Annotated in this window: 39 protein-coding genes and 1 pseudogene (1 of these 40 cut by a window edge); 16 read left to right on the plus strand and 24 right to left on the minus strand. The window is 43.0% G+C overall.

The genetic code is table 11. From position 1 onward, the window contains the following. The 3 genes and pseudogenes from addA to ORD22_RS01470 form a co-directional block, all read right to left on the minus strand. Positions 1-1,403: pseudogene (gene addA / locus ORD22_RS01460) on the minus strand (helicase-exonuclease AddAB subunit AddA); it reaches 2,295 nt to the left of the window's first position. Then, entirely contained in the window at positions 1,381-4,872 is a 3,492-nt protein-coding gene (gene addB, locus ORD22_RS01465) for a helicase-exonuclease AddAB subunit AddB (RefSeq protein WP_317644066.1), read from the minus strand. Before addB ends, addA begins: the two are co-directional and overlap by 23 nt. Positions 4,873-6,483: 1,611 nt before the next feature. After that, positions 6,484-7,113, minus strand: a complete 630-nt coding sequence (locus ORD22_RS01470) for a TVP38/TMEM64 family protein (RefSeq protein WP_317644067.1) — start codon at positions 7,111-7,113, stop codon at positions 6,484-6,486. A 113-nt stretch (positions 7,114-7,226) separates the two neighbouring features. Here ORD22_RS01470 and ORD22_RS01475 point away from each other — a divergent pair, with 113 nt between their 5' ends. Both ORD22_RS01475 and ORD22_RS01480 read left to right on the plus strand, forming a co-directional pair. Further along, the gene (locus ORD22_RS01475; protein WP_317644068.1) at positions 7,227-7,964 is read left to right on the plus strand and encodes an AzlC family ABC transporter permease; all 738 of its coding nucleotides are present in this window, start codon (positions 7,227-7,229) and stop codon (positions 7,962-7,964) included. Further along, a complete protein-coding gene (locus tag ORD22_RS01480) occupies positions 7,964-8,266 on the plus strand; it encodes an AzlD domain-containing protein (protein ID WP_317644069.1) in 303 nt (100 codons plus the stop codon). The genes ORD22_RS01475 and ORD22_RS01480 overlap by 1 nt, the downstream gene beginning before the upstream one ends. A 107-nt stretch (positions 8,267-8,373) precedes the next feature. On the opposite strand, the gene ORD22_RS01485 is transcribed toward ORD22_RS01480, so the two are convergent. The 18 genes from ORD22_RS01485 to flaG form a co-directional block, all read right to left on the minus strand. Next, positions 8,374-8,625, minus strand: coding sequence for a CsbA family protein (locus ORD22_RS01485; RefSeq protein WP_317644070.1), 252 nt, complete (start codon positions 8,623-8,625; stop codon positions 8,374-8,376). A gap of 15 nt (positions 8,626-8,640) precedes the next feature. Further along, positions 8,641-9,105: a PDZ domain-containing protein gene (locus ORD22_RS01490; RefSeq protein WP_317644071.1), complete on the minus strand. Its 465-nt coding sequence runs from the start codon at positions 9,103-9,105 to the stop codon at positions 8,641-8,643. Positions 9,106-9,108: 3 nt separating this feature from the next. Beyond that, positions 9,109-9,813: a hypothetical protein gene (locus tag ORD22_RS01495; protein WP_317644072.1), complete on the minus strand. Its 705-nt coding sequence runs from the start codon at positions 9,811-9,813 to the stop codon at positions 9,109-9,111. A gap of 594 nt (positions 9,814-10,407) precedes the next feature. Next, positions 10,408-11,838 (minus strand): S41 family peptidase, encoded by a 1,431-nt coding sequence (locus ORD22_RS01500; protein WP_317644073.1) that lies wholly within the window; start codon positions 11,836-11,838, stop codon positions 10,408-10,410. Between the two features lie 70 nt (positions 11,839-11,908). Further along, a complete protein-coding gene (locus tag ORD22_RS01505; RefSeq protein ID WP_317644074.1) occupies positions 11,909-12,496 on the minus strand; it encodes a peroxiredoxin family protein in 588 nt (195 codons plus the stop codon). Then, positions 12,493-13,140, minus strand: a complete 648-nt coding sequence (locus tag ORD22_RS01510) for a hypothetical protein (RefSeq protein WP_317644075.1) — start codon at positions 13,138-13,140, stop codon at positions 12,493-12,495. The genes ORD22_RS01505 and ORD22_RS01510 overlap by 4 nt, the downstream gene beginning before the upstream one ends. A gap of 73 nt (positions 13,141-13,213) precedes the next feature. Beyond that, a complete protein-coding gene (locus tag ORD22_RS01515) occupies positions 13,214-14,497 on the minus strand; it encodes a murein hydrolase activator EnvC family protein (protein WP_317644076.1) in 1,284 nt (427 codons plus the stop codon). 31 nt (positions 14,498-14,528) lie between these two features. Then, positions 14,529-15,413, minus strand: a complete 885-nt coding sequence (ftsX, locus tag ORD22_RS01520) for a permease-like cell division protein FtsX (protein WP_317644077.1) — start codon at positions 15,411-15,413, stop codon at positions 14,529-14,531. Beyond that, the gene (ftsE, locus tag ORD22_RS01525; protein ID WP_317644078.1) at positions 15,403-16,089 is read right to left on the minus strand and encodes a cell division ATP-binding protein FtsE; all 687 of its coding nucleotides are present in this window, start codon (positions 16,087-16,089) and stop codon (positions 15,403-15,405) included. Before ftsE ends, ftsX begins: the two co-directional genes overlap by 11 nt. 194 nt (positions 16,090-16,283) lie before the next feature. Next, positions 16,284-16,625, minus strand: coding sequence for a cytochrome c551 (cccB, locus tag ORD22_RS01530; RefSeq protein ID WP_317644079.1), 342 nt, complete (start codon positions 16,623-16,625; stop codon positions 16,284-16,286). 686 nt (positions 16,626-17,311) lie between these two features. Next, positions 17,312-18,413, minus strand: a protein-coding gene (prfB, locus tag ORD22_RS01535) for a peptide chain release factor 2 (RefSeq protein WP_317644197.1) whose coding sequence is annotated in 2 segments (ribosomal slippage) — positions 17,312-18,340 and positions 18,342-18,413 — 1,101 coding nt in all. Because the reading frame shifts where the segments join, the coding sequence is not laid out codon by codon here. A gap of 33 nt (positions 18,414-18,446) precedes the next feature. Then, the gene (secA, locus tag ORD22_RS01540) at positions 18,447-20,945 is read right to left on the minus strand and encodes a preprotein translocase subunit SecA (protein ID WP_317644080.1); all 2,499 of its coding nucleotides are present in this window, start codon (positions 20,943-20,945) and stop codon (positions 18,447-18,449) included. Between the two features lie 781 nt (positions 20,946-21,726). Beyond that, the gene (gene hpf / locus ORD22_RS01545) at positions 21,727-22,290 is read right to left on the minus strand and encodes a ribosome hibernation-promoting factor, HPF/YfiA family (RefSeq protein WP_317644081.1); all 564 of its coding nucleotides are present in this window, start codon (positions 22,288-22,290) and stop codon (positions 21,727-21,729) included. Between the two features lie 109 nt (positions 22,291-22,399). After that, a complete protein-coding gene (locus tag ORD22_RS01550) occupies positions 22,400-22,771 on the minus strand; it encodes a PilZ domain-containing protein (protein ID WP_317644082.1) in 372 nt (123 codons plus the stop codon). Positions 22,772-22,837: 66 nt separating this feature from the next. Beyond that, entirely contained in the window at positions 22,838-23,191 is a 354-nt protein-coding gene (gene fliT / locus ORD22_RS01555) for a flagellar protein FliT (RefSeq protein WP_317644083.1), read from the minus strand. Then, positions 23,188-23,589 (minus strand): flagellar export chaperone FliS, encoded by a 402-nt coding sequence (gene fliS, locus ORD22_RS01560; protein ID WP_317644084.1) that lies wholly within the window; start codon positions 23,587-23,589, stop codon positions 23,188-23,190. The genes fliT and fliS overlap by 4 nt, the downstream gene beginning before the upstream one ends. Before the next feature lie 33 nt (positions 23,590-23,622). Beyond that, positions 23,623-25,140 carry a flagellar hook-associated protein 2 gene (locus ORD22_RS01565; RefSeq protein ID WP_317644085.1) on the minus strand — a complete coding sequence of 506 codons (1,518 nt, stop codon included), beginning with the start codon at positions 25,138-25,140 and terminating at the stop codon, positions 23,623-23,625. 17 nt (positions 25,141-25,157) lie between these two features. After that, on the minus strand, positions 25,158-25,532 hold the full coding sequence (flaG, locus tag ORD22_RS01570) for a flagellar protein FlaG (protein ID WP_317644086.1): 375 nt from the start codon (positions 25,530-25,532) through the stop codon (positions 25,158-25,160). A 259-nt stretch (positions 25,533-25,791) separates the two neighbouring features. Between flaG and ORD22_RS01575 the strand changes: the two genes are divergently transcribed. From ORD22_RS01575 to ORD22_RS01595, 5 genes are all read left to right on the plus strand, one after another. Further along, positions 25,792-27,759 (plus strand): methyl-accepting chemotaxis protein, encoded by a 1,968-nt coding sequence (locus ORD22_RS01575; protein WP_317644087.1) that lies wholly within the window; start codon positions 25,792-25,794, stop codon positions 27,757-27,759. A gap of 122 nt (positions 27,760-27,881) precedes the next feature. Continuing rightward, positions 27,882-27,998, plus strand: a complete 117-nt coding sequence (locus ORD22_RS01580) for a YjcZ family sporulation protein (protein ID WP_317644088.1) — start codon at positions 27,882-27,884, stop codon at positions 27,996-27,998. A gap of 34 nt (positions 27,999-28,032) precedes the next feature. Beyond that, positions 28,033-28,200, plus strand: coding sequence for a YjcZ family sporulation protein (locus ORD22_RS15130; RefSeq protein ID WP_411567601.1), 168 nt, complete (start codon positions 28,033-28,035; stop codon positions 28,198-28,200). A 217-nt stretch (positions 28,201-28,417) separates the two neighbouring features. Further along, a complete protein-coding gene (locus tag ORD22_RS01590; protein WP_317644089.1) occupies positions 28,418-28,744 on the plus strand; it encodes a histidine kinase in 327 nt (108 codons plus the stop codon). Positions 28,745-29,022: 278 nt separating this feature from the next. Then, complete coding sequence (locus tag ORD22_RS01595; RefSeq protein ID WP_317644090.1) at positions 29,023-29,505, plus strand: sigma-70 family RNA polymerase sigma factor; 483 nt, start codon at positions 29,023-29,025, stop codon at positions 29,503-29,505. An 83-nt stretch (positions 29,506-29,588) separates the two neighbouring features. On the opposite strand, the gene ORD22_RS01600 is transcribed toward ORD22_RS01595, so the two are convergent. Then, positions 29,589-30,143, minus strand: coding sequence for a competence protein ComK (locus ORD22_RS01600; RefSeq protein ID WP_317644091.1), 555 nt, complete (start codon positions 30,141-30,143; stop codon positions 29,589-29,591). Between the two features lie 523 nt (positions 30,144-30,666). Between ORD22_RS01600 and ORD22_RS01605 the strand changes: the two genes are divergently transcribed. The 3 genes from ORD22_RS01605 (at position 30,667) to ORD22_RS01615 (ending at position 33,031) form a co-directional block, all read left to right on the plus strand. Beyond that, positions 30,667-31,434, plus strand: coding sequence for a 3-hydroxybutyrate dehydrogenase (locus tag ORD22_RS01605; RefSeq protein ID WP_317644092.1), 768 nt, complete (start codon positions 30,667-30,669; stop codon positions 31,432-31,434). 137 nt (positions 31,435-31,571) lie between these two features. Next, on the plus strand, positions 31,572-32,258 hold the full coding sequence (locus tag ORD22_RS01610; RefSeq protein ID WP_317644093.1) for a hypothetical protein: 687 nt from the start codon (positions 31,572-31,574) through the stop codon (positions 32,256-32,258). 74 nt (positions 32,259-32,332) lie between these two features. Beyond that, positions 32,333-33,031 (plus strand): YjjG family noncanonical pyrimidine nucleotidase, encoded by a 699-nt coding sequence (locus ORD22_RS01615; protein ID WP_317644094.1) that lies wholly within the window; start codon positions 32,333-32,335, stop codon positions 33,029-33,031. Between the two features lie 96 nt (positions 33,032-33,127). Here ORD22_RS01615 and ORD22_RS01620 read toward each other — a convergent pair whose 3' ends face one another. Together ORD22_RS01620 and ORD22_RS01625 are read right to left on the minus strand one after the other, a co-directional pair. After that, the gene (locus ORD22_RS01620) at positions 33,128-33,829 is read right to left on the minus strand and encodes a gamma-glutamyl-gamma-aminobutyrate hydrolase family protein (RefSeq protein WP_317644095.1); all 702 of its coding nucleotides are present in this window, start codon (positions 33,827-33,829) and stop codon (positions 33,128-33,130) included. A 140-nt stretch (positions 33,830-33,969) separates the two neighbouring features. After that, positions 33,970-34,434, minus strand: coding sequence for an Lrp/AsnC family transcriptional regulator (locus ORD22_RS01625; RefSeq protein WP_317644096.1), 465 nt, complete (start codon positions 34,432-34,434; stop codon positions 33,970-33,972). Between the two features lie 279 nt (positions 34,435-34,713). Between ORD22_RS01625 and ORD22_RS01630 the strand changes: the two genes are divergently transcribed. The 6 genes from ORD22_RS01630 to ORD22_RS01655 form a co-directional block, all read left to right on the plus strand. Next, positions 34,714-36,069, plus strand: a complete 1,356-nt coding sequence (locus ORD22_RS01630; RefSeq protein ID WP_317644097.1) for a sodium-dependent transporter — start codon at positions 34,714-34,716, stop codon at positions 36,067-36,069. Positions 36,070-36,188: 119 nt separating this feature from the next. Beyond that, a complete protein-coding gene (locus tag ORD22_RS01635; RefSeq protein ID WP_317644198.1) occupies positions 36,189-37,268 on the plus strand; it encodes a Glu/Leu/Phe/Val dehydrogenase dimerization domain-containing protein in 1,080 nt (359 codons plus the stop codon). A 29-nt stretch (positions 37,269-37,297) separates the two neighbouring features. Further along, a complete protein-coding gene (gene pdhA, locus ORD22_RS01640; RefSeq protein ID WP_317644098.1) occupies positions 37,298-38,362 on the plus strand; it encodes a pyruvate dehydrogenase (acetyl-transferring) E1 component subunit alpha in 1,065 nt (354 codons plus the stop codon). Further along, positions 38,362-39,384 carry an alpha-ketoacid dehydrogenase subunit beta gene (locus ORD22_RS01645; RefSeq protein ID WP_317644099.1) on the plus strand — a complete coding sequence of 341 codons (1,023 nt, stop codon included), beginning with the start codon at positions 38,362-38,364 and terminating at the stop codon, positions 39,382-39,384. Before pdhA ends, ORD22_RS01645 begins: the two co-directional genes overlap by 1 nt. A 14-nt stretch (positions 39,385-39,398) precedes the next feature. Further along, positions 39,399-40,664, plus strand: a complete 1,266-nt coding sequence (locus tag ORD22_RS01650; protein WP_317644100.1) for a dihydrolipoamide acetyltransferase family protein — start codon at positions 39,399-39,401, stop codon at positions 40,662-40,664. Then, the coding region (locus ORD22_RS01655) for an FAD-dependent oxidoreductase (protein ID WP_317644101.1) at positions 40,665-41,641 on the plus strand (977 nt) is incomplete at its 3' end.

The following is a 41,641-nucleotide window of genomic DNA, read 5'->3' on the forward strand; positions in this document are numbered from 1 at the left end:
TCTGTAAAGCGATCATACTTCCCTAAAAACAGTCCCGGTTCAGCTAGACGAAAACGATAGATCGACTGCTTGACATCACCGACCATGAACAAATTGCCGCCTGCCTCATCGCCTTGTTTGATCACTTGTAAAATGGCTTCCTGCAGGAAATTCGTGTCTTGGTATTCATCCACAAGTACTTCTGCAAAACGACTTTGATAATCTTTCGCGATATCTGAAGGCACCCTCTCGCCATCTTGTTCTGTCGATAAAATCTGTAGCGCATAATGCTCCAAATCCGAGAAGTCTACGAGACCTCGCTCTTCCTTCAACGCTTGATAACGCGCGGAGAAGTCCTCGACTAAGCCGACCAATGTATGCATCAGTGGAGCCATCAAGCGAATCTCTTCAAGCAATCTCGCAGGTGTACGGGTAAAATACGTTTCTTTCAATGTGTTAATAATCTTTTTAACTGAATCACGCATCGCCTTGCCACGTTTGGCCAATTCTTCGTCGCACGAATCTTTTTTAATCGTTCCTGCCTTGACCCATTTCAATGTAGCAAAATAAGCATACGCATCTTCCCAACGACCATCGACAACATGTGCCAATGCACCGTCAATCCATGCTTCATCAGCTTTTGCCGTGTCTAGCAGTGGTAACGGGCCTTCATTCATTTCCGCTATGCGCTGTAAATCAAGCGCTACTGTTTTCGCTTCTTCCAACGTATGACGAATCGCTAATTTCAACGGTCCGATAAATGATAAGCCATCAATCGTCGCATCCTCACCAATTTCATACTGCTCGGGAATTAGTTTCAACCACTGCGCAGGATTCGGATGAACACGCGAATAGTCATAAAGCTTATCAATCAACGTCTCAATCGCCTGATCATTACGGTCTGCAGTAAAACTATCACTTAAACGATAAATCGCTTCAGGATTCTCTTGGCTATAACTATCTTCCAGCACTAAAGCGATCGTATCATCACGTAAAATAGCTGCTTCTGTTGGATCTGCTATTCGGAATCCTGGATCTATATCTAAAACATACGAATACTGCCGCACAACTTGCAGACAAAATGAGTGCAACGACGAAATCTGCGCTTTATTCAGCAAATTGAGTTGCCTGCGCAAATGAACGGAAGAAGGATCATTGACAATCGCTTCTTCAAGCGCACTAGCCATGCGATGGCGCATTTCAGCCGCTGCCGCATTCGTAAAGGTCACGACAAGGAGCTGATCGACATCTATCGGATGTTCCGTATTCAATACTTTTTCAATCATCCGTGTAATGAGGACTTTCGTTTTTCCTGACCCTGCTGCAGCAGAGACCAAAATATCTTTACCTGACGCATGAATCGCCCGCCATTGTTCATCCGTGAAGGTCTCATGCGCCGGTTTATCGGGAATTCGCATCTGGATCTATCTCCTTCCGCATCTTTTCTAATGATTCTTCTGGCTTCAACGCCGCATAGTTTCGTGTAGGTTGTGTTGCGTCCGTCTGGTCAAACTGGCAAATCGATTGATACGAGCAAAACGTACATGGCATATGTTCTTTCAAACGATACGGATAGACGCGCGTATCCCCTGACAACATACCGTCCCCAGCCTGCTGATGCCGTTTACGTACGAATGAACGCATCATATTCAAATCTTCCGGCGGCACTACTTTTGAAGTCGAATAAAACGTACCATCTTTTTTCAAGCGTGCCGGAATGATCAATGATTCGCTTTCTAGCTGTTCATCCATCCCAAGCGCGACCTCTGCATCCTCGATAATATAGCCTTGCATTTTATACGACTTCAGCAACTCTTTCTCCACAGCATCTTCGGACAATTCCTTCGTCAAACGCAACATCGGATTATGAACATACATATAGAGCACGCCCGCTGGATCCGCATAAACACCAAGCCAATCTTCCGCATGTTCAAGCGCAACGTCTAAATACGTCAACATTTGCAACGACAGACCGTAATACACTTCCGTTAAATCAAGCGCACGGGCAGATGATTTATAATCAACGACACGTAAAAACGTTTGATTATCTTTCTTCATCGTATCGACTCGATCAATGCGTCCCCTAATATGCATTTGTTGACCATTCTTCAAATGAATTTCTAGCGGTGCAATCTCTTCATTTGGACCAAAACCCGCTTCAATCGCAATAGGCGTAAAACGTGAATTCCGCGCTTGTGACTGTAATGCTCGAATCGTCCGCTGAATAATTTGCATCAACTTACGCTGGATATATGCATAGCGTTGACTCGACAGTAAAATTCGATGGAAAAATCTTGGTGCCAACGCATCAATCGCTTCCCGTCCAAGTTGCCAACATTGTTCTTTCGTTAGCGCCGCCCAAGATAGTCCTTGACGCATCACTTCATCCGATACCCACTTCAACGCTGCGTGGAATAAATCCCCGATATCTGGCGCTTCTAATTGAAATTCAGTACGCTCTTGTAGTCCTAGCCCATACGTCGTAAAGTGCTGGAATGGACAACTATAATATGATTCAATACGCGACACACTCGTCGTGAATGAAGAACCGTATAGTCCTATCGTAAGATCCGCATCAAGCCTCTCTGTTTTCTGACGTTTTAGCGCTGGTTGCACGATAGATTGAATAATGGACGACCATAGGGGATCTTCTTTATAATACGCAAGTACCGCCTGCCATTCCGGTGCAATTTCATCTTGTGAGTTCGCTTGACGCATCACACGCACAGCGTAGGATAGTGCCACTTCCGGATGCTCAATATATGCCATTTTATCTTCTGCTTCTGGCAATTCCGTTGGCTCAATAACCGCTAACTCTAGCGGTATACCTGATGAAATTTGCTGTAGTCTCGGTATATAAAGCGATGGAATAAGCGCTTTACCTTCTTCGTCGGCGATCGGATAACTAACAATCAAACGCTCACTCGCCCCTGTAAACGCACGATACGCCATATACGACTCGCGCATTAGCTGCATTTTAGAAGTAGGAGCGAGGGTGATACCTAGTTCACTGAACAGTTCTCGATCCCCGTCAGACAGTAGACCTTCACGATCATTGCGGAGCGGTAACACCCCTTCATTGGCGCCGAGTACGAATACCGCTTCGACGTCCATTGAATTAAATAGTTCAACTGTCGTCACTGTCACTTGATCAAGCGAAGGTGGAATCAATTTGAACTCTAGTGTATCAAAACCTTCATCCAAAATTTTAATCGTTTCCGTGACGGGTAGTTTCTTGTCACCAAACATGAGCACGAACTGATCGAGTACATTGATCCAACTATTCCATGCTTGTTCATGTTCAGCGGCTGCTTGCAATCGATTTTCCCGTTGCTCATCTTGTTGTAGCTTAACCATTTTGTCGTAGATGTGTAGCGACTCCATCGTAAAGAACAACGCTTCCGCCACATCACGTCCAGTTTCGGCCTCTTTCAACTTCTCTTGCAACTGGTTAATCGGTCCACGTATCAAATCACGCGTTTCTGCAAACTCTGCCTGTGTCGCAAGCTCTTCATCGGTTTGAACAGTACGAACCATCTCTAACCCCCGGTATCTGCTAACCTTCCATCTTTCTTCATCCAACCAACGATTTCTGCCATGAATTCCTTTCGCAAGAACGAAATTCTCTAATCGATCCGCTCGCTCACGCCACATCCGCCGATCTTCATTCACGGGGAAAAACAAATCGGTCTTGACCGCACGGAATACCGCCTCATACGACCAATCTGTCCGAACCGCCTCAAGCATTGAACGTGCAAACTCAATTAACGGATGATGTAGCATCGGTTTCTTCTGACTGATAAAAACCGGAATATCATATTTTGAAAACGTCGTCCGTATCAATTCATCATAAACGTCAGGCTGTCGATAAAGCACTGCCATCCCGCGATACCGTTTACCTTCGCGCATCATCTTTCGAATCGAACGCGCCACCGCATGGACTTCCGCCCGACGATTGGTCGCTTCGATTAGGTGGATATGACCATCCGCCTCTCTCGATTGTGGGGGATAGCGATCAAACTGCGCTTCTAAATGAATTAACTCGTCATTCGCAAAGCGTTGCATCTCCGTTAAATGCACTCGTTCTTCACTAGCAACTGATTCATTGTGTGCGATTTGTTGAAGTGTTACGTATTGTTGCTCCGCTGTATAAAATAATTCATGTTCGCCACTTCGGATCTGATCTTCCATCGGCAGCACAACCGTCACACGCTTCGTATATTTCATCAGTTGCGTAATAATAGTATATTCTTGCGTCGTGAAATCCCCGAAACCATCTATGTAAACAGAGGCCTCTTGTAGCCACTCGGAATGTTCTATTTGCTCAGCCAACGCATTCAGCTGACCTTCGCTATCCATATATGTCGTACCGAGTCTTTCTTCAATCTTCGCAAGCAGCAGCCCTAGATCATGCGCTTTATCTCTTAAAAGCCGTGGCGCTTGTTGATCTTCAAGTAAACTCGTAACTGCGGCGAATGACTGCTGATCGATACAATATTTGCTGAACTCTTTCATAATGTCACTAATCTGCTCAGCAAATCCGTGTTTTGAAGCGGCTTGGCGGAACAGTTTAAATGAATCTTTATTCTCTTCTAGCACACTACGCACAAGCATGCGATAACCAAAGCTATCTACTTCTTCCCGCGTAATGCCCCCCACTTCTTGCAGCACGCGCCAGGCCAGTCGTTTAAATGTCAACACCTGCGCCCGAATCATGCCCGTCAGTCCACACTTCGCGGATAGGCTATACTCCATCGAATAAGACAACTGATCCGGCACAATGACAATAATCGGAGCCCCTATCGGCCGCTCCTTCAGCTCCTCCGCAATTTCCCGCTCAATAAAAGTCGTCTTCCCCGTTCCAGAACGACCCGTAACAAAACGTAACGACATCAACCTCTCCCCCTTTGAACAAGATATACCTTATAAAACTACCCAGGCGTGTGATCTCGGATTTTCGCTTCGATCTTAGTTTTTAATTACAAGAAATTAGGTGTGTGTGCTAGACACGTCAAGATATTTCTGTGTGTAGAGAAGTAATTCATCACTCTACTCACTTCGGCGCTGGCGGATGGCTTCCGCAATAAGCCAGATAGGAAGAGCGCCTATCTGGCTTATCGCTCCGCCTACCGCTTGTAAGGCGCCTACGTTTAGTGAAGAAAAGTAATAAGGCTAGTCCTATGAAGTTCATAAGTAATTGAGTGATTTCTAGACACTTTTTTATGCTTCTGTATGCGTGATGTAGTCATCATTGAACTCACTTCGGCGCTAGCGGATGGCTCCCACAATAAGCCAGATAGGAAGAGCACCTATCTGTCTTATTGCTCCGCCTACCGCTTGTAAGGCGCCTACGTTTTTTGTGTAGTATTAGTTAGCAAGTACATTGAAGTCAAAAAGTGAAATCCAGTAAGTTCCAAAGCCTACCAAAACTATACTGTACTCACTAGCGGAGGCACAACTGCGGGGTCAGCCGAAGCCATGAGACAACTAGCGCGAGACCTTCGCTTGTTGGCTCATGGCGGGAGGCAATCCCCCACGTGCCGAAGCGGTGACAGAAAGGTGATCTTTACTATCTTCAGTACCCGAAAAGTTAGTAAGGGATTCAGTAAGTTCTAGACACTTCAATCCTCTTCTTTATAAAGTGAAGTAATTCATCATTGTACACACTGCGGCGCTTGCGGATGGCTCCCGCAATAAGCCAGATAGGAAGAGCACCTATCCGTCTTATTGCTCCGCCTACCGCTTGTAAGGCACCTTCGTTTGGTGAGGGAAAGTAAGTAGCATAGTATTTTAAAGTCTAAAAGCGAATTTACTATGTACCAAAGACTACTCAAACAGCTTTGTGCTCAAAAAGCGGAGGCACAACTGCGGGGTCGGCCGAAGCTAGGAGACAACTAGCGCCTTTTGCTTGTTGGCTCCTGGCGGGAGGCAATCCCCCACGTGCCGAAGCGATGATAGAAAGCTGACCTTTACTACCTTAAGTATCAAAAAAGAGTCGTGCAACGATCCAACACAAAATGGTTTTACCCAGTAACAAAGCCTACTAACACTATTCTGTACTCACTAGCGGAGGCACAACTGCGGGGTAGGCCGAAGCCATGAGACAACTAGCACGACCTTCGCTTGTTGGCTCATGGCGGGAGGCAATCCCCCACGTGCCGTAGCGATGATAGAAAGCTGACCTTCACAAACATAAGTATCGGAAAAGAGTCGTGGAACGATCCAACACAAAATGGCTTTACCCAGTAACAAAGACTACTAACACTACACTGTACTCACTAGCGTAGGCACAACTGCGGGGTCAGCCGAAGCTAGGAGACAACTAGCGCGACTTTCGCTTGTTGGCTCCTGGCGGGAGGCAATCCCCCACGTGCCGTAGCGATGATAGAAAGCTGACCCACACTATTCAGCACCGCAAAAAATCGAGCAACGACACAAAAAATCCTGCCCACTCTTTCTTCCATTGTACCGAAAGAAAAGAGAGACAGGAAACGTTTGCATTCATTATTTTTTATCCGACTCATGAAGACTAGAAAAACTTTTGAAATCAGCCTCCACCTTCCGAGTCAGCCTACGTTCAAACCACTTACCAACCAACCACAACAAGAAAATCACAACAAACATAAGCAACGTACGAATCGGCTTCGTAAACAACGCCCGAATATCATACCCAATAAACGTAATCATCATAATCATCACAAGCTTCCCAAGCATCAACGCAAATAAATAATTCTTCTTATTCATATTCGACAGCCCCGCCACCAAATTCACTAGCGCTGAAGGAGTGAACGGAAAACAGATCAAAATAAACAACGGACCAAAACCATTGCGCTCTATCCAATGAATCAATTGCTGCACGCGTACAGGTCGAGTTAGAAACGTGAAGAAGCGATTATCACCATACTTACGAATAAGCAAGAACACCGCATACGAGCCCGCCACCGTTCCTACCCATGACAAGACAAAACCGTACCAAAAACCGAACGCAAGAGCATTCGCAATGACGAATACGACGAGTGGCAAGAAAGGGAGAAATGCCTCTAAAAACGGAGGAAGAAGCCCGATAAAAAAGCCTAGATCCTCATACTGATTAGCCAAGTCCTCAACTTTATTAACCGACAGCCATTCATTCATCGCAAACACCCTCACCGTTTAAAATTATGTAGATAAATTCTTATGTAAATTCAATGATGTACGTTAATATACCACTTATTATAGTATAATAGCAGACAGATTCTGATAGAAAGATGGGCTGCTTAGTGAATACAACCTTTTCTCAAGGCCTGAAAGCAGGTTCAAGCATTGCAATTGGCTATTTTCCTGTCGCTTTAACATTCGGCCTACTTGCCAAAACGACTGGTCTGTCCATACTTGAAGCAACAGCTATGAGCCTGTTTGTTTACGCAGGCGCCGCACAATATATGGCACTTAGCTTACTAGCTACTGGCGTCGCACCTTGGCTCATTGTCATGAATACATTTATTGTCAATATCCGTCATTTCCTAATGACCGCTTCATTGAGTGAAAAAGTGGAACCGGCGCCAAAGTGGATGAAAGCCATCTACGCGTTCGGCGTGACCGATGAAACGTTCTCGGTGCTCGCAACCCAGAAGAACCGCAAAATAACGACCGCTTTCGCATTCGGTGTTGCGTTAATCGCTTATAGTAGCTGGGTCATCTTTACTGCCGTTGGACATGTGATCGGTGCCAACTTGCCTCATTTTTTACAGAAAGCAATGTCCGTTGCGCTCTATGCGATGTTTATCGGACTTCTCGTTCCGTCGATGAAAGGCAACCGGAAAGTCGTCCTACTAGCAGCAATTGGGGCAGCTATTCATTGTGCTTTGTACTACTCGAATCTATTGTCTACAGGTTGGTCGATTCTCGTCGCAACGCTCGGTTCAGCTATTCTAGTTGAAATTCTTTATATGAAAAGTAAAAAGAATGTTGATCACTGGTCTGCACAAAAGGAGGCGAAAAACTAATGGGTGCTTCCTATTGGTGGATGTTGCTAGGCATGGCGATTGCTACATACTTGCCTAGAATGATCCCTTTGACGTTTCTTGACGGAAAAGAGTTGCCGCCGATTGTTAGCGGTGTTTTGCGCAACATTCCGTACGCAGTGCTCGGTGCGTTAATATTCCCTGCCATTTTACATATTCAAGAAGATATGTTATTCGGAGTCATCGGTACCGTAGTAGCATTCTCGCTCGCTTTCATCGGACTCGATGTGATGTTCGTCGTGATTGGAACAATTGCAGCACTTGCTGTCTATAGTTTGTTTTAAGTTCTCTTACCATTATTATCCCCGACACGTATGTAATTAAAACAGCAAAAAAATTTGAATTAGAAAAGCGGTTTTCAAAGAGCTATCTTCTTTGAGAACCGCTTTTTTCATTCCTCCATCTGATGCGCCCGCGCGTTTTTCATCATGCGCGATGCATACCAGAAACCAACTGTCAGTGACACAGCATCTGCTACGTAAAGTAGCCAATTATGCGTATAACCTGCGTAAACAGACGCCGCAATCAAAGCCAGGGTGAGAATGAGACCTACTATGTGATGAAACGTAACGCGAGTAAAAAATATAACCAACAATCCAGGGAGCACTATCGCAAGCATAAGCTTCGTTTCAAAATCATGCATATACGCTCTCTCCTTTTAACGCACCGTAAGCATACCTAAACGGAAATGGTCATGTCGGAACAACACTTGTTGCTTCAAACGTACCTCTCCATCGCGGCCAATGACTTGCAATCGGCAATGTGCAGCATTTACTTGAATGGCATCATATAATTCATCTTCATTGTGAATCGTAATTCCATTCACAGATTTTATCAGATCACCAGGAATGATACCCATTTTTTCCGCTGGGGAATCTTTTAATACTGCAACAACGAAAATACCTTCTGTTTGCGGTACGAGTAATACGGATTTCTTTTGCTCTGTTAGCGGGATCAATATAGACAATAGTAGACGGCACAAGACGCCTGCAAGTAACGCAGTCCATCCTAGAACCGGCATCCAAATTGCCCCAATCCCTACAGCCGTTACTACAATACCAAGCCAAGTGATCGCTTTCCCCATTTTAGGGAACAACACATCAGGGAATGTAGATCGAACCATTTGTTAAAATCCAATTACTAAAGGAATCGGTACGAACGAAAACGACTCCGCGCCTAACGTGAACTGTGGCCAGAACGGTGCAAATTCGGAAACCATATGGCCCGGCACTAAAAGAACGACAGGAACAATCCAAAGTAATTTAGATTGATAGATCGCCCCGCGCATCCCACGTTGCGTAGGTACAAGTAATGGAGAAGCATAACGCGCCGCATAGCGACGAATCAATGAGCCTTCTGTAATTAAGAACAGCCCCGCTATAATCGGTACCGTGATTGCTATTGTACCGAAAAAGTCTAGATCTTCTTGTACAAACCAGCTGCCTACAGAAAAGTCCCCTGCCCATCGATCGAGTGCCACGAGTGCGAAAAATGCAATTGCCGCATAATAAATAGGCGATGCCAGCTTATAGGAAAACGATACGATTACAAGTATCATGACGATTGATAGAATAATAATCCAATTAAAATCGACAATTAATCCTACACCTGCAATAATAATAGACAAAACCAGTCCGTGTAACCATGCAGAAGAAATGCTGTGTTTCATTTCTGAGGAACCGTTCTTAATGCTGATTTTGAAGTCTTTTCGCTCTTGTTTTACACGTTTGGAACCGAGCATAAACGCAGCCAGTATAGCTAACAACCACACTGGGTTTAGAAAAAAGTAAAGTAATGCATCTTTAATATTGAGTAGTAGTTCGCTAGACATCATCTGTCACCTTTCTCGCTTGTCTAAACAGCTCTTTTCCCCATTGTACAAAAAAAGCAGAGAAATAGCGAGAGTGTTCTCCACGAACTGCAAACTTTCGAGATTCATAGAAAAAACGCACCTCATAGAGATGCGCTTTGGCTGTAAATAAAATGAAATGGAAAGTAGGTATAATACCGTTACTCTGCGTTCCAGGCGGACGCGTTCGGGAGGACCCGCGGTGAGCCGACCTTCGCTTCGCCCTTTGGTCGTCTCTCCTGTCGGACTGATCCTCCCCGAGTCGCCGCCTTGCACTCCGATTCACTGGTTTACTTTTCTGAAGTTAGTAAGTGGATAGTTCAGCTTTTCATTTAAAATTAATAAGTAAAGAACATACATTAAGTCACTAAATCACTATATTGATTTCTCAAAGTTTTTATATTCTAGCTATAGGATTGGAGCGTAAGAGGGGATGGAAGCGACACATGTGCTACGCTCCCTGGAAAGCGTCCCCCACTGAAGCGAGAGCCGTTGCGAAGTACGGCTTTTGCGAGTAAAAGCGTAGCGTTAGGAGCACATCTTTGAAATAAATCCCGGACTACTCACTAAGTGGTTTTACTCCGTCAACTCATTCACTAAATAATCCACGGCCATTCGCAACTGCTTGTCGTTCTTGTCGTCTGCTCGGTACTCCTCTGCTGCTTTCTTTAAATCAGCGAAGAACACTCGATCCATCGTGTGGTTCTCTGCTAGTTGGCGGTCCGCACGGTAGGAGTGTACTGCGTTCGCGGTATCTTTGTCAAAATAGCCATCTACTCTGCCCGGACGGTAATCAAAAGCCTTTAGCATCCGCTGTGCATAGGCAATTTGGTCATTGAAATGACCTTCTGAAAGCGTGTCTGTCACCATTTGCAAGTGCTCGGTGAATAGTACGCTTTGTTTCACATTAATATCTGCCTCGACCCCTTTGCCGTGAATCCATTTCTCTTTCGGTGTCAGCCATTTATTTGTCGATAACTTCAATTCGCCACCATTGGATAACTCCATCGTTTCTTGCACAGTACCTTTACCGAAACTCGTAGTTCCGATGATTGCACCACGCCTCAGATCTTTGATAGCTGCGCTTAGCACTTCACTAGCAGAGGCACTTCCTACGTCTTGTAAGACAACAATCGGAATTTTCTTCAAGCGCTCATTGAACTCCAAACTCTCGGACTTCTCTGTTACGAGTGGCGTTAAATTCCCTTGCGCATCTTGCATCACAACAAATGCGCGATCTTCTTCCAATAAACTACTAGAAATTTCAGAGACAGCCATTAGATAGCCTCCTGGATTTCCACGCACATCGATGATAATTGCTTGAACCCCTTTTTTCATGATGTCGGACGTTGCTTTCTGCCATTCTTTTGCTGTTTCTTCACCAAACATCGTTAGTGCTATGTATCCTAATTTAGCACCTCGTTCTTCAAAAAACTGTTGCGACACGGATTGCACGGGAATATGATCTCGAACAATTGTATATTCCATATGCTTATCTGCTTCCGGTCGGAAAATCGTTACTTTCACTTCCGTTCCTTTTTTACCGCGAATACGAGTTACTACTTCTTGAAGCGTCTCGTTACCCAACCTCTCCCCGTCAACCCTAACAATTTCATCATACGGTTGTAAACCGGCTTTTTCTGCCGGTCCTCCTTTAATGGGAGCGACGATAATATACTTGCCGTTCGTTCTTGTCACTTCTGCGCCAATCCCGACACGAGATCCCGCGAGTGATTCACGATGTGCTGCCGCTTCTGCTTCAGTCAAATAACTTGAATACGGATCGCCAATCGTATCCGTCATCCCACGCAATGCACCTTCAATCAGTATGTCCTTTTGAACTGGATATACCGCCTTCTCCTGAATCGCCTCATACACTTCATCTAGCACTGGCATTGTACTGATTGCTTGTGTCTGTTTTGACTCTGACTTACCGCAACCATTCAATCCAATAGCAGCTGCAATCAGCAACATTATAACTACTAAAAAAAGCCTGCCCTTACGCATTCATTCCCTCCTCCTCTCTTCACTATATGAAGAAAGACAAGAAGTTACGACACGAGAACAGACTCTTTTATCAGTCCATGGAATCTATTAATTCATTCAATGTTTTTTCATCTAACGGTCCAATGATCTTTTGTGCAATGCGCCCCTGCGTATCAATCATATACGTAGTAGGCATAGAGAATACACCATACAATTGCGTCACTTCTGCTGTTTCATCTAACGGAATTGGAAAGCTTAATTCATAAGAGTCAACAAAGTTCTCTACTTCACTGACACCTAATTTCTCTGATTGGGTTACATTCACTGCGATCAGTTCCACTTGATCTTCATCGGTCAATTTCGAATAAAAACTTTCCATATGCGGCATTTCTGCTTTACACGGCGGACACCATGTCGCCCAGAAGTTCAAAATCACTTTTTTACCTTTTAACTCTGATAGCGTAACGGTTTCACCAGCAAGCGTCGTTAGCGTGAAGTCAGGGGCTTGTGCATATTGTTCCAATCCCTCTTCCTGCGCCTCTGCTACATCCGTTTGACTCAATGTAGTAGCCGAAGTATCTATAGACTCTGGTTTATCTAGTGAATTCTGTACCATCAAGAAAATTAGCGTACCGATAACTAACGTACTAATAATATAGCCGATCATTCTTTTACTCACTGCACATCTTCCTTTCTACTTATCGGACGTGCTGACACACGCTCTATTCCCCATAGTAGCAAACCGATTAAAATCGTTGTGATAAACGTTGTAAGTAAAAAGCCACCTGACTGAAAAGCCGACACCATAAAATGAACCGCAATCCAAATACCTGCTAATTCACTAACTGTATTGACGTTCTTTCGATAACTCCAAAACGCTAAAATGGACAACAGGAAAAACATCGTAATCGTAACCACTTTAACAAACAGATTGTCTTCGTTAAGTAATGCCATGACCATTTGATATACGGTCTGCCAACTGAGTAGTGCGAGCAACAACGACCATTGATCGATGCGTTGCCACTTCTGTCGATAGGCTTGCCAAAGCGTATGCAGCCCTACTAAACTTAGGGCCAACAGCCACCCTACTGTCCCTCCATGAAAGTATAGTATGGACAATGGGTAGTGTAGTACAGTTGAAAAGTCCGTCAAAATCACGGAAAGTTTCCAAATAATAATTACATTAAAAAATACATTGCCTATACGTTCCCCATACGTCTTGCCAAAATAATAGCGAATGACTAGGTAGGTTATGGCGAAACCAACAATGAACGCAATCCATGATGAAGGCACTGTAATCGAACCAATAGGATAATACTGCATCGCCAAGCACTCCTTCCTATTAGTAGGCATATGAAAACCTGCCAGTTTATAGGCAGGTTTTCTTCATACTATATTAAAATCCAACGTAATGCAAAGGGTTGACTGCGCTTGGACCGGTTGCCGAGAAGTTACCGACATGTACTTCAAAGTGTAAATGCGGTCCTGTGGATAATCCTGTACTACCTACGGCACCGATTAATTCACCTTTACCGACATGAGCACCTGAGCTTGTACCAATAGTGGATAAATGAGCATATACGGTTGTTAATATCTGTCCTTTAACAGAATGTGTAATCATAATGATATTACCAAACCCACTCATGTTTCCCGCATACGATACGACGCCATCCCCTGCCGCTACAACTGGAGTTCCCATAGGCGCGCTAATATCTATACCGCGGTGTTGTCTTTTCACTTTAGTGATTGGGTGCGTACGCAAACCAAATCCTGAACTATACTTCCCTTTTGTAGGCGTCGTCCAAAACCCACTAGATATAACAGGAAGTTCGCTTGCTGGTATCGACATGTCTTCTGATAACGCTAGCTTCCTTGCTTGTTCTTTTCTAGCTATTTCTGCTAGACGTTCCTGTTCAGCTACAATCTTCGCCTCTAATTTTTTACTTATCTTGATCGCATCATCATATTCTTCTTCTAAGCTCGTTTTTTCTCCTGATAGCTTTTCTTGCTCTTCTTCAAGATTTCGTACGAGCTCTCTCTTTTCTAACTTTTTCTCTACTAGTTCGTCTTTCATTGCTTGGATTTTGAGTTTACGTTGTTCTTGTTCTGCCAACTTCTGCTCGACTAACGCTTTCTCTTCTTCCAATTTCGCCATATCTGCTTCTTGCTGTTCTAAAATCTTACGGTCCGCATCCATCAGCGTAGTAACTGCCGAGAAACGGTCTATAAAATCAGAAAAACTATTTGCTCCAAGCAGTACATCGATATAGCTAACTTTTCCACCCTTTACCTGCATGACACGGATGCGCTCACGTAATACTTCATCACGCTCCGCGATTCGGTCTTCCAATTCTTTGATAGATTCTTGTAGTACATTAATCTCTCTTTTTGTCTCATTCATTTCGGCAATAATACGATCCATATTCGCATTAGTCTCTTCTATCTTCTCATTCAGTAATTTTACCTGTTTGATCAGTTGATCGGCTTTAGATCGCTTTGCTTCAATTTGAATTTCTTTTTGCTGAATAGTGGAATTCAAACTGTTCTTCTTATTTTCTGCCGCTTTTTTCTCGTTTTGTAGATCTTTCAAGTTATTTGCAGAAGTTCCTGAACTACCAACTACCGTCGTCAATAGACAGACCGCAAGAACGCTTGAAATGATCCGGCATCGCTTTTTCAAATTCCAGTTCTCCCTTCCGTACCCAATTCTCTTACACTCTTAAGAACTTTCTAACAGACATAAAACTCCCCCATACACCGATGAACACTGCAATGAAAATTAGCAAAAAGTTCAACTGAAACAGGAATGGTGACGGGTCTAGCAATTTAAATAATTGATTTTGCAATTTATCATCCCATACAGAGTATAGTCGCGCATATGACGTAGTAATTACTACCATCGGGACAATCGCACCTAGTATTCCAAGCCATACGCCTTCAAGCATAAAAGGGATACGCACAAAATTGTCTGTTGCCCCTACGAGTTTCATAATATCGATTTCTGTCCGCCTAGCGACGATAGTTAATCGAATAGTATTAGATATAAGGAACATCGCAGTAAACAGTAAAGCCAAGATCAATGTTAGTCCTACATTTCGTCCGACTTTTAGAACTTTGAATAGCTTTTCTACTTTTCCCTCTCCATACTCCACGTCATATATATACTCATACGTACTGATTTCTTTCGCAATAGTTGCTGTTTCTTGCGGATTTGAAGCTTTCACATACAATGCGTCACCGAGCGGATTGCTCTGTTTATGAAGCGCTAGCTCATCTCCAAAAGATTCAATCATTTTCTCAAGTTCCTGATCACGGGTGAAATACGTTACTTCTTCCACTCCCGGGGTCTTTTTCACTCGTTTCAGCAGTTCTTGGACCTGGACGCGATTCGCATCTGGTTCGGCAACTACTTTTATTTCCACGTCATTTTCGATATTATCTGCTAGCTGATTCAAGTTCATCATAATGATGAAAAACACACCAATCAGCAATAAAGTGACAGTCACTGCACTAACAGAAGCAAAGGTCATCCAGCCATTGCGACTGAGACTTTTAAAGCTTTCCCGCAAATGACGTCTAAACGTTCTATATTTCATTGCGGTACTCTCCTTCATACTCATCTCTTGTGATTAGACCGCCTTCGATTTGAATCACTCGATGCTTTTGTGTATCGACTATCTCTCTATTATGCGTAGCCATGACAATCGTCGTACCTTGTGCATTAATGCGCTCAAAAATCTTCATAATTTCCCATGAAGTTTCGGGATCCAAATTTCCTGTCGGCTCATCCGCAATAACTAACTTCGGTGAGTTGACGATTGAACGAGCAATCGATACACGTTGCTGCTCTCCGCCCGAGAGTTCATTTGGAAACATTCTCATTTTATTTGTGAGTCCAACCAACTTCAAAACGTCTGTCACTTTTTGTCGAATCACACTAGGAGCTTCTTCAATTACTTCTAGTGCATACGCTACATTCTCATAAACAGTAAGCTTAGGCAGTAATTTAAAATCCTGGAAGACTACGCCAATCTGTCTTCTAAAGTATGGTATATCTTTACTACGTATTTTTGATAGTTCCGTGCCATTAATAAAAATCAATCCACTTGTCGGAACTTCTTCACGATACATCATTTTAATAAAAGTTGATTTACCCGCGCCACTCGGGCCAACGACATAAACAAATTCCCCTTTTGAAATCTCAACATGGATTCCGTTAGAGGCTACAACGCCATTTGGGTACTTTTTGTATACATTTTTCATCACAATCATACATTATAACCACCTGAACTATGTTTTTCTCACATATTCGCCTTTCTAATTATAGCATGATTCAGCATAGCTAGTATTACAGTTATGTATCAAATAATCTCTGCAAGCGATTTAGCAACTATCCATTCCAAACCGCTATATAGACAAATAGACCGCCCTTAAGGAATCCTTAAGGGCGGTCTAGTATTACAATCTTATTTCTTTTCAGCTAACCAAGCAGCTACTGCATCCGCTTCTTCGCCTTTAATGATACCAGGAGGCATAGAACCTTTACCATTTACGATTACGTCATGGATTTCATCCTGTGAAAGAGTCCCACCGATTTTATCAAGTGCAGGTCCCATTCCACCTTCTAAGTTGCCACCGTGACAAGACACACAGCTTTGCTGTACAATCGCTTCGGCATCTACAGTAGTAGTTGCCGCACCATTATCTTTCGTAGCGTCATCAGCTGGAGCAGATGACTCTTTATCACCGCCACAAGCACCAAGTACTAATGCTGCACCGAAAAGTGTAGCCAAAAGTTGTTTCTTCATGTAATATCCTCCCTTTTACGTAATATTTCCTAACAGTAGTTAGTATACCAAAAAAACACCGTTTCATGGCAAATAGAATTGACAAGTTTGCAAACTGTAAAATCCTATCTTTGATACGGCTTATCTTGCATAGTGTACATTCTATAGTATTAACCAAAACAGCTTAATTCAAACATTAATTTTTACTTAGTGTGTAAAAGCATTTTCCTAACGTTTCCTTACTTAAGTTCAAAATTAACTGAATTATTTGAGTTAGTTAGGTTATAATCCAGGATTTAATGCAAAGATGTGTTTCCAACGCTACGCTTATGTACGCAAAAGCCGTTCTACGTTACAGCTTTTGCTTCAATCCTATAGTTTGATGATAATTACTTCTAGACGCCATTGTAGTTATCAAGTTGCTTTGTTTTGTTTTTTTAGATTCAAGTTCAAATGAAAATACTAAGTAATTAGCCAAGCCTTCACTTACTATCTTCAAAAAGAAACACTAGTGAAACGTAGCGCAAGGCGGCGACTCAGGGAGGATCAAGCCCGACAGGAGAGACAACCAGGGGAGAGAAGCGACCGGTTGGCTCACCGCGGGCCCTCCTGAACGCGTCCGCCTGGAGCGCAGTGAAACGGTATCATCCCCACTCCTACTTAGATTCCACAATTCAAAAAGGACAGCACAAGGCTGTCCTTTTGAGTTAAGAAATTCGTGAACGTAAGTACGCGTTGATAAATGGATCGAGTTCGCCATCCATAACTGAGCTAACGTTTCCTGTTTCTTCATTTGTTCGGTGGTCTTTCACCATAGAATATGGATGGAAGACGTATGAGCGAATTTGACTACCCCAACCGATTTCTTTTTGCTCACCACGTATATCCGCGAGTCGTGCTTCTTCTTCTTCGACGCGAATTTGATAAATCTTCGCTTTTAATAAATTCATCGCACGTTCCCGGTTTTTAATCTGTGAACGCTCCGTTTGACACGTAACGATTGCACCTGTTGGAATATGCGTCATCCGAACAGCAGAATCTGTCGTGTTAACGTGCTGTCCACCTGCACCACTTGAACGATACGTATCGATTTTAATATCTTCTGTTTTAAGATCTATTTCTATATCGCCATCAAATTCGGGCATCACTTCAATAGATGAGAAGGAAGTGTGACGTCTACCCGAAGAGTCAAATGGTGAAATTCGCACTAAACGGTGAACGCCTTTCTCTGCTTTCAAATAACCATACGCATTATGGCCTTTGATGCTGAGTGTTACAGATTTAACACCCGCTTCGTCACCTGCTTGGTAGTCGAGCGTTTCAACTTTAAAGCCATGGTGTTCAGCCCAACGTGTGTACATACGAAGCAACATAGATGCCCAGTCTTGGGATTCCGTTCCGCCTGCGCCTGAATGTATTTCTAATACCGCATTATTTTTGTCGAATTCATCGCTCAAAAGCATTTGTAGATCGAATTTATCCATTCGTCCTTTAAACTCTTTTAATTCAGAAACGAGTTCTTCTTGTAATTCTTCATCTGCCTCTTCACGAAGTAGTTCAAGCGTCATTTCTAGATTTTCTTGTTCCTCATTCAACTCGTTATATTCGCCGACAATATCTTTTAGTGCATTGGACTGTGCGATTACTTTCTGCGCAGCATCTTGGTCATCCCAAAATCCTGGTTCAAGCATCATTTCATCCAATTCTTGCATGCTAGCCTCTTTGTTTTCTAAGTCAAAGAGACCCCCTAAAGTCCGCTAATTTCTTAGCTGTTTTGTCGAGCTCGTTCCGAACTTCGGATAATTCCATCATAATATTTTCCTCCTGAGTGGTTGTTTCTCGTTATGCTTTGCCGTGGCAATTTTTATACTTTTTCCCGCTGCCACATGGACAAGGTTCGTTACGGCCAATATTGACCGTACGTCGAATCGGCTTTTTACGTACCGCTTCTCCATCTTCTTTCGGGTTGTTCGCTTGCCCTTTCGCCACTTCTTCACGTTCCAAGTTATTACGGATTTCTGCCTTCATCACATACTTCGTCGCATCATTTTCAATGGACATCAGCATATCTTCAAACATCGTAAATCCTTCTGCTTGGTATTCACGTAGCGGATCGTTCTGTCCATATGCACGTAAATGAATCCCGTTACGCAGTTGATCCATCGCATCGATGTGATCCATCCACTTTGTATCAATCGCACGCAACAGGACGACTTTCTCAAATTCACGCATACGTTCTTCGGACATTTCTTGTTCTTTTTCATTATAGCGTGCAATGACCATTTCGTGTATAAATGATTGCAATTCTTCTGGAGTTTTTTCTTCTAACTCCGCAATTGTCACCGAATCTTCCGGTAGTAAATTAGCTTCTAAGTAATCTTTTAACCCTTTAGCATGAACCGTATTGTCCTCCGTGTGAATAGCAACTACGCGCTCAATTACCGAATCAAGCATTCCTTCAAGTACAGGACGAATGTTTTCGGAACCTAATACATCATTACGTTCTTTATAAATCACTTCACGTTGTTGACGTAGTACATCATCGTACTGCAACAAACGTTTACGTGAATCAAAGTTATTACCTTCTACTCGCTTCTGAGCAGACTCCACAGAACGTGAGACCATTTTCGATTGAATCGGTGTCTCGTCATCCATTCCAAGTTTCGTCATCATAGACTTCATTTGCTCCGAACCGAAACGACGCATCAACTCATCTTCCAATGAAAGGTAAAACTGCGTAATTCCCGGGTCCCCTTGACGTCCAGAACGACCACGAAGCTGATTATCGATACGTCTAGACTCATGGCGCTCTGTACCAATTACAGCAAGACCACCAACATCTTGAATATGATCTCCAAGCTTAATGTCCGTACCACGTCCCGCCATATTCGTAGCGATTGTTACGGCACCTTTTTTACCAGCATCTAAAATAATTTCAGCTTCACGCTCATGGTTCTTCGCATTCAAGACGTTATGCGGAATACCATACTTTTTCAAGTATGCAGAAATAATTTCCGAAGTCTCGATTGCAACCGTACCGACTAAAACTGGTTGCCCCTTTTCATGACGCGCTTTAATATCTTCAGCGACTGCTTTGTACTTGCCATCCATTGAAGCGTAGATTAAATCAGGACGGTCATCACGTGCAATCGGTTTGTTCGTTGGAATCGCAATAACGTTCATATTGTAAATATTACGGAATTCTTCTTCTTCGGTCTTCGCTGTACCCGTCATACCGGCCAGTTTTTCATACATACGGAAATAGTTCTGGAACGTGATCGTCGCTAACGTCATCGACTCATTCTGAACTTCGAGACCTTCCTTCGCTTCAATCGCTTGGTGTAATCCGTCACTATAGCGACGTCCTTTCATCAAACGTCCAGTGAAGGAGTCAACGATAACGACTTCGCCTTCTTCTACTACATAGTCTACGTCATTATGCATACTAACATGCGCCTTCAACGACTGATTAATCGCATGGTTGAGTGTAACGTGTTGCAGATCAAATAAGTTATCGATACTGAACGCTTTCTCAGCCGCTTCAATACCAGACTCAGTCAATACAACACCTTTAGTCGACTCTTCAAATGAATAGTCTTCATCTTTTTTTAGCGTAATAACGAAACGATTCGCCAGGCGGTATAGCTCTTGGGCTTTAGCAGCTTGACCTGAAATAATGAGCGGTGTACGTGCTTCATCGACTAAAATGGAGTCCACTTCGTCAATAACAGCATAATGGAGCGGACGCTGAACTTTATGTTCATTGTAGAGCACCATGTTATCGCGCAAATAATCGAAGCCAAGTTCGTTATTCGTACTATATGTTATATCTGCTTCATAAGCTTCACGCTTTTCTTCCTTGCTTAAGCTATTTAAGTTTAAGCCAACCTTCATACCTAGGAACTCATATAATTTGCCCATCTCTTCTGCGTCACGACTAGCCAAGTATTCGTTGACTGTTACGACGTGTACGCCTTTTGACGTCAACGCATTCAAATAAACAGCGAGTGTTGAAGTTAACGTCTTCCCCTCACCAGTCTTCATCTCTGCGATATTACCTTCGTTTAGTGCAGCGGCACCCATAATTTGTACGCGGAATGGATAAAGTCCAAGCGCACGTCGAGCGGCTTCACGAACGACCGCAAATGCTTCCACTTGCAAATCTTCTATCGTTTGCCCTTCTTGATAACGCGCTTTAAACTCTACTGTCTTCTCGGCCAACTGTTCGTCTGACAACTTTTCCATGTCACCAGCTAACATTTCTACCTGGTCGGCAATTTTTTCGAGACGTTTCAAGTCACGTTTGTTCGGATCAAACATTTTATTCAGTACACCAAGCATTTAGGTCACTTCCTTATAACATCATCAATCAGCAGGAACTACCTGCTAGTTGTATTATTTCCATCAAACGTTAAACGTTTATCTTCAATCGTATACAATTTTGAGTCACATTTCATTTTAACATTGTAAAAAGCTAGGCGCAAATGGTAGGGATTTTAGTTCTTGCCCTATATTGGAGGTGGGAAGTATACCATTTCGCTGCGTTCCAGGCGGACGCGTGTCTTACGGGCCCGCGGTGAGCCAAGCGAACAGCGAAGGGTTCGCTTTGCCTTAATTTCTGCGGTCTTTGCAGAAATTAAGGCAACTGTGCTCCTAACGCTTCGCTTTTACTCGCAAAAGCCGTTCTTCGTGACGGCTTTCGCTATGCTCCTTTGGTTGTCTCTCCTGTCGGGCTAATCCTCCCAGAGTCGCCGCCTTGCACTTCGCTTCACTAGTGTTTAGTCCCGAAGTTGGCGAACGTAATGTTCAGCTTATGAGTTTGTCTTTTCGTTTGAACTTAAATAATTAAAGAAACAACATAAAGTCACTTACTTTTTACAATGAATCTTTAAACTACTTGTAGTATCTCTGTAGGATTGAAGCGAAAGAAGAGGCAACTCCTGGATTAGCGTGAGTCTGAGACCCTAGACTGAGCAAGTGCCGTTGTGAAGTACGGCTCTCGTAAAAGCGAAGCGGTGGAAGCACATCTTTGCATAAAATCCCGGACCACACACAAACCAACCAGCCCTCAAAAATCAAAAACCAAGCCCTAATTTTCTGGGCTTGGTTTATTACGTTTGATTTAGTTAGTTTCGATTAGGCCGTATTTGCCATCTTTGCGCTTGTAAACGATGTGTGTGCCCTCAGACTCTGCATCCGTAAAGATGAAGAAGTTGTGGCCTAGCATGTTCATTTGAAGGATGGCTTCTTCTTGATCCATTGGCTTCAAGTCGAATTGTTTTGTACGTACTACGTTGAACTCGTTTTCATCCTCAAGCAGCTCTTGCGCATTGTTGTTGTTATCTTCAACAGATGCGAAAAATGCCGCTACGCCTTCGCGTTCGCGGGACTTACGATTGACACGTGTTTTATATTTACGAATTTGTCGCTCTAGCTTGTCGACGATCAAGTCAACTGCTGCATACATATCGTTGTGACGCTCTTCTGCACGTAGAGTCAAATTCTTCATTGGAATCGTTACTTCCACTTTCGTTTGCTTATCACTGTACACTTTTAAGTTTACATGAGCTATCGCATTTGTACTTTCAGTGAAATAACGCTCTAGTTTATCAATTTTCTTCTCAACATATTCTCTAATTGCTGGAGTAACCTCGACGTTTTCACCGCGAATATTAAAATCTAACATATGAACTCCTCCTTTATTTACACCTTCACTACTATACTTCTTCATAGTACCCTTAAATACCTTCATGAAACGTAAGAAATTTGCCGAAACTTCGCATTGTTATAGTAATTTATTGTTTTTCCTTCATCAGACGCGCATAATGCTTCAGTTCTTCAATAATAATTTCTTCTACTTGTTGCCCTTCATTGAAATCAAAGCCATACTGAAACCCTTGATCCAACGTTGTTTTCCATGCTACATTACCTAGAACTTCGAAGGGGTACTCGTGAATTTTGAACTCCAGTTGCAAGGCAAGCTTTTCAGATCGTACCGGCAAATCAAATAGTGTAAAAAATTTCACACCACCTGTACTAATATCTAAAATCTCACATAGCCCTTCATTCGACAATTTCTTTTCTTCATTAGTCAATTGAATTCGGAAGGTTGCTGGAAGATGCGGATCAAATGAATATCTAAAGTAGTCGTGCCTATTATATCGCATAATCATTCCCCTTCTATAAAATTCTAGTATGTAAAAAACCAGAAGAGTTATACTCTCTTCCGGTTGCTATTTCTTTGTATCGTAATACGCACCGTCTTGCATCATGTTCCCATACGGATTTGTATAACTAGTAATGTGTTCTTTTTTTGATTGAGATTGTGTAATATTTGCGCGAATCGCTTTCATGAAGCGGGCAAGATTCGACTGCACTTCTTTTTCAATCGTCATCAACTCTTGTCCCGCTTCTTTCTCAGCAGCTGTAAATGGTTGAGCAATTTGCGATTGTAATTTATCACGGTCGTCCAAAATTTTTTCGATTTGCTCAATTACTTCCTCACGCTTCGTTTCTTCCACTTCATTCGTCAACGCAATCAATTGAAGGGAACGTTCGCGCCATACAGTCATAGCAGGGCGTATCATATCTCACTCACATTCGCGAATTGTTTGGTACGATTCATTTGAATAACTTGTTTCCATGTATCACGAAATTCTGTAATGATTGCTGCTGCTTCATCAAACATCGCTGGATCATTCTTAATATTTCCGTCAATCAGGCGACTGTTAACAAACTCATACAGCACCAACATATTCTCTGAAACAGGATAAGATGTATCTAGTGTCAACATTAATTCAGTCACGATGGCTTGCGCTTTTTGAATTGCAATATTTTTTTCTTCAATATTACCTTCCCCTAACGCCTTTTTCCCTTGCTGAATAAACTTCAGGCAACCGTTATATAACATCAACGTCAATTCGCCTGGTGAAGATGTTGTCACTGCGTTATTTTGATATTTCTCATAAGGATTATTAGTAACCATTTATGTCATACTCCTTTTCCCGAAAAAGTTTCGTTACATTCCGCCGCCAAGTGAACTCATTAACTGCGCCGATTGAGCATTTGCACGGTTAATTGCAGTCTCCATCGCATTAAACTGTTTCCAGTAGCGATTTTCCATCATTGACAGCTTTCTTTCAAACCGTTCAATTTGTTGGTCCATACTTTTTAGCGAACGACCTAGCGCGAAAGTGTCATTGATAGATGTTGAACTACCCGCTTTTTCTGAGATCTTTTTCTGTGCATCTTGTAATTCCTTACGATATGCATGTGCAATGCCCGAGTTTTCCGGATTGTCTTTGTCATTGCGCCCAATAAGATCGTAGACAGCATTTGGATTTTCCGCAATTTTCTCACGAAGCTTGTCTTCATTGATTGTCAGTTTCCCATTGTCCAAATAGTTTTTCGTAGTTTCAATACCTAAATCTTTCAGGCTGATTTTAATCGCATTACCATCTTTATCCGTAGTATCAACGGCTTTTGACATAATGCTACGAAGATTCGACAGCATGGTAGAAATTGCTGGATCATTTCGCATCGTACCGCTCTTTGCTTTTTCCTCCCACAGCTCGATTTCTTTTTCTTTCATCTCTGCCTTCTGTTCATCGGAAAGCGGGTGGAAAGCTTTAAACGTTTTTTCTTTAATCTTACTATTTAGCTGTTCTATCATCTCATTGTAATCATTGACAAACTGCGTAACTGAATCAACAATTTTATCTACATTTGTAGAAGAACTGAATGTTACAGGAGCAGTCGTTACTGCTTTTAATGATACTTCAAAACCATTGATAGTGAATGTATTGGATGAACGCGTCGTTTCGAGTCCGTTAAATATAAACTCTGCGTCTTCTCCAGAAGATGATTTTGCAGTATTTGGTACAGTTTTATCTAACTTTAAATCTTGCATCAGCGTACCCGTGCTTGTGATCTCAATTTCTCCAAGTCCACTATTTTTAGCACTCATCGCAATTTTTCCAGTTGCTGAATCATAAAATGCGCTGACACCCGTTTTTTCATTGATCTGGCCTAAGACAGAATCGAGCGTATCTGTTGCCTTAATAGTAATTTCTACTGCATCTCTTCCAGGTGCTTTTATCGTCAATTTCTGATCGTCATCAGTAGTGAAGATCCCTAACTCTTTAAGCGATTTTGTCTTCGCTTCTGTATCCGTAATTTTTTCTGCAGGATCACCGTGCGTTAGTTCTCCGCCTTGTAGCGTAGCTTGTTTTGCAAGTTTTTTAATTTCAAGCGTGCCCGAAAAGTCATTTGCGGATGTCTTAGACGTGATACTCGCCGCTTTCTCATCGGAAACTGTTACGTTTTTCTGTAAGTACGTCCCCTGCTTCATCACCGTATCAAACAGCTTATCACTTGATTTTCGTAAGTCGCGGTTTGTGGAACGATAATCATCCAACATCCACTGTGTATATTGTTTTTTTTGCGTAATTTTATCAAGCGGCAATCGATGCGCTTTCATCATATCTCTAATGATTGACTCTGTATCAATACCGGATGCTATTCCACCGATTCTCATTATACCTCACACCTTTTTCAAATTTTATGATCTACCAATAATCCGATGAAGTCTTTCATCGCTGCATGCATATCCAACAGTTTCTTCGGTGGGATTTCCCGCACCACTTCATCTGTTTTGGAATCCACGATCGTAACGTAGTATTCATTGAGCTTATCATGATATTTAAAGCGTAGCTGAACGTTGACGCTTTCCAAAAAGTTGTTCATCCCTTCAGTTAACTTCTTAGCTTCCATTTTCGTAAGTTCATGTTGTTCGTCTGCTGAAGGTTGTTGCACCGATTCTTTGACTGGTTGCACTTCAACTACTACCCTTTCGTTTGAAATGGGCGCACTATCGTAAGTTGCATTCACTGGTTGTGGCCCAGATCCACTGCCAATTCGGCTAACCATAATGGAACCCCCTGTCTCCAAGAACATTCGTTATGTATAATATCGGATGAAAATCACCGTTGTTAAGTATACTCAAGAAATTCTCATCCTATCTGTTGGTTCTTGACTTTTGATAGCGAACGTTACACAAAACCTATTTATCGGTTCATAGTATTTCAAAGATTAAAACAATAGCTGTTTAAGAAAGTTTCCCGCTCAACTAGTCAAATGTAGTGTATTATATGTACCAGACATAAGAATAAAGGAGTTGATGACTGCTATGTTTCATTCAATCAAGACGAAAATAATTCTCCTCGTTCTATTACTCGTTAGTGGCGGCATTCTGACAATGACCTTAGTTAGCAGCTGGCTCGTTCAAGAACGGACAGAAGAAAACATTATTGAATTAAGTAACACACTACTCTCTGAAATAGGCGTGACAATCCAGTCAAACTTGGATCAATACAGTAAAGGGCTTGAGTTATTGAGTGAATCTCAAAACTTTGTAGAGGCGACCGCGACAACTGGACAAGTAGAAGTCATAAGTTTACTTACTAGCACCCTATCTACGTATCCAGACGTCTCAAGTACCTATCTTTCCTTTAATACAAAAGAAACAATTATCCGTCCGCATATTGACTTGTCAGGATTTGACCCTACTACACGCGAATGGTATCAAATGGCCGTTGCCGAACCGGAAGAAGTTCAATGGTCAAAGCCTTATATCGATGAAGTGACGGGAAATTTTGTCATTACTGCTTCAAAAGCCATAAAAAATGGAAATACTCTCGTAGGTGTAGTAGGACTTGATATTCAGTTATCCACTTTGTCTTCGAGTATTTCAGCCATTGATATTCCGTACAACGGCTATCCATTCATCCTTGATGGTGAAGGTAACGCAATTGCACACCCTTCATTGATTGGTGAAAATGTCATGAATCTTGACCACGTTGCGCAAATGTACAAAAAAGATAACGGCTACTATAACTTCAATCAAGATGGCATTGAAAAAGTAGACATGTTTACAACGATACCCGACTTCGGTTGGAAACTCGGTGTCATTTATGAAGAGAAAAATATGCAGGCACTTGCTAACGGCTTGCGCAATGTCATGCTCTTTGTAGCCGTCATTACATTAGTTATTTTAGCTATCGTACTATTTATTTTTATTAGCCGAGTATTAAAACCCGTTTTCCGTTTACAAGAAACCGTTCAAGAAGTGGCTAATGGCGATTTAACTATTCGAGCCAATATCCAGTCAACTGATGAAATTGGAGAACTCGGTAAAGGATTCGATCAGATGCTTGAGCAGATGAATGGTCTAATCACGACTGTCACCTACTCCGCATCGAATGTACTAGCTAGTTCGCAAAATTTAAGTGCTGTCTCTGAAGAAACGAATGCAACAAGCATGGAAATCGCACATGCACTGCAAGACCTTACGCAAGGTGCTTCTACTTCAGCAGAAAACGCAGAAATCGTGACTACGCGTGTAGATTCGTTAAATCAACAAATCAACGAAGCAAATGAAGTAGCTGGAGAAATGGCCAATCTTGCGAATGAAGCGGTATCTGTCAATGCAGAGGGGCGTGCACAAATGAGCGTATTGCACAACTCGTTCAACGACTGGAATCGTGACTTGCAACAAATGGGTGGGATGATCAGTACACTTGAAACGAAAGTGAAAGCGATTAGTTCTGTTATAGACGCAATTACCGCTATCTCTTCCCAGACGAACTTATTGGCATTGAATGCGAGTATCGAAGCAGCTAGAGCCGGTGAACACGGAAAAGGTTTTGCCGTTGTAGCAGAAGAAGTACGTCAACTAGCCGAACAATCCGCTCGTTCAGCAGAACAAGTACGTTCAACCATACATGAACTGCAAGATGGCACACAGCAAGTCATTCAACAAATGGCCGGCACGCGTGAAACATTCGAACGTCAAAGTAGCGTCGTTTCAGACACAGAAGGTATATTCGAAAAAATCTCCGGTTTTATCGGCGAAATGCAATTACGCATTAGCAGTGTAAGCGATGATTTACGAGAAATGGATAACCATAAAAATGATGTTTCTGAACAGATTCAACTTTTATTAGCAACCACTGAAGAAGCTGCTGCGTCTTGCGAAGAAGTCAGCGCATCCACAGATGAACAAGTACATGCAATCGGTACAGTATCAGAAGCTGCCGATGCATTGACTAAACTTAGTGAAGATTTAAGTCACGCAGTGGAACGTTTTAAAATTTAACCTAATCCACCACTCCTTTATTGGAGATGGTGGATTTTTTTACGATTTATACATCGAGCCAAGACACTTACGAAAGTTCTGCATAGTATAAGGGTAGTTCCACATTTGGAGGTGAAATCAAAATGGGCGAATCAGTTGGTTACTCAGGACAAAATGGCGGCTTCGGTTTTGCTATGATTGTCGTTCTCTTCATTTTATTGATCATTGTCGGTGCAGGGTTTATGGGCTACGGTTATTAATTTCTACACAATAAACTATAAAGGAGGTGGCAAAATGTTTGGATTCGGCGGATATGGTGGCGGAGGTTGCGGTGGTCAAGGACCTAGTTATGGACCTAGTTATGGATGTGGATCTAGATCTGGTTATGGTGCAGGTAGTGGGTTCGCATTAATCGTCGTACTATTTATCCTACTTATTATTGTAGGTGCAGCTTGCTTATAAGCACCACAAAAGCCTGTCGATAACATTCGACAGGCTTTTTCACCCTTTCTTTTAGACTATCAATCACCAAACCGTTTAACTAGATGAATGGTTGCATATTATATGTATGAAGACTGGAAATGACCTGTCATTCGGCAAGTCCTTTTTCGCCTTTTAGATACTTACATGGACGAGCTTCCGTGCTATAATAGATTCTACTAACTGGGGGTGAGAAAAAATGAGTGAAGTATTACTACGTGAAATCCTGTCTGAATTAGGTGGAATAAAGGCAGATATCTCGAGCATGAAGCAAGATATTTCAGGCATGAAATCAGATATTCAATCACTACAAGAGGGTCAGGCGAGTATGAAGCAAGATATCTCAAGCATGAAAAAGGATATTCAGTTCCTGACAGAAGAACAAAGCCAAATTAAGCAGGCTGTTTTAGAAACAAATGAACAGGTTAAGCAATTAAGCGAGAAACAGAACAGACAATACGCAATTATCGATGTCCTTTCCTCACGCTCCATTGAGCAAGAAGCTATGCTCAAACGCATACACTAATCCCCTTTCTTTCGTATAATCCACAATTGTATTTGTTTCCAAAATAGCGAAAAGCGTTCCGCCATTTAAGGGGAACGCTTTTTCATGCACAAAACACTACATAAATCATAGAATTTTTCATCTTTCACTACATCTAACATCAACAATCCTCTTTTCATATTCGCGATTTACTCTAGACAAAGTTCAAAAAGTGCGATTCGAGAATCTTCTTCAAACTTTCTATGATAAAGACACCTAGGAATACAAAGTGTCGTGCACGGCCTGAAGAGGTCGCTATTATGGAAAACTTTGAAGATGTATTGGCGCAATATGAACCAATGATTTCGGCTGTTATACGCAAACTGAATATTTATCGTGACTTTGAACAATTTCGTCAAGCGGGGCGTGTCGCTCTTTGGCAAGCTTGGTCGCGGTTTGACGAAAGTAAAGGCAACTTCACTCCTTTTGCTTATCGTTCAATTTATGGAGCACTATTGGATGAATTAAAAAGAGAAAATCGTTTCAGTGAAGCACATACGCCTGTCGAAACAGATACCGTAGAACTGCTAGCAGGTCATACTGTAGATGAGGAAGACTGTGGATTAAACGCTGCTTTGAAAACACTCCCTCTAGAACAAAGACAATTGCTCATCATGCTCTATGTAGAAAACCTGTCGCAAGCAGAATGCGCTAAATTTTTCGGAATCACCGTCGCAGGTGTCAAAAAACGACGGGAACGGATACTAAAGAAACTAAAACAGTATTTATTACAAGTAACGTAAACAAAAAATATCTCCTCGTCCGCTGCACATGCTGCAACGAGGAGATGTTCTTGCTATACGAATATATAGTTCTATCCAACCGTTTATTCTTCAGTCACTTCATAATTCCGCTTTTTTCGATCTTTATAAATAACAAAAGAAACAGAGTGCCTTGGCTGTTCAAGCTTCATTTGAGTAGCCCTAGACTCTAGAATATTTTTCAGCATACATGCACGCTGATATTTTTGTGTAAATGAATAGTAGCTACTATCGATCGTAAAAGATGTTCCATCACGCAAAATCACCCGCGTGCGATCTTTGTCTACTCCTTTATACGTATAAATATGCGCCAAGGCAAACCACACACAATCATCGCTTGAAGGTGATTTACTTGGGAACCAGTACAGATTAAGCACTTCACTTACTACGACGGGTGACATACTAATTTCACCTAAAATCGTCTTCGCTCCATCAATCGCCCCACGCAGACTAGATCCATAGTAGCGTAGACTTAAATCGACGATGTTCGTAGGGCTTACCCCCACCCGTACTAGTGCGCCATTACGTAACACAATCGCACATAACTTCCCATTCCCATCATAATTCGGATAAATCACGCTCGTACTAGGTGTAATAACCGCTTCCTTCAACCTCTTCATGTTTTCATCCCCCTTTTATTGTCTGTTGTAAACCGGCCAAAAAAGGGTATACTAAACATAGGTTAGTATACCCTAACCGGCTATCTCCGAGTGCGTCTGCCCAGACTTCTTACACTCGGAGATTTCTTATGTCCAAACACACATTTAATCCACACTCACCTCCCCTCAGGCGCAGCAAAAAAAATCTGAGTCTATAGAACTTTCCAACCCAAACTTACGGTAGTTCATTACACATGTATTTTATGTATTGTACAACACAATATGGATACCTAGTCCCATGCCATTTCGACTATTATATAACAGTTTTGATCTTTCGTCTATATTATTTTACACTATTCAGATTTTACTGTGAATTGATATATAAAGCAGTTCCCCCCTCTTTATTTTACAAGAAACGCCTAAATCAGTAGCTCATGTTATGATAGCAACACAAAGATATTCATCATACGAATGAAAGGAACTATCATCACAATTATATTATTATCATCAGGATTCGGTAGTTGATTGTTAAGGAGGAAACAACATGGTAAAAAATAAAGTATTATTCATCACAGGTGCTGCGCAAGGAATTGGATTGGAGATTTCCAAGGCATTCTCAGAAGCAGGCGCACTTGTTGTGTTAACAGATCTAAACGAAGAAAAAGTAAAAGAAGCGGCTGTCACAATAGGAGGCAACGCAATTGGTCTAAAATGTGATGTCACAAAAGAAGTGGATATCCAGCAAGCAATCGATGAAGCGATCGCTCACTTCGGACGAATCGATATTCTTATTAACAATGCAGGTATGCAACACGTGTCGATGCTAGAAGATTTCCCGACGGAGAAGTTCGAACTACTCGTCAAGATTATGCTAACTGCACCATTCATCACAACTAAGCTGGTGCTACCGCATATGAGAAAACAAAAATTTGGCCGGATACTAAACATGGCTTCCATTAATGGACTCATTGGATTTGCTGGTAAAGCGGCTTATAATTCCTCAAAACACGGTGTCATTGGCTTAACAAAAGTGGCGGCACTAGAAACCGCAACAGACGGCATCACAGTCAATGCCATTTGTCCGGGTTATGTTGATACGCCACTCGTACGCAATCAACTTGAAGATTTAGCCAACGTACGTGGTGTAGCGATGGAGTCGGTATTGGAAGAGATTATTTATCCGTTAGTGCCACAAAAACGTTTGCTTGATGTGAATGAAGTGGCAGATCTGGCGTTGTACCTTTCGAGTGACAGTGCGAAAGGGATTACGGGACAGGCAGTTGTTTTGGATGGCGGGTATACGGTGCAGTAGAATTTAGTAATTAGTAACCCCTCGTGCCTGTCTAGGTACGAGGGATTTTGCTCTACTTTAATTGTTTTAACTAACGCAATAGGTGCTCGAGTGATACTGCATAGTGCTACCGCGCCATTCCTCTGACAAACCGAGCCATGCTCACGAAACATCGCGCTATTCCACTGACAAACCGAGCCATTCCCACGAAACATCGCGCTATTCCTCTGACGAACCGAGCCATGCTCACGAAACATCGCGCCATTCCTCTGACGAACCGAGCCATGCTCACGAAACATCGCGCCATTCCTCTGACGAACCGAGCCATGCTCACGAAACATCGCGCTATTCCGCTGACGAACCGAGCCATTCTCACAAAACATCGCGCCATTCCGCTGACGAACCGAGCCATGCTCACGAAACATCGCGCTATTCCGCTGACGAACCGAGCCATGCTCACGAAACATCGCGCTATTCCTCTGACGAACCGAGCCATGCTCACGAAACATCGCACCATTCCACTGACGAAGCGAGCCATTCCCACGAAACATCGCGCTATTCCGCTGACGAACCGAGCCATGCTCACGAAACATCGCGCCATTCCTCTGACAAACCGAGCCATGCTCACGAAACATCGCGCTATTCCTCTGACAAACCGAGCCATTCCCACGAAACATCGCGCTATTCCTCTGACGAACCGAGCCATGCTCACGAAACATCGCGCTATTCCGCTGACGAACCGAGCCATTCTCACAAAACATCGCGCCATTCCACTGACGAACCGCGCCATTCCCACGAAACATCGCGCTATTCCACCGATGACACCGTTATATTATCCCACCTAGTATTCCATTATAGAACCTTCATGTCGGTTCCCATGTTATACTAATAGCAACTGATATTAAAGGAGTCCTACTGTATGCCATATGAATTACTATTATTTGATCTAGACGATACATTATTCGATTTTGCTGAGACGGAAAAACATGCGCTTGGCAATACATTTACAACTTTCGGATTACCGAATGGCCTAGCCACCTATCGCGACAGCTACCGTGCCATCAGCGCAGTTATCTGGGATGATCTTGAGCAGGGACGCATCACGTTGGAAGAATTAAAAGTGGAACGCTTTCGTCAATTATTCGCACAGCATAACCTGCAAATCGACGCATCACATTTCGGTGAGTTATACATCGAAAACCTAGGCCGCGAATCACATCTAATTGACGGTGTGGAAGAGATGTTATCGGGGCTGGCGGATTACCGACTAGCCGTTTTAACGAACGGCTTCACACTCGCCCAACACGCACGCATCGCTGGCTCACCGTTACGCGATACATTCGAAGCGGTCATCGCTTCCGAAGAAACAGGCTTCAAAAAACCACAGCCCGAAATTTTCGACTATGCGTTTAACAAACTCGGCATCACGGATCCTTCCCGTGTGCTGATGATTGGCGATTCTTTAACATCGGATATACAAGGCGGCATGAATGCTGGAATTGATACGTGCTGGTTTAATCCTAACCGCAAGCCAAACAACACAGCGATTCAGCCAACGTATGAAATTCATTCTTGGGAAGAATTCCATGTTGGGCGCCAGGTGGTTAAGAACCGCTGATCGTCAAATTCAATTTAGACAAAAGTACACCCTCCGTCAAAGTTTGTCGGAGGGTGTGTTCGATTATTTATATCACTTACGTCCAATGTCATACTTTCAATCAGTGGCTGCTTCAATAAACTCCTCAAACAATTTAATCGCCATAGTATCCTGTCGATCCGCCATTGCCTCAGGATGCCACTGCAGCCCAACTACAAAACGATGCGCTGTACTTTCCAACGCCTCAATCATACCATCCTTCGCCACCGCAGTAACAACGAGTGGTGATTTAACATCTTTCACCGCTTGATGATGCAAAGAATTTACACGAATTTCCGAAGTTCCAGCAATTTGTGCAAGTTTGCTATCTGGTACAATGTCAACGGTATGCGTCGCAAACTTCAAATCTTTCAATTGAAGATGCTGAAACAAATCACCTGACATTTGCGCATGAATATCTTGATAAAGGGTACCACCAAACGCGACATTCAACAGTTGATGACCACGACAAATCGCAAGTACCGGTTTATCCTGATCTATCATACTATTGACTAATGCAAGCTCCATCTCATCACGCTCTGGCACTACTTTACCGAGCTTCTCGTGTGGCTCTTCACCGTATAAAATGGGATCCACATCTTCTCCCCCGATCAACAGCAAACCATCCAAACGACCGCAAATATCCTCGATTCCGTACATCCCTACTGGTAGAATGACCGGTACACCACCAGCGCGTCGAATGGCTCGGATATATCTCGACTGGACTAACATATCCCCATTCTTATCCATGTCTGACGTTACTCCAATTAACGGTTTCATCTCTCACATTCCCTTTTAAACTATACTTATGTGATTTCAAGCGCATCCGTGCATCAATCACCAGTTTGTAAGCGCATACAAATAGAACCTGTATATACCCACATATAGAAGAGATTCAACACATACTCAACCCGTACCAGTTACAGTAAACAGTTTTCTCTTACTACATCTTCTTCCGGCAGAACAATCTTATACGGAATAGGTGACGACAATACAATGGAAGTCGTTAGCGTACCGAATGGGATCAGCCGGTCAATCAGCTCGCTCATTTTAGCCATGTTGGATGTAGCGGCTTTTAAAATATAATTTGTCGTTCCGGTCACACGGTGACATTCTATAATCGAATTCTCTTCCATAATTTGTTGCTCAAACTCAGCGGGCTTCTTTTTCAGTTCACTGACCTGAATGAATAATAATGTGTCCATTCCGAGTGCCTGCAATGAAAGTCGCGCAGTAAATTCCACTATAATGCCTTTTTCCTGCAGACGTAGCATACGCTCCGAAACACTAGGGCGGCTGAGAGATAATTCTTTTGAAAGGTCGCTAATTGTTACTCGACTGTTCTTTTGCAATAGTTCTAATAATTTAATGTCCGTTCTGTTCAAAAACTACACCTCTTTTCAAAATGAAGGATAAACGCATAAAAGTCATTCAATTTTGTGTCTTTTTTGTGAAAATCACTTTTATCTGATATGTAACTAAATTATATCCTACTCTATTATTAAGTCAAAGGGAAAACAGCAGGTGAAGGAGGAACGGAAGACATGTATCCCAAAGCATATGTAAAATGAACGATACGTTTTAGTTGTAAATGAAAGCGATTTCAACACCTTAAGGTTCTTTTACCGGCAGTAAAAAATCATAAAATAAAAGGAACGTGACGTATGAATACTAATAATCAGTGGTCTTCCAAATTAGGTTTTATTTTAGCGGCAGCAGGTTCGGCTATCGGTTTGGGAGCAATATGGAAATTCCCTTATGTGGCAGGAACAAGTGGTGGTGGTGCTTTTTTATTGATCTTTCTACTTTTTACTTTCCTGATTGGACTTCCACTTCTAATGGGAGAATTCATTATTGGACGTAGTACACAGAAGGATGCAATTGATTCATATAAAACGATCGCACCGGGTACATCTTGGCATCTAATCGGAAGACTGGGAATTGTTACTTGTTTCATCCTCCTGTCTTTTTATAGCGTAGTGGGCGGTTGGGTGCTCATCTACATCTGGAAAGCAGCAACGGGCAGTCTGAGCGGTTTGACACAGGCTGACTATGGAGATTTATTCGGCAGCATCGTATCAAGTCCTTACATAAGTGTAGGTGCCCAGCTCGTATTTATGATTATGACAACATTCGTCATAGCAAGAGGAGTTACGAGCGGTATAGAAAAGGCTAGTAAATATATGATGCCTGCACTGTTCATCTTATTTATCATCTTGACCATACGTTCATTCACTCTCGATGGGGCGATGGCTGGTGTTAGCTTCTTCCTAAAACCTGACTTCGGCAATATTACTTCTGAAACGATCTTGTTTGCGATGGGACAATCATTCTTCGCGCTCAGTATCGGTGTTTCCGTAATGGTCACATACAGTTCGTATTTATCCAAGAAAGAAAGTTTGCCACAGTCCGCTATTTCCATCGTATTAATGAACCTGCTCGTAGCAGTTCTAGCCGGATTGGTTATTTTCCCAGCGGTCTTTGCATTCGGACTTGAGCCAGACGCAGGCCCAACATTACTCTTTAATGTTTTGCCTACCATTTTCGGGCAACTACCATTCGGCACATTGTTCTTCCTAGCATTCCTTATTCTGTTCCTGTTTGCTGCGCTAACTTCTGCTTTCTCTATGTTGGAAATTATCGTCGCAGCCATTTCCAAAGGGGATGACACGAAGAGGAAAAAGTATGCTTGGATAATTGGCGCGGCGATCTTTATTGTTGGTGTTCCATCTGCCTTATCTTACGGCTTGCTATCAGACTTTACGGTTTTCGGTATGATTTTGTTTGACGCATTCGACTATTTAGTAAGTAATATTCTCATGCCACTCGGTGCATTGTTGATCGCTATATTCATTCCATTGAAAATACCGAAAGATAAGCTTTATGAAGAATTGAAAACCGGATCCAACCTAAATACAAAGTTATTTTCTGTCTGGTTTTTATTAATCCGTTACCTTGCACCTATAGCTATTCTAATCGTGTTCGCAGACGTACTCGGACTATTGAACTTTTTAAAATGAATAAACAGATAGATTGCTGACATCTTTTACTAGTTTCCAGCAATACAATAGAGGAGGAAATTATTTTGGTAACTTTAGAACAGACTTTACAAGACGACAAGGCTAGTGTATTGGATAAAATGGTCGAGCATGAACAAATTTTATTTTGCAACGACAAAGCAACGGGTCTAAAGGCCATCATCGCCATTCACGATACGACCTTGGGACCTGCACTCGGCGGATGCCGCATGGCGCCGTATAAAACTATGGATCTCGCATTAAAAGATGTTCTCCGCCTGTCTAAAGGAATGACATATAAATGTGCAGCAGCTGATGTAGACTTCGGAGGCGGTAAATCCGTCATCATCGGGGATCCGTTAAAAGATAAAACTCCTGAGAAATTCCGTGCTTTCGGTCAATTCATCGAATCTTTGAACGGGCGCTTCTATACAGGGACAGACATGGGTACAACGCTTGAGGACTTCGTGCAAGCAATGAAAGAAACTAACTTTATCGTAGGCAAGCCAGTTGAATACGGCGGTGGCGGAGACTCATCCATCCCTACTGCACTCGGAGTCTTCTATGGCATAAAAGCGACAAATAAGAATTTGTTCGGCGACGACAAAGTAGAAGGTAGAACATATAGTATCCAAGGTCTTGGAAAAGTAGGTTACAAAGTAGCTGAGCATATTATCAATGAAGGCGGAAACGTCATCGTCACAGATATTAATGAACAGGCGATTACAGATATTCAGACGTTTGGTGGAAGCGCTGTCAAGGTCGTATCAAGCGATGAGATTTATAGCCAACAAGCAGATATTTTCGTTCCTTGTGCATTTGGCGGCGTTATTAATGACGACACGCTCAACGTGCTGAAAGTCCGAGGAATCTCCGGTTCTGCAAACAATCAGCTCGCAGAAAGCCGCCATGGGGAGCTACTACGTGAAAAGGGTATTCTGTATGCACCGGACTATATCGTCAACGGCGGTGGTCTGATCCAAGTGGCGGATGAGCTGTACGGAACGAATCCGGCACGCGTACTCGCTAAAACTGAAAACATCTATAACTCACTGCTTGAAGTATTCAATCAGGCAGAACAGGATCATATTACAACTGCCACTGCCGCAGACCGTATGTGTGAGAAGCGTATTGCTGATGCCAAGAACCGCAACAGCTTCTTCACGCAGTCAAACAGACCGAAATGGAATTTTCATCAGTAATAAAAATAGCGTAATGAGGTGAAGGATTCATGGAAGAATTATTTCCAATTACACAATATGTGAATGAAGAAGGTACATTCTCGGATGACTCAATTAAAGAAGAAATCACATCCGAATTAGTTCATACATTTTACTATAATATGCTCCGTATCAGAACGTTTGACCGCAAAGCGAAGAGCCTACAGCGTCAAGGTCGCCTTGGAACGTATGCCCTTTTCGAAGGGCAGGAGGCTGCACAAGTAGGAAGTGCTCTTTCCTTGAAAAAAGATGACTGGGTGTTCCCTACCTACCGAGATCATGGCGCTCTGTTGACGTTCGGTGCGAATATGCCGAAAGTGCTACTGTATTGGAACGGGCGCGCGGAGGGTAATCTGCATCCTGACCGCAACATCTTCCCTCCGGCGGTTCCAATTGCCACACAGCTCCCGCATGCTGCAGGTGCTGCGTGGGCAGATAAGCGTAAGGGCAATAAAAATGTTTCTATCGCCTATTTTGGTGACGGGGCGACATCTGAAGGAGACTTCCACGAAGGCATGAACTTTGCCAGCGTCTTCAAGTTACCTGTCGTTTTCTTTAACCAGAACAATGGATATGCCATATCGGTGCCAATCGACAAGCAAATGAACTCCAAAACAATAGCCCAAAAAAGTGTCGCATACGGCATGCCCGGCATCCGTATTGATGGCAACGATATTTTCGCAGTATATTTTGAAACAAAAAAAGCATTCGATAGAGCGAGAAATGGTGACGGACCGACATTAATCGAGGCCGTTACCCAGCGGTTCGGTGCTCATACAACAGCTGACGACCCGACAAAATACCGCGATCAAGACGAAGTCGATTCCACACGTGATCAACTAGATCCGTTGCTGCGCCTTGAACGTTTCATGAAAGAACATAAATACTGGGACGAGAAATGGGAGCAAGAAATCAGTATAAAGATCAGCGAGGAAATCGAACAAGCAGTCGTTGAAATGGAAAACTTCCCGAAAGCGAATGTAGAAGATTTATTCGACCATGTATTTGCAGAAATGCCATGGCCGCTGCAGGAGCAAAAAGAACAGTATCTACAATCAGTTAGGAGTGATCAGTAATGAATCCAGTCGCTGAAAAACCAGTAGTTGAAACAAATAAAACGACACGTTCATTAACACTTGTCCAGGCTGTGACAGATGCACTAGGTACGATGCTCGCTGAAGATGACCGTGTCATGCTACTCGGCGAAGACATCGGAAAAAATGGCGGTGTATTCCGCGCAACCGAAGGCCTTCAGCAACAGTTTGGTGAAGACCGTGTCATTGACACACCGTTAAGTGAAGCCGGCATTGTCGGTTCCTCTGTCGGGCTGGCAGTGAACGGTATGATTCCAATCGTGGAAATACAATTTCTCGGTTTTGTCTATCCGGCATACGAACAAATTGCCACGCATGTGACGCGTGTAAGAATGCGAACGATGAGCAAATATACCGTGCCAATGGTGATTCGGGCGCCGTATGGGGCGGGCGTGCGCGCACCAGAAATTCACTCGGATAGCCCGGAATCACTTTTCACACATATGCCTGGCATTAAAGTCGTCTGTCCTTCATCCCCTGCCGATGCTAAAGGTTTGCTAATCGCGGCGATCAAAGATCCAGATCCCGTATTGTTCATGGAACCGATGCGCTTATACCGCGCTGTCCGCGAAGATGTTCCGGTAGGGATATATGAAGTCGAAATCGGAAAAGGTAAGAAAGTTACTGAAGGTGATGATGTAACCGTCATCACCTGGGGCGCCATGGTGCCTGTCGCGAAGGAAGCGGTTGAAAAAGCGAAAGCAAAAGGAATTCAATGTGACTTAATCGATATGCGCACGCTGTTTCCTCTCGATAAAGACATTATTGCACAATCTGTCCAAAAAACCGGCCGCGTAGTAATAGTGCATGAAGCACATGATACGACAGGCGTCGGAAACGATATTCTTTCTATTATCAATAAAAATTCATTTTTATATATGAAAGCACCGATTGAAAAAGTAACAGGATTTGATGTACCAGTCCCCTTCTTCGCACTGGAAGATGATTATTTACCATCACCCAAACGAGTAGAAGAAGCAATCGAAAAAGTTTATACATTTTAAGGAGGTTTTCCTAATTGTTAGAGGTAAAACTGCATGATATAGGAGAAGGGATGACGGAAGCCGAGATTCTTCACTACTTCGTGAAGCCCGGCGACTCCATTGTTGCTGATCAAGCACTTGTAGAAGTACAGACAGATAAAATGGTGGCAGAATTACCGTCACCCGCAACTGGAATTGTAAAAGAACTATTAATAGATATGGGCTCTACTGTAGAAGTAGGCACCACAATCCTGCTGATAGAAGCAGAAAACCTATCAGGACAGAAAGAGCAAGAAGTTTCTGCTACTACCGAGTCGGCATCGGCAGAAAAGGTCCAACCAAAGAAGACTCCACCCACTGCAACGAAATTCAAAGGACCGCACCGGATCATGGCAGCTCCGTACACACGGAAAATTGCCCGAGAAAACGGCGTGGACATTACACTTGTCAACGGAACAGGTCCTGCTGGCCGTATTTTAGAAGAGGACGTGTACCGCTTCAAGGAAACAGCAAGCAACCAAGCTTCCGCAGCACAGGAAATTGCTGCAACGGACACTGTGCAACTTGCTTCCCCTGCTCCGGTAGCTAAGTCAGCAACGGCAACGGCAGAAGTGGAGACGATTCCTTTCACAGGCATCCGCAGGCAAATCGCGAAGAAGATGACACAATCACTGACGACGATTCCGCATGTTACGCATTTCGAGGAAATCGATATGACGAATCTCCTTGCATTACGCCAGGAATTGAAAACAGACGGCATCTCTGTTTCTGCGGTGGCATTTTTCATCAAGGCATTAGTCGTGGCATTGAAAGATTTCCCTGTTTTCAACGCAAAGCTGGATGAGGAAAATGAAGTCATCATTCTTGAAAAAGATTATCATATCGGACTTGCGGTCGATTCAACACTCGGACTGATCGTGCCAGTTTTGAAAAACGCCCACAAGAAAACGTTGCTAGAAGTCAACAAGGAAATGAAAGAGCTGAATGAAAAAGCACGACTTGGTACATTGTCAGGTAATGAAATGCGTGGTGGCACGATGACGATCACGAACGTCGGCCCACTCGGAAGTACAGGAGCCACGCCTATTATCAACCACCCTGAAACGGCAATTATCGCATTCCATAAAACGAAGAAATGCGCAGTGGTGACGGATGATGATGAAATTGTAATCCGCTCGATGATGAATATTTCCATGTCATTTGACCACCGAGTAGCAGACGGTGCAACGGCGGTAGCCTTTACGAACCGCTTTGCAGAGTTGATTGAAAATCCTAAAAAGCTTTGGTTGGAGTTGATATAATTGGTAGTAGGTGAAATCATTCAAGAGAAAGAGCTGGTTATTATTGGTGGCGGCCCGGGCGGCTATACTGCTGCAATCCGCGCCGCCCAGCTCGGGCAGAATGTCACATTGATCGAAAAGGATCAACTCGGCGGTGTATGCCTCAACAAAGGATGTATCCCTTCCAAAGTCTATACACATGCTGCCGGCGAATTGGACAACATCCCACATCTGTCTGATTTAGGAATTGAGACACAAAAACCTAGCATTCAGCTACTAACTTTGTTGGACTATAAAAACCGCATGACCGACCAGCTAAAAAAGGGCGTTGAAGCACTCTGTAAAGCAAATAAAATCGAAGTGATCGAAGGCGAAGCGACTTTCCTTTCAAAAGACCGGATCGGTGTGGAGTCAGGACATGACTTTCAGACATTCCGCTTTAAGACAGCTATTCTAGCAGCCGGCGGAAAACCTACTGCTCCCCCTGGAATGACAGTCAGCAGTCGTACGTTTCTATCTTACGAGATTTTTTCACTCACTGACGTTCCCGAGCACCTGATCATCCAAGTCACCGACGTAATTGATCTGGAAATGGCGACAACATTCCATTCATTCGGCTCGAAAGTAACTATTCTGCTTGAAAAAGACAAGGATCTGCCATTCGATCCGTCGATTTCAAAGGAACTGAAGCGTTTATTTAAAAAGAAGAAGATTACACTCGTAACCGATTGTACGTCGATTCAAACTGCCGATTCAAATGATGGGGTAACGGTCACATTCCATAATAAAAACGGAGAAGAAACTACCGTGGAAGCGAGCCACTTCTATACAACCGGAACAATCGGTGTCGATGCTGCGGCACTCGGTATCGATCGTCTTAAAATGGACATGACAAAGGAAGGCCTCGTACATGTCGACGGACAGCTGCAAACGTCCATCCAGAACATTTATGCAATCGGTGATCTGACACCGGGGCCTGCCCGTGCGGTGAAAGCGAT

The organism is Sporosarcina sp. GW1-11 (genome assembly GCF_033088395.1).
Lineage (GTDB): Bacteria > Bacillota > Bacilli > Bacillales_A > Planococcaceae > Sporosarcina.

Bases quoted from the DNA above. Each gene is read 5' to 3' on its own strand.
- addB (WP_317644066.1), bottom strand. From the start codon at position 4,872: ATGTCGTTACGTTTTGTTACGGGTCGTTCTGGAACGGGGAAGACGACT.
- ORD22_RS01470 (WP_317644067.1), bottom strand. From the start codon at position 7,113: ATGAATGAATGGCTGTCGGTTAATAAAGTTGAGGACTTGGCTAATCAG.
- ORD22_RS01475 (WP_317644068.1), top strand. From the start codon at position 7,227: ATGGGCTGCTTAGTGAATACAACCTTTTCTCAAGGCCTGAAAGCAGGT.
- ORD22_RS01480 (WP_317644069.1), top strand. From the start codon at position 7,964: ATGGGTGCTTCCTATTGGTGGATGTTGCTAGGCATGGCGATTGCTACA.
- ORD22_RS01485 (WP_317644070.1), bottom strand. From the start codon at position 8,625: ATGCATGATTTTGAAACGAAGCTTATGCTTGCGATAGTGCTCCCTGGA.
- ORD22_RS01490 (WP_317644071.1), bottom strand. From the start codon at position 9,105: ATGGTTCGATCTACATTCCCTGATGTGTTGTTCCCTAAAATGGGGAAA.
- ORD22_RS01495 (WP_317644072.1), bottom strand. From the start codon at position 9,813: ATGTCTAGCGAACTACTACTCAATATTAAAGATGCATTACTTTACTTT.
- ORD22_RS01500 (WP_317644073.1), bottom strand. From the start codon at position 11,838: ATGCGTAAGGGCAGGCTTTTTTTAGTAGTTATAATGTTGCTGATTGCA.
- ORD22_RS01510 (WP_317644075.1), bottom strand. From the start codon at position 13,140: ATGCAGTATTATCCTATTGGTTCGATTACAGTGCCTTCATCATGGATT.
- ftsX (WP_317644077.1), bottom strand. From the start codon at position 15,413: ATGAAATATAGAACGTTTAGACGTCATTTGCGGGAAAGCTTTAAAAGT.
- ftsE (WP_317644078.1), bottom strand. From the start codon at position 16,089: ATGATTGTGATGAAAAATGTATACAAAAAGTACCCAAATGGCGTTGTA.
- cccB (WP_317644079.1), bottom strand. From the start codon at position 16,625: ATGAAGAAACAACTTTTGGCTACACTTTTCGGTGCAGCATTAGTACTT.
- secA (WP_317644080.1), bottom strand. From the start codon at position 20,945: ATGCTTGGTGTACTGAATAAAATGTTTGATCCGAACAAACGTGACTTG.
- hpf (WP_317644081.1), bottom strand. From the start codon at position 22,290: ATGTTAGATTTTAATATTCGCGGTGAAAACGTCGAGGTTACTCCAGCA.
- ORD22_RS01550 (WP_317644082.1), bottom strand. From the start codon at position 22,771: ATGCGATATAATAGGCACGACTACTTTAGATATTCATTTGATCCGCAT.
- fliT (WP_317644083.1), bottom strand. From the start codon at position 23,191: ATGATACGCCCTGCTATGACTGTATGGCGCGAACGTTCCCTTCAATTG.
- fliS (WP_317644084.1), bottom strand. From the start codon at position 23,589: ATGGTTACTAATAATCCTTATGAGAAATATCAAAATAACGCAGTGACA.
- ORD22_RS01565 (WP_317644085.1), bottom strand. From the start codon at position 25,140: ATGAGAATCGGTGGAATAGCATCCGGTATTGATACAGAGTCAATCATT.
- flaG (WP_317644086.1), bottom strand. From the start codon at position 25,532: ATGGTTAGCCGAATTGGCAGTGGATCTGGGCCACAACCAGTGAATGCA.
- ORD22_RS01575 (WP_317644087.1), top strand. From the start codon at position 25,792: ATGTTTCATTCAATCAAGACGAAAATAATTCTCCTCGTTCTATTACTC.
- ORD22_RS01580 (WP_317644088.1), top strand. From the start codon at position 27,882: ATGGGCGAATCAGTTGGTTACTCAGGACAAAATGGCGGCTTCGGTTTT.
- ORD22_RS15130 (WP_411567601.1), top strand. From the start codon at position 28,033: ATGTTTGGATTCGGCGGATATGGTGGCGGAGGTTGCGGTGGTCAAGGA.
- ORD22_RS01590 (WP_317644089.1), top strand. From the start codon at position 28,418: ATGAGTGAAGTATTACTACGTGAAATCCTGTCTGAATTAGGTGGAATA.
- ORD22_RS01595 (WP_317644090.1), top strand. From the start codon at position 29,023: ATGGAAAACTTTGAAGATGTATTGGCGCAATATGAACCAATGATTTCG.
- ORD22_RS01600 (WP_317644091.1), bottom strand. From the start codon at position 30,143: ATGAAGAGGTTGAAGGAAGCGGTTATTACACCTAGTACGAGCGTGATT.
- ORD22_RS01605 (WP_317644092.1), top strand. From the start codon at position 30,667: ATGGTAAAAAATAAAGTATTATTCATCACAGGTGCTGCGCAAGGAATT.
- ORD22_RS01610 (WP_317644093.1), top strand. From the start codon at position 31,572: ATGCTCACGAAACATCGCGCTATTCCACTGACAAACCGAGCCATTCCC.
- ORD22_RS01615 (WP_317644094.1), top strand. From the start codon at position 32,333: ATGCCATATGAATTACTATTATTTGATCTAGACGATACATTATTCGAT.
- ORD22_RS01620 (WP_317644095.1), bottom strand. From the start codon at position 33,829: ATGAAACCGTTAATTGGAGTAACGTCAGACATGGATAAGAATGGGGAT.
- ORD22_RS01630 (WP_317644097.1), top strand. From the start codon at position 34,714: ATGAATACTAATAATCAGTGGTCTTCCAAATTAGGTTTTATTTTAGCG.
- ORD22_RS01635 (WP_317644198.1), top strand. From the start codon at position 36,189: ATGGTCGAGCATGAACAAATTTTATTTTGCAACGACAAAGCAACGGGT.
- pdhA (WP_317644098.1), top strand. From the start codon at position 37,298: ATGGAAGAATTATTTCCAATTACACAATATGTGAATGAAGAAGGTACA.
- ORD22_RS01645 (WP_317644099.1), top strand. From the start codon at position 38,362: ATGAATCCAGTCGCTGAAAAACCAGTAGTTGAAACAAATAAAACGACA.